Origin of the sequence: Aquimarina sp. AU119 (assembly GCF_900312735.1) — a bacterium.
Classification (GTDB): Bacteria; Bacteroidota; Bacteroidia; order Flavobacteriales; family Flavobacteriaceae; genus Aquimarina; species Aquimarina algiphila.
In genome coordinates, this window is the sequence record NZ_OMPF01000004.1 from 57672 (window position 1) to 115342 (window position 57671).

At 31.7% G+C, this 57671-nt stretch carries 65 protein-coding genes (1 of these 65 only partly in view); 8 read left to right on the forward strand and 57 right to left on the reverse strand.

The window, feature by feature from the left end; genetic code table 11:
- Window positions 1-370 precede the first annotated feature (370 nt).
- From DK442_RS04795 to DK442_RS04805, 3 genes are all read left to right on the forward strand, one after another.
- Window positions 371-2548 (forward strand): toxin-antitoxin system YwqK family antitoxin, encoded by a 2178-nt coding sequence (locus tag DK442_RS04795; RefSeq protein ID WP_109434726.1) that lies wholly within the window; start codon window positions 371-373, stop codon window positions 2546-2548.
- 72 nt (window positions 2549-2620) lie between these two features.
- The gene (locus DK442_RS04800) at window positions 2621-3664 is read left to right on the forward strand and encodes a T9SS type A sorting domain-containing protein (protein WP_109434727.1); all 1044 of its coding nucleotides are present in this window, start codon (window positions 2621-2623) and stop codon (window positions 3662-3664) included.
- 66 nt (window positions 3665-3730) lie between these two features.
- Window positions 3731-4243 carry a hypothetical protein gene (locus DK442_RS04805; RefSeq protein WP_109434728.1) on the forward strand — a complete coding sequence of 171 codons (513 nt, stop codon included), beginning with the start codon at window positions 3731-3733 and terminating at the stop codon, window positions 4241-4243.
- Between the two features lie 100 nt (window positions 4244-4343).
- Here the strand turns inward: DK442_RS04805 and DK442_RS04810 are convergent, their stop codons facing one another.
- The 27 genes from DK442_RS04810 to DK442_RS04950 form a co-directional block, all read right to left on the reverse strand.
- Window positions 4344-4748, reverse strand: coding sequence for a hypothetical protein (locus tag DK442_RS04810; protein ID WP_109434729.1), 405 nt, complete (start codon window positions 4746-4748; stop codon window positions 4344-4346).
- Window positions 4749-5568: 820 nt separating this feature from the next.
- Window positions 5569-6072 (reverse strand): GNAT family N-acetyltransferase, encoded by a 504-nt coding sequence (locus DK442_RS04815; RefSeq protein ID WP_109434730.1) that lies wholly within the window; start codon window positions 6070-6072, stop codon window positions 5569-5571.
- Between the two features lie 493 nt (window positions 6073-6565).
- Window positions 6566-6772 carry a hypothetical protein gene (locus tag DK442_RS04820; protein WP_109434731.1) on the reverse strand — a complete coding sequence of 69 codons (207 nt, stop codon included), beginning with the start codon at window positions 6770-6772 and terminating at the stop codon, window positions 6566-6568.
- A gap of 226 nt (window positions 6773-6998) precedes the next feature.
- The gene (locus tag DK442_RS04825; protein ID WP_109434732.1) at window positions 6999-7193 is read right to left on the reverse strand and encodes a hypothetical protein; all 195 of its coding nucleotides are present in this window, start codon (window positions 7191-7193) and stop codon (window positions 6999-7001) included.
- A gap of 751 nt (window positions 7194-7944) precedes the next feature.
- The gene (locus DK442_RS04835) at window positions 7945-8388 is read right to left on the reverse strand and encodes a hypothetical protein (RefSeq protein ID WP_109434734.1); all 444 of its coding nucleotides are present in this window, start codon (window positions 8386-8388) and stop codon (window positions 7945-7947) included.
- A 110-nt stretch (window positions 8389-8498) separates the two neighbouring features.
- A complete protein-coding gene (locus tag DK442_RS04840; protein WP_109434735.1) occupies window positions 8499-8684 on the reverse strand; it encodes a hypothetical protein in 186 nt (61 codons plus the stop codon).
- A 155-nt stretch (window positions 8685-8839) separates the two neighbouring features.
- Window positions 8840-9415 (reverse strand): hypothetical protein, encoded by a 576-nt coding sequence (locus DK442_RS04845; protein WP_109434736.1) that lies wholly within the window; start codon window positions 9413-9415, stop codon window positions 8840-8842.
- A 221-nt stretch (window positions 9416-9636) separates the two neighbouring features.
- Window positions 9637-10254 (reverse strand): hypothetical protein, encoded by a 618-nt coding sequence (locus DK442_RS04850; protein ID WP_109434737.1) that lies wholly within the window; start codon window positions 10252-10254, stop codon window positions 9637-9639.
- A gap of 264 nt (window positions 10255-10518) precedes the next feature.
- Window positions 10519-10908, reverse strand: coding sequence for an outer membrane protein assembly factor BamE (gene bamE, locus DK442_RS04855; RefSeq protein ID WP_109434738.1), 390 nt, complete (start codon window positions 10906-10908; stop codon window positions 10519-10521).
- 191 nt (window positions 10909-11099) lie between these two features.
- Entirely contained in the window at window positions 11100-12104 is a 1005-nt protein-coding gene (locus DK442_RS04860) for a hypothetical protein (protein WP_109434739.1), read from the reverse strand.
- Window positions 12105-12302: 198 nt separating this feature from the next.
- The gene (locus tag DK442_RS04865) at window positions 12303-12830 is read right to left on the reverse strand and encodes a hypothetical protein (protein ID WP_109434740.1); all 528 of its coding nucleotides are present in this window, start codon (window positions 12828-12830) and stop codon (window positions 12303-12305) included.
- Window positions 12831-13241: 411 nt separating this feature from the next.
- Window positions 13242-13988, reverse strand: coding sequence for a hypothetical protein (locus DK442_RS04870; RefSeq protein ID WP_109434741.1), 747 nt, complete (start codon window positions 13986-13988; stop codon window positions 13242-13244).
- A gap of 283 nt (window positions 13989-14271) precedes the next feature.
- Window positions 14272-16131, reverse strand: a complete 1860-nt coding sequence (locus DK442_RS04875; protein WP_160114053.1) for an IPT/TIG domain-containing protein — start codon at window positions 16129-16131, stop codon at window positions 14272-14274.
- 269 nt (window positions 16132-16400) lie between these two features.
- Window positions 16401-16670: a hypothetical protein gene (locus DK442_RS04880; RefSeq protein ID WP_109434743.1), complete on the reverse strand. Its 270-nt coding sequence runs from the start codon at window positions 16668-16670 to the stop codon at window positions 16401-16403.
- A gap of 682 nt (window positions 16671-17352) precedes the next feature.
- A complete protein-coding gene (locus DK442_RS04890; protein ID WP_109434745.1) occupies window positions 17353-18036 on the reverse strand; it encodes a hypothetical protein in 684 nt (227 codons plus the stop codon).
- A gap of 18 nt (window positions 18037-18054) precedes the next feature.
- Window positions 18055-19191, reverse strand: coding sequence for an ankyrin repeat domain-containing protein (locus DK442_RS04895; protein ID WP_109434746.1), 1137 nt, complete (start codon window positions 19189-19191; stop codon window positions 18055-18057).
- A gap of 81 nt (window positions 19192-19272) precedes the next feature.
- Entirely contained in the window at window positions 19273-19647 is a 375-nt protein-coding gene (locus DK442_RS04900) for a hypothetical protein (protein WP_109434747.1), read from the reverse strand.
- A 391-nt stretch (window positions 19648-20038) separates the two neighbouring features.
- Window positions 20039-21184, reverse strand: coding sequence for an NAD-dependent epimerase/dehydratase family protein (locus DK442_RS04905; protein WP_109434748.1), 1146 nt, complete (start codon window positions 21182-21184; stop codon window positions 20039-20041).
- Window positions 21185-21392: 208 nt separating this feature from the next.
- Window positions 21393-21590, reverse strand: coding sequence for a hypothetical protein (locus DK442_RS04910; protein ID WP_109434749.1), 198 nt, complete (start codon window positions 21588-21590; stop codon window positions 21393-21395).
- A 61-nt stretch (window positions 21591-21651) separates the two neighbouring features.
- On the reverse strand, window positions 21652-24159 hold the full coding sequence (locus DK442_RS04915; protein WP_235010907.1) for a glycoside hydrolase family 3 protein: 2508 nt from the start codon (window positions 24157-24159) through the stop codon (window positions 21652-21654).
- Between the two features lie 305 nt (window positions 24160-24464).
- Window positions 24465-25430: a hypothetical protein gene (locus tag DK442_RS04920; RefSeq protein WP_109434751.1), complete on the reverse strand. Its 966-nt coding sequence runs from the start codon at window positions 25428-25430 to the stop codon at window positions 24465-24467.
- A gap of 149 nt (window positions 25431-25579) precedes the next feature.
- A complete protein-coding gene (locus DK442_RS04925) occupies window positions 25580-26407 on the reverse strand; it encodes a carboxypeptidase-like regulatory domain-containing protein (RefSeq protein ID WP_109434752.1) in 828 nt (275 codons plus the stop codon).
- A gap of 152 nt (window positions 26408-26559) precedes the next feature.
- Window positions 26560-27654 (reverse strand): serine hydrolase, encoded by a 1095-nt coding sequence (locus DK442_RS04930; RefSeq protein ID WP_109434753.1) that lies wholly within the window; start codon window positions 27652-27654, stop codon window positions 26560-26562.
- 62 nt (window positions 27655-27716) lie between these two features.
- Window positions 27717-28490, reverse strand: coding sequence for a hypothetical protein (locus DK442_RS04935; protein ID WP_109434754.1), 774 nt, complete (start codon window positions 28488-28490; stop codon window positions 27717-27719).
- 16 nt (window positions 28491-28506) lie between these two features.
- Window positions 28507-29037: a DUF1572 family protein gene (locus tag DK442_RS04940; RefSeq protein WP_109434755.1), complete on the reverse strand. Its 531-nt coding sequence runs from the start codon at window positions 29035-29037 to the stop codon at window positions 28507-28509.
- A 46-nt stretch (window positions 29038-29083) separates the two neighbouring features.
- Complete coding sequence (locus DK442_RS04945; protein WP_109434756.1) at window positions 29084-29446, reverse strand: hypothetical protein; 363 nt, start codon at window positions 29444-29446, stop codon at window positions 29084-29086.
- A 157-nt stretch (window positions 29447-29603) separates the two neighbouring features.
- A complete protein-coding gene (locus tag DK442_RS04950; protein WP_109434757.1) occupies window positions 29604-30053 on the reverse strand; it encodes a GNAT family N-acetyltransferase in 450 nt (149 codons plus the stop codon).
- Between the two features lie 137 nt (window positions 30054-30190).
- On the opposite strand from DK442_RS04950, the gene DK442_RS04955 reads away from it, so the two are divergent.
- Complete coding sequence (locus tag DK442_RS04955; protein WP_109434758.1) at window positions 30191-30532, forward strand: hypothetical protein; 342 nt, start codon at window positions 30191-30193, stop codon at window positions 30530-30532.
- 90 nt (window positions 30533-30622) lie between these two features.
- Here DK442_RS04955 and DK442_RS04960 read toward each other — a convergent pair whose 3' ends face one another.
- The 3 genes from DK442_RS04960 to DK442_RS04970 all read right to left on the reverse strand — a co-directional run bounded on the left by DK442_RS04960 (window position 30623) and on the right by DK442_RS04970 (window position 32952).
- Complete coding sequence (locus DK442_RS04960; RefSeq protein WP_109434759.1) at window positions 30623-31585, reverse strand: radical SAM protein; 963 nt, start codon at window positions 31583-31585, stop codon at window positions 30623-30625.
- A gap of 54 nt (window positions 31586-31639) precedes the next feature.
- Window positions 31640-31978 carry a hypothetical protein gene (locus DK442_RS04965; protein ID WP_109434760.1) on the reverse strand — a complete coding sequence of 113 codons (339 nt, stop codon included), beginning with the start codon at window positions 31976-31978 and terminating at the stop codon, window positions 31640-31642.
- Window positions 31979-32202: 224 nt separating this feature from the next.
- Window positions 32203-32952 (reverse strand): response regulator transcription factor, encoded by a 750-nt coding sequence (locus DK442_RS04970; RefSeq protein ID WP_200825088.1) that lies wholly within the window; start codon window positions 32950-32952, stop codon window positions 32203-32205.
- Window positions 32953-33218: 266 nt separating this feature from the next.
- Between DK442_RS04970 and DK442_RS04975 the strand changes: the two genes are divergently transcribed.
- Both DK442_RS04975 and DK442_RS04980 read left to right on the forward strand, forming a co-directional pair.
- A complete protein-coding gene (locus DK442_RS04975; RefSeq protein ID WP_109434761.1) occupies window positions 33219-34025 on the forward strand; it encodes an RNA polymerase sigma factor in 807 nt (268 codons plus the stop codon).
- Window position 34026: 1 nt separating this feature from the next.
- On the forward strand, window positions 34027-34470 hold the full coding sequence (locus DK442_RS04980) for a hypothetical protein (RefSeq protein ID WP_109434762.1): 444 nt from the start codon (window positions 34027-34029) through the stop codon (window positions 34468-34470).
- Between the two features lie 44 nt (window positions 34471-34514).
- On the opposite strand, the gene DK442_RS04985 is transcribed toward DK442_RS04980, so the two are convergent.
- From DK442_RS04985 to DK442_RS05070, 19 genes are all read right to left on the reverse strand, one after another.
- A complete protein-coding gene (locus tag DK442_RS04985) occupies window positions 34515-34934 on the reverse strand; it encodes a DUF1801 domain-containing protein (RefSeq protein ID WP_109434763.1) in 420 nt (139 codons plus the stop codon).
- A gap of 93 nt (window positions 34935-35027) precedes the next feature.
- Window positions 35028-36164 carry a sterol desaturase family protein gene (locus DK442_RS04990; RefSeq protein WP_109434764.1) on the reverse strand — a complete coding sequence of 379 codons (1137 nt, stop codon included), beginning with the start codon at window positions 36162-36164 and terminating at the stop codon, window positions 35028-35030.
- A gap of 162 nt (window positions 36165-36326) precedes the next feature.
- The gene (locus tag DK442_RS04995; RefSeq protein ID WP_109434765.1) at window positions 36327-36956 is read right to left on the reverse strand and encodes a LysE family translocator; all 630 of its coding nucleotides are present in this window, start codon (window positions 36954-36956) and stop codon (window positions 36327-36329) included.
- Window positions 36957-37101: 145 nt separating this feature from the next.
- On the reverse strand, window positions 37102-37821 hold the full coding sequence (locus tag DK442_RS05000) for a class I SAM-dependent methyltransferase (RefSeq protein WP_109434766.1): 720 nt from the start codon (window positions 37819-37821) through the stop codon (window positions 37102-37104).
- Between the two features lies 1 nt (window position 37822).
- On the reverse strand, window positions 37823-38461 hold the full coding sequence (locus tag DK442_RS05005; protein WP_109434767.1) for a hypothetical protein: 639 nt from the start codon (window positions 38459-38461) through the stop codon (window positions 37823-37825).
- A gap of 77 nt (window positions 38462-38538) precedes the next feature.
- The gene (locus DK442_RS05010; RefSeq protein WP_109434768.1) at window positions 38539-39105 is read right to left on the reverse strand and encodes a Crp/Fnr family transcriptional regulator; all 567 of its coding nucleotides are present in this window, start codon (window positions 39103-39105) and stop codon (window positions 38539-38541) included.
- 59 nt (window positions 39106-39164) lie between these two features.
- Window positions 39165-39860 (reverse strand): M949_RS01915 family surface polysaccharide biosynthesis protein, encoded by a 696-nt coding sequence (locus DK442_RS05015; protein ID WP_109434769.1) that lies wholly within the window; start codon window positions 39858-39860, stop codon window positions 39165-39167.
- A gap of 27 nt (window positions 39861-39887) precedes the next feature.
- Window positions 39888-40073: a hypothetical protein gene (locus DK442_RS05020; RefSeq protein ID WP_160114054.1), complete on the reverse strand. Its 186-nt coding sequence runs from the start codon at window positions 40071-40073 to the stop codon at window positions 39888-39890.
- 119 nt (window positions 40074-40192) lie between these two features.
- Complete coding sequence (locus DK442_RS28110; RefSeq protein ID WP_160114055.1) at window positions 40193-40411, reverse strand: hypothetical protein; 219 nt, start codon at window positions 40409-40411, stop codon at window positions 40193-40195.
- Window positions 40412-40503: 92 nt separating this feature from the next.
- Window positions 40504-41193, reverse strand: coding sequence for an SGNH/GDSL hydrolase family protein (locus tag DK442_RS05025; protein WP_235010908.1), 690 nt, complete (start codon window positions 41191-41193; stop codon window positions 40504-40506).
- A 10-nt stretch (window positions 41194-41203) separates the two neighbouring features.
- Entirely contained in the window at window positions 41204-41641 is a 438-nt protein-coding gene (locus tag DK442_RS05030; protein WP_109434771.1) for a GNAT family N-acetyltransferase, read from the reverse strand.
- Between the two features lie 50 nt (window positions 41642-41691).
- Complete coding sequence (locus DK442_RS05035; RefSeq protein ID WP_109434772.1) at window positions 41692-42237, reverse strand: NADPH-dependent FMN reductase; 546 nt, start codon at window positions 42235-42237, stop codon at window positions 41692-41694.
- 37 nt (window positions 42238-42274) lie between these two features.
- A complete protein-coding gene (locus tag DK442_RS05040) occupies window positions 42275-42724 on the reverse strand; it encodes a GNAT family N-acetyltransferase (RefSeq protein WP_109434773.1) in 450 nt (149 codons plus the stop codon).
- 29 nt (window positions 42725-42753) lie between these two features.
- Window positions 42754-43290 carry a GNAT family N-acetyltransferase gene (locus tag DK442_RS05045; protein WP_109434774.1) on the reverse strand — a complete coding sequence of 179 codons (537 nt, stop codon included), beginning with the start codon at window positions 43288-43290 and terminating at the stop codon, window positions 42754-42756.
- 78 nt (window positions 43291-43368) lie between these two features.
- Window positions 43369-43656: a UBP-type zinc finger domain-containing protein gene (locus DK442_RS05050; RefSeq protein WP_109434775.1), complete on the reverse strand. Its 288-nt coding sequence runs from the start codon at window positions 43654-43656 to the stop codon at window positions 43369-43371.
- Window positions 43653-45317, reverse strand: a complete 1665-nt coding sequence (locus DK442_RS05055; protein ID WP_109434776.1) for a response regulator — start codon at window positions 45315-45317, stop codon at window positions 43653-43655. Before DK442_RS05055 ends, DK442_RS05050 begins: the two co-directional genes overlap by 4 nt.
- A 16-nt stretch (window positions 45318-45333) precedes the next feature.
- On the reverse strand, window positions 45334-46170 hold the full coding sequence (locus tag DK442_RS05060) for an aldo/keto reductase (protein WP_109434777.1): 837 nt from the start codon (window positions 46168-46170) through the stop codon (window positions 45334-45336).
- 10 nt (window positions 46171-46180) lie between these two features.
- Window positions 46181-47569 (reverse strand): ATP-binding protein, encoded by a 1389-nt coding sequence (locus tag DK442_RS05065; RefSeq protein WP_109434778.1) that lies wholly within the window; start codon window positions 47567-47569, stop codon window positions 46181-46183.
- A gap of 73 nt (window positions 47570-47642) precedes the next feature.
- Complete coding sequence (locus DK442_RS05070) at window positions 47643-48302, reverse strand: flavin reductase family protein (protein ID WP_109434779.1); 660 nt, start codon at window positions 48300-48302, stop codon at window positions 47643-47645.
- Between the two features lie 53 nt (window positions 48303-48355).
- Here DK442_RS05070 and DK442_RS05075 point away from each other — a divergent pair, with 53 nt between their 5' ends.
- The gene (locus tag DK442_RS05075) at window positions 48356-49156 is read left to right on the forward strand and encodes a bifunctional 2-polyprenyl-6-hydroxyphenol methylase/3-demethylubiquinol 3-O-methyltransferase UbiG (RefSeq protein ID WP_109434780.1); all 801 of its coding nucleotides are present in this window, start codon (window positions 48356-48358) and stop codon (window positions 49154-49156) included.
- Between the two features lie 208 nt (window positions 49157-49364).
- A complete protein-coding gene (locus tag DK442_RS05080; protein WP_109434781.1) occupies window positions 49365-50729 on the forward strand; it encodes an NAD(P)/FAD-dependent oxidoreductase in 1365 nt (454 codons plus the stop codon).
- 99 nt (window positions 50730-50828) lie between these two features.
- Here DK442_RS05080 and DK442_RS05085 read toward each other — a convergent pair whose 3' ends face one another.
- From DK442_RS05085 to DK442_RS05120, 8 genes are all read right to left on the reverse strand, one after another.
- Window positions 50829-51020: a hypothetical protein gene (locus tag DK442_RS05085; RefSeq protein WP_109434782.1), complete on the reverse strand. Its 192-nt coding sequence runs from the start codon at window positions 51018-51020 to the stop codon at window positions 50829-50831.
- Between the two features lie 294 nt (window positions 51021-51314).
- Window positions 51315-52679 carry an aldehyde dehydrogenase gene (locus tag DK442_RS05090; protein WP_109434783.1) on the reverse strand — a complete coding sequence of 455 codons (1365 nt, stop codon included), beginning with the start codon at window positions 52677-52679 and terminating at the stop codon, window positions 51315-51317.
- Window positions 52680-52724: 45 nt separating this feature from the next.
- Entirely contained in the window at window positions 52725-53651 is a 927-nt protein-coding gene (locus DK442_RS05095; RefSeq protein ID WP_109434784.1) for a sterol desaturase family protein, read from the reverse strand.
- A gap of 118 nt (window positions 53652-53769) precedes the next feature.
- Complete coding sequence (locus DK442_RS05100) at window positions 53770-54591, reverse strand: hypothetical protein (protein WP_109434785.1); 822 nt, start codon at window positions 54589-54591, stop codon at window positions 53770-53772.
- A gap of 128 nt (window positions 54592-54719) precedes the next feature.
- Window positions 54720-55145 (reverse strand): VOC family protein, encoded by a 426-nt coding sequence (locus tag DK442_RS05105; protein ID WP_109434786.1) that lies wholly within the window; start codon window positions 55143-55145, stop codon window positions 54720-54722.
- 46 nt (window positions 55146-55191) lie between these two features.
- Window positions 55192-56148 carry a DUF4440 domain-containing protein gene (locus DK442_RS05110; protein WP_109434787.1) on the reverse strand — a complete coding sequence of 319 codons (957 nt, stop codon included), beginning with the start codon at window positions 56146-56148 and terminating at the stop codon, window positions 55192-55194.
- A 100-nt stretch (window positions 56149-56248) separates the two neighbouring features.
- A complete protein-coding gene (rluF, locus tag DK442_RS05115) occupies window positions 56249-57118 on the reverse strand; it encodes a 23S rRNA pseudouridine(2604) synthase RluF (protein WP_109434788.1) in 870 nt (289 codons plus the stop codon).
- A gap of 64 nt (window positions 57119-57182) precedes the next feature.
- Window positions 57183-57671, reverse strand: partial view of an SIMPL domain-containing protein gene (locus DK442_RS05120; protein ID WP_109434789.1) — the 3' portion only. Its footprint extends 525 nt past the window's final position; 489 of the gene's 1014 nt are visible here — the last part of the coding sequence; the start codon falls outside the window, past its right edge; the stop codon is at window positions 57183-57185.

Below are 57671 nucleotides of genomic sequence, written 5' to 3' on the forward strand. Positions count from 1 at the left end.
ACTTCTTTTGTTGATTTTAAAAAATTATAGGGTGTTTGGCAAATATATATTAAAGAAATGCAAATATACATTACAAATAATCTGATTTTTCCAAATCAGGTATATTAGGGTTAAAATTATAATTGGGATTCTGGTAACTGCGTAATTTTTATGACTCATTTGATTGATGCATTAGTAAAAATATAAGAAACAACAATTTCATAAACAACTTTGGCATTATGTGATTATTTATTTCAATTAACAATACTTCTTATGCACAAGAACTACATTCAAGAGTACCTTCGCTGAAAGAGTTTGAGAATAAAAAAATGAATTGACAATTGATGAACAAAAGAAAGTGATGGATTTTAGATATTTAAGTTTTTTTTTCATGTTTGCGCTAAGTTTTTCACAAAGCTATGCCCAAGAAAAAAGTGTTATTTATTTTGATGAGGAATGGAATAAAACCACAAAGGATAAAGCGACGTATTATCGAAACATACCTCTGGAAATAAAAGATGATAAAGTTCTCATTAAAGATTATTATATATCAGGTCAACCTCAAATGATAGGTTGGGCAGATAAGGATAATGAAGATGATTTTATTGGAGAAGTACGATGGTTTTATGAAAATGGAAACGTTAATATTATAAGTAATTATCATTATGGAAATCTAGATGGCGAGCATAAAGAGTTTTATGAAAATGGAAATAAAAAATTTACAGTTAATTATGAAGGCCAACTAAAAGAGGGAGAAGGGAAATTTTTTAATAAACAAGGAATTTTGACTTCTAGTGTAATGTATAAAAATGATAGACCCTACGAGGGAACAACAAATTGCTTTGCTACTTACAAAGAAGGAAAGAATATTGAGAGAAAATTATATTATGAAAACACTACACAATTAGCGTATGAAAAACATACTGCTAAGACTATAGTGACAGAACTATACTATAGAAAAAACGGGAAAAAGATAAGAGAGGTGATCACTGATCTGGAATTAAAAAAACAAGATCGTTTTAAAGGAAGTTATTACCCAGGAAATAAATGCGGTTATGTAGTAGGAATGCGTCATTTTCAGAATATAAAAAACGGTAAATTAGAAGGCGATGAAGAATTTTATAATCTAGATGGTAGTGTCCTTTATCACGGTATAAATAGAGATAATAATCCTTATGATGGAACTTTTTATAGAAAGAAAAGAGGTGTCATACATGTGACTACATATAAAAAAGGGATAAAGACAAAAGAAAAAATACTATATAATAGTAAGACAATAGCTATAGGAACCTATGTAAATGGTAAAAAACATTCAGGAACCTTTATTAGTGAAGCAGAAATACACGGTTGGGTATGCAGTAAAATCTCTACTCTTAAAGAAGGAAAAGAGGAAGGTAAACAGGTGTTTAAGCGTTTAAAAAATGAAGAACTATTAGCATATTATTATGCTAAAAATGGAGTAAAAGATGGGGAGAGTTATGATTATGATCGCGATAATGATACTGCTTATATCTTAAGTTATACAAAAGGGATTCCGACGGAAGGCAAACTTCTGAAAGATAATGGAGATGTTTTAATTTATAAAGAAGGTAAATTAGACAAGAGGAAAGTCAAAGCAAAAACCAAAGGGATTACGTTTTTCGAAATTTATAAAAATGATCAAAAAATAGGAGTTGAGTATACTGTATTTGAGATCGACGGACAAATAACACAAACAGGTACCTATCAAAACAATCAACCATATCAAGGTTATTTTTTAAGAACAATTTCAGACGTCGTAGTACTTCTTGATTATTATGAAAAAGGAATTAGAAAGTATCAATATGCTAGATCAAATATTAAAGAAAATACAGAGTTAATTGATATTCCTTTTAAATCAATTTATAAAAACAACAAGATACATACTGGAGCCCAGTATGAAATGATTAATGATGGTATTCGTATTAAAATCTTAGAAAAAGGAAAAATAAACGCCATTAGTATTTGGGTATTTGCGATGCACTATGCAAATAATCTTATTTTAAAGAAAACAGATGAAGGTATGGAGATTGTCGAGATACGGAACCCAGATTTGAAAATAGTTGTTGGTAAAGAATTTATCTCGTTAACCTATAAAGAAGAAATAATAGATCAAAGAAAGAGAAATACAACCAACAATTTCATTAACAAAGGAATTGCATTCTATTTAGAAAAAGGAGTTTTAAAATCAGATATTTCCTGGGGCTTCTCTTCAGAGACCTTAGAAAAAATACAAAGCAAGAGACATGAATGGTTTAGGAGTGACTTTGTATTAGATATGTATTCGGGATTACCACCAAAAAATACAATTGAGTCAACTTTTAAAAAATTTAGCAGAGGCAATCTCGGGAGAGATAATAAGAGGGATTATATATCACATATTTTTTATGATGAAGTTGGTCAACCTGCCAAAGGGATTCTTATAGAAGAAAAAAAAGAGCTGTTTAATGCCAAACTATATCTTCAAAACAAAGTAAAAGAATCAAAGAAAAGTTTAACGATTGATTTGCTGAAAGAGCAGATTAGCATCTGGCACAAAAAATATAATTAATAATGTAGAAGGAGAGTGCTCTTCAAAAATTAGACGAACATAACAGTAGTATAAATCACCTCATAAAGAACAATGAAAAAATATCTAATGCTAGTATGTTTTATTGGGACACATTCGTTTTCTCAAATCACCCTGGAGCATAATGATTTTGTATCTGTAGGAGACACCATTGTAGAATACTACGAAAGATTTCCCACCAGTACTATTGATGTAGGTGAGCCAGGACCAAATAAAGTATGGGATTTTTCTAATTTAAAATCTACTGCACGAGATACCTTAGTTTTTGTTGATCCTCAAGACACTCCATTTGGTGAAGATTTTCCTAATTCTAACATAGCACTCTATTCAAACAATGGCTATTATGAAGCATGGATGTTTATGAACCATTCTAGTTCTAAATTAGTAGGCAACGGCTCTGGTGTATATGTTAATGAAAAAAAACGTGTTGATATTAGACAGGAAACAGTTATAAAGTATCCTTTAAATTATCAAGATACTTCATCAAACACCACAAAAGAAGATAAGATTGTAGAGAAAACAAAAAAAGGCGCAGATTCTATTAAAAGAACTCGAGTCTTTGAGCATCAAACAGTAGTGGATTCATGGGGTGATATTATTTTACCTAAAGGAACTTTCTTATCACTCAGATTAAAACATGTAATAAGTGTTACCGATTTTTTTTATAAGAAAGAATTAGATCAATGGGTACTTTTAAATCAATCCAAAAAAAACACAGGTATCTTTTATCAATGGTGGACACAAGATAAAAAGGTCAAACATCCAGTTGCCCAAATTTCTATGGATGAGCATCATAAAAAACCAATAATAGCTAAGTTTTTACCGGCTAAACCTTTTTTAGAAATTATGAAAAGCGTACCCCTACAAACTTTAAAAATATATCCTAATCCAGCAATAAGAAGTACAATCATAGATGTAGGAGTAGAGGTGTCTTACATTTCTATATACTCTTTTAATGGGCAACTCATAAAAAATATAAAAACTAATATTTCAAAAACAGAAATCAATGTTGAGGATTTTGCTAGCGCAACTTACTTTGTAGTAGTTAGAGACGAAGAAGGAAAGATAATAGGAAAAGGTCAGCTTATAAAAAAGTAAACTAGTGTATATGCGATTGGAGAAGGAAAATATAATGCTTTTGGGTATTTGATAAAAAAAATGATAATGAACATAAATAAACCACATTATAAATTAGTTGCATTGTTTGTACTCTTAAGTATAAAAATGATAGGACAATCAAAGGAAGAAAAAAGTACTATAGAAAATCTATTACAGAAAAATGCATGGTTTATTACTACATTGTTTTTAGAAGATAAATCGATTACAGAATATGAATTGACACCTATAAATAATAAACAGCAATATAAAGATTCACTAGGAGCAAGCATTGTAGAGTTTTATAAAAAATCAACAACTTTAGACAAAACAATGCGTTTTGCAAGCTTTGAAAACCTTCCTCGTTGTGGTAATGATGAAAGTGAAGATTATACTATTTACGGAGTGTATACTATTTTAAAAAACAATACACTACAAGTAGAAATAATCGAAGCTATAGGGAATGAGGCTGTACTAGTAGGTGGTGTTTTTGAACCAATAAAAACAAAGAAACAGACATATTTATTTGAAATAATAAAAAAAGAAAACAAAGTTTTTTTAAAAAAAATCGCAAAAAAATAATTTAATAATTAAAGTAGTTTGATCTTTTTGATGTAAATAATCTCAGCAGTTTTTCCATCGCTCTCTTTGGTGAGAGATACATTGATGGTATTTTTGTTTACTAGTCTATTTTTTGTAAATACACCTTCCCGCTTTGATTGACTATAATCAAGGTATTTCCATCATCTTCAAGCGAGAAATCTCCTTGGTAATTAATTTTTTCAAAGTGTTTCCATACTTTATCATCACAACAGGCCTCTGTACAATGTGCGAATGCACCAATAATGGTGTTCTTGATCGTTTTTGCTGCATATCCACAGGTGTTTACGCCCACAGAAAAACTAAATGTAGTATCAGATATAATAAGGTCATAATTAGCAGTTTTAGGAGGAGATATGGTATCCAGGCTATCTTCTATTTTGATTAGGCTCCATTTACCTATCAATTTTGCATCTATCTGTGCATGTATATGACAAGACATAAAAACAGTGGCAAAAATAATAGTGATGATTCTAATGCCTCCCATAGCTTTTTAATGTTTATCAATGTTTGCAATATTGTTTTTTAACCGTTATTACTAAGATAATAAAAGAAACTCATATACTGAAACGATATAAGCATATGCTCAGGTAAAATGATTTAAAAAAAGTTACCATTACTTTGGATTCCAGCCTACGCTGGAATGACAGATTTTGAGTGTTTTGTCATTCCAGCGTAGGCTGGAATCCATCTTTATTACTTATTGGAGTACTGAATGTATGGTAGAATTGTTTTAATGAGTCATTAACAAGGTTTGGTTTTTTTCTACAGAGAGTTTGTTTCATACCTATTTTGACTAAAACCACAACGTATATAAGTGGAATATTTTAAAGATAAACTTTTTTAGCAAAAGGATTTCAAAATGATAAAAGATAGTATACTTAAAACTTTTTAATTTTTGGTGAGGATTTCCGTAACGGGGTGATTAAAAGATGGTTGTATCTTGCTTATAGAAAAAAATAACATAACATATATACCCTATACTAGAGTTGTATTGTGATTAATTAATATTTGTGTGAATGGGAGCGTGAATGTTTAAGTTGGTTTTTAAGAGTTGATATTTGCGCTCTCTATTTTAAGTGTATAAAAATATATGAAGCCCCCAGTAATTATGGAGCGTAGGTACTAAGTTGGTTGAGAAGATGGTACTTACGCTCTTTTTTTATCACTTTATAAAATCAATCGAACAACAGGAGTACTACGTTTTATGTATTTTTATGCACATTATTTTCCCATTGTTTCTAAAACTTCTTTTTAGTTAAATACCAAAACCCGTATTAATTATTGCCATTGTTCTCGTGCCGTTTTTACTTCAATTCTTTTTGATAAAGATTATTTGTAGAAAGAGGTAATTCTTTTACTCCAACTTTATCAAAACCTTGTTTTTCATAATAGGAGCAAAGCTTTGGATTATTAGAATCAGCATCAAGTCTTAAATATTTACAATTGCTTTTTTTTGCCTCATTTTTAATCTGTTCAAGTATAGATTTTCCGACTCCTTTACCTCCATATTTGTCTTTAACAACCAATGAATGAATATAAAGAGACTTTTCCTTTTGTTTGCCCCAATACAGTAAATCTTCCTTTAAAATCCTAACCATTCCGATAGTTGTAGAATCAGTATTCTTTATAAAATAAAATTCCTTGTTTCTTATTCCTTCTTCTAGCCATTCTATCCTTTCTAAAGGTGGGTTTTTCCAATATTGCCAATGGTCAATATTCATTTTTGCTATTTTTATAGCCGCTTCTTTAAATAAGTCTAAAACTATTTCCTTTTCGGTAATTTCTATTTGAGAAAACTTTATGTTCATTAATGTATATTCTCTTATTCAGTTTTATTTGTTCAAATTATTATCAACAATTATATGATAACCATTGCTATTGTTTTACAGATACCGTCACAAGACTAATGTACCAAAAGATTTTTATAGTGTATATGTTTTTTGAAACGATTGAGGCCGATTTTTATAAACAATAAGTAACGTTATGATCGTGTTCTGCGAGTACTTGACTGTTTTTTTTATCAATTGAGATTACAAACCTAAACCGATGAAGACTTAATTTATATTTAAAACTTTTTAATTTTCAAAATGGATTTCCGTAATCGAGTGATTAAAAGTTGGTCGTATATTGCTAATAGAAAAGATAGAAATACAATATCATTTTTTGAGATATTATATACAATTGAAGAATTGGGAATAATTGGTGTTTACATGAACAGAGCGTAGATACATTGGCTTATTATAGCATGTATTTACGCTTTCTATTTTATGATAGATTTAAAAATAAGTATAATTTTATTTGTTAGCTTTTTTCCTTAGGGCTAAAAGCATTTGCGAAAAAAAAGATACCGACTAATGTATACGTTATAAGTTCTGCAAGAAAACGATACGAGAAAAATATATCTACAAAGCTTCGATGATCTGCTAACTTAAACAGATTAGTGAGTATTGCAGTCAGTATTCCCCAGGTTCCACCAATTTTTACTCTGTATTTCCATTTTTCACTCATTCTTGTCCCTTTTTTACAAATATATTAATTTCAATCAGATTGCCAAGAAGAGTCCATTCTGCTGGTCAACAGAAAGAAAAGTAATGTATTTTATATCGTTGATCAGATCAGGAAAGAGTTGTAATACCAGGTGATTTTGATTAAACTATGATCAAGGTGATCCATTGATCATTAAAAATAGGTAGTATAAATAAAGCGAACCGAAGTTCGCTTTATTTAAAATCTATTAAAAATTACAAGCGCCATGCGTAGGTAAAACGCATAATCCATTGCAACAAATATGACCAGGTACACCACAAAAAAATGAATTAGGAGTTGGACAGTACCCATACTCATCTGGATCAGTAAATCCACCAGTAATTGTTTTTTGTACTGATTTGTTTAATCTCTTAATTCCATTAATGTTCACAATGTTTTTCATAATACTACGGTTTTAAAAGTTATCTTATAAAGGTATATAATAACACTTGTAATGTTTAGCTCCCACAGTTAAATTTAAATTAAAACTTACTTAAATAGTGTTACTATTTTATCTCTTCTTTCTTGTAAGGATAGTAACATCAACATCCCGAAGTACAAAGGCAATCTCATCGTTCTCACTCGGCATCACGAGGTTACAATGAACTATTCGACAAGCTCAGCGTGAAACACTTCAACGGAATCATTATCAAGTACTTAGGTTTGATCAAGATAGGCCTGTCGACGTATTCTCGAACCCTGAGGTTACTCGAAGGGAGAGATGTATCGCGAATTGATATACCATAATCACTACAACTCTACCAAATACTTTAATCGATGATAGCAATCCCTTGCCAAAGGACGTAGTGACTCCCCCAGTGGGGTGATCTCATACTCGGTGGCCATACTCATAAACGCGGCATAGGTCTCTGCGAGATAGTCGTTTTTTTTCTCGCGGGGGATTTGCATCAACTGGCATATGATCTCTAGGATATCCAGATGATGTATACTCGATCCTTGTAGCCCCAACCGGTCTAACCCATAGACCAATTGGCAATGCTTAAGATCTTGCTGTATCAAATCAATAATTAACTGCTCGTTTTTGGAGTGCATGATATTTGTTTTAGTAACAAAACAAATATCAATGAATCTTATGAGATTGTTGTCATACAGAAGGTTGACAGTGGGTGTTTACATTTTTGAATTCATATTATTCAATCTTCGATACAACAAAACTCTGATTTAATATTTACAGGAAATGTATTTATAATATAATATCCTTCAGAAGTATTAATCTCTTTTATTGATCTCCCATATTTTTCCAAAGAAAGTTCATTTTGTAAATCGTGAATTGCTGAAGTAACTAATTCATTGATCTCTTCATAAAAGTCTATATCTGTATAGCTATTGCCATGAATACTTTCGATTCTAACTTCTGAACTCCTTTTACATTTCTTGTATAACTTTTGAATTGATTTGTAAATTTTATTTTTTGATATAATTTTTTCGTTAATGAAGATGTTTTGATTTTCGTCTATTATGATATTGCAAATACATTTATTAAGAGGTTCTTTATTCTTTGGCTTTTCATGTTGAGCATTTATTTTAATACTCGTTAATAAAAAGAATAAAACAACTATTTGAGTGATTTTTATCATAATATGGTTTCACCAGTATTTCATTAATTTGATAAAATAAAGTATCTTTTTTTCTTAACTTGTTTTGACAGTGGCTTTGGTTACTACATTTTTAAACTTTGCAGAGCATGTTAATCAGTTTTTCTATTCTTTTTTAAGAATAGCACCCCAATAATAATTATAACCAAACTAATAATTATATTCTCCCAAGATTTATCTATATATCCTCCCCAACCATAAAAACCATCATTCTTGTAAAGAAGAATAAAAACGCCAAGTAAAATAATTAAAACTCCTATTTTTTTATTTCTTTTCATTAAGACTTTTTTTATGTGTTTTATCACTTATGCTCAAAACTAATGATTCTTTATATGAAATCTCCAAAGCTCTAGAAGTATCGTTGCAACAGCTGGTTAAGTTTTGAGGTTTTAATAGGTAGATGGATTGTAAATTAGTATTATCGAGGCAGGAGTTAATATTCTATCGTTTCAATCTGGTCAAGTACTTCCCATGTATTTTCCTTTTTTTCAAAAAGAACTAATTCATGCCATCCTCCTCTGATCTTACTAGAGGTTTTATTGGAGTATAGAACGGTAATTGAGCTGATAACAAGATTTTTTGACTGATTCATAAGAAAACCATTAAAAGTATATGTAATTATACTATTGTTCTCATTATTATGATGGTTTAATAATTCATTACTCTCTAAATTGAGTTTTGTTCTATCCAGTTTAAACTGATCTACTTTTGTCTTAAAATTGTTATATAAGATTTTAGTTGTTTGTTTTTCTAAACGTTTAAGGATATAATCATCATTTTGAAAGATATCAAGAGGTAAATTTGATTTTACCTTTAAAACAACACTGCTTTTTTCTTTTTCCTCTTTGACAATATGAGATAGGATCAAATCAATCAGTGGATGAAAATCTTCAATATTATGATCTTGATAAACCTTAGTATTTGAAATTAAGTTAGTATCATCAAAATCCTTACTTTGTTTTTGATAGATTAGGGCTAATAAAACTCCTATGGTTATAATATATTTCATTTTTTCTTTGGATAATAGCTAACATTTCGGCTATGGTTAGTGCGGGAATTAAAAGTAGTGAATTTTCGGTTTAATACAGAGTCGAATTTTTATATTTTGGTTTACTCATTTTGTGGATACTGATTGCAAATCCACTATATTTATTAAGGTCAATTGATTCTAGTTTTATTTTCTTCATAGTCATCAATTAACTCATTTACTATATATAGTATTAGTATTTGTTATTTTACCCTAATATCACTGTACATTAATTTATTTGTTTTTTCATCATATGGCTCATTAACTTTTTTCCAGATACTATAAACTCCATAAACTGAAATCAAAATTGAAATTATTATACTAATTGTCACGCCTAATGTTTCTATTATTTTTTGAATGATATATCCATAAAACTTTCTTTTTCCTTGAACATCAGAAAAATCTCCTCCAGTTGATATTAAATAAGCAAATAGTGCTCCTGTAAAAACAGTAATAATTCCATGGTGATTTAATAGTAGTTGAAATTTACTTTGTTTGATCATACTTTTTTTATGTGATAATTCCTCAATCTGATCTTTTAAAGAAGTTAAATCACTGTCAGATAATTTAAAACTTTTTTTAAAACGTAAGGCATCGATTTTTACATAAGCATTAATTTTAAACTCGCCATCATTGAAGATGATATTTTTTATTTCGTCAAACCTTACCTTTACGGTCTTTTCAATCAACCTGGGATATTTATGTAACTCAGTAAATTTAACCGATAGCTCTATTTTTTCCTCACTAAAAATAAGCTCGTTTTTTCCAAAAAATATAGTTTTTATATTTCCATCATTTATTTGATAAATTCTTTCTGTCATTTTTGTTATCTATTTATACTAACATTTGAGCTAGACTGGATTTTAGTGTAATTTGGACATTATTGTTTCTATATTTCAATTTCTTTCAGATTCAACTCAAATAGATTTCTGAATTTATCATCTTTGAGTATTATAATTTAAATATTTTGGAGTTTTGCAAAGTTTGCGACTTTGCAGTATTTCATTAGTTTGATAAAAATAAAGTATTTTTTATAAGCCCGCTCTTATTCTTCTTTGTATGATAATCGTTGTAGTTATGAAGTTTTATCTCATCCTTATTTCTATAACTTTGTCAGGTTCTTTGTAGTTACCCATTTTAATAAACTTCGAGCATGAGCCCGTTGCTCCACGTGTATCTGCTAATGTAACTGTGTAATTTAACTTCTCAATTAGCTTTCCATTATGAAAAAAAAGTGCTAAAAACTCATCTGAGTCAAATCCAGTTTTACAATAATGCCATTCCTCTATATTTTGTTTGAAGTCACTTTTGGTAGGTGCTCCCATAATATCTTCTACCTCCGATTTAGTCATCCCAGGATTTAACTTGTATGAAATCTTTAAGTTTTGTTGAACTCCACAGGAATATGTAATCAAAAAAACAATGGAAAGTATTGTTCTTGTAACTTGATCTTTTAATTTTAGTTTTGACTTCATAGGTTAGTTTAATTGTGCTTAACGGCTACATATATGAAACGTAGCATGTAAATAAACGCTGACTTTTCAGATTATACTCAAGCCGAATTTTTATATTTTGGTTTACTCAGCTTATGTATACAGATTGCAAATCCGCCCTATTTGGTTACAAAACTACATTGAATTATAACCATTACTATTACACGTTATTGTTATCCATTTTTTAGCCAAAATGATTCGGCAATGTCCCATAAATTCTTTCCATTTTCATTTACCCAATGCCAATTCCCATTTACTCCACCTGGGTCTTTCTTTTCAGGGTGAAGGTCTTTGAAAAATTTCCAAGTCAATGCTGATATTGCATATTCTTTGTCATCAAAATCCCATTTGATAGCATTGCTTTGTCCAAGTTTTCCAGTAATCTCTGCACTAAACTTTGGATTATCCTTTTCGTATTCCACATGACTCGGAAGTCCATTTTTTAAATAAATTTTATCTCCAACATTTAAAAGTTTATTGTCAATCAAAATCCGCATAGTCCTTGGTCGATATCTTTTCCCCTTGCTTTCTCTTTCTTCTTTTTTCTTAATGTTAATTAAATATTGCTTAGCTTCTTGAAGTGGAATTATTTTATTAGGAACTATTGCAATTTTATCTCCAAGATTATGAGGTGTGATTTTAACACAACTAATGTCAAGTCCATTTTCGTTTAGCCACAAAACTGTTGTTGTTATTTCTTGTGAAAAATCTTCTGAACATAAAATAATTCTCGGAGTGTTTGATAGTTCTTCAAAGTCTTCATTTGTAACGAATTCTTGAATGTCAGTTAAAGAGTTTTCTTTTGAAGGGGTTTCAATTCCAATATATTTTTTTTGATAAGAAAGATAATAGGGAAGAAGGCTTTCAATTGTTAAAGATGATACCATTGCAGCATATCTTATAGATTGAAGGTCAGCATATCCAGCAAAGGGATCTCTTTTTAACTCAACTACAACTATATTTCCCTGCCTGTCAAGGGCTAAAATATCTAATCTGTCTTTTGAATTATTAAATCGATCAAACTCTACGCTTAAAACTAAAAGTTCTTCCCCTAAAAGTTCCGGAGCTTGACGAATCCATTCTTGAATATGCTTTCTTTCCCAAATATTCAACCCGATGAATGATACTTCATCTACTTTTTCAAAACTCTCTAATTTATCATCAACTACTAATATCATTCGATTGTATCTTAATGTTTGTTAACGCCAAATATATGAATCGGAGCAAGGCAAGTATACCTGAACCAATTGATTTATCTGCGCATTTTTATTTCTTGTTTAGTTTATAAAAATCTAGCATCTTCGCAAAAAGACAATGACCTTTCGATTTAAAACCAAACTTTGCTCTGATTTCATATATATTGTTAGCATTAGTGCCTACCAATCAGATTCCATTTCCGTTGGAGTAGTTATCAAACTTTCCATTGTTAAAAACGTTTTTGGCATTTCCGAATTTAGATAAATCTTAAGTTCCAACCACGCTTTTTTTCTGAACTTTAGGTAGTTTGATTTCTTATGAGGATATTCAGAATCGTCCGTAATCATAAATAGAGAAATACCTTTGCCTTGGTGCTCAAAATCATTCAGAATTATTTTAAATCGTCCATTCTTGAAATAAACATTGGTTTGATATTTTACTGTACCGTCGTCACTTCTATTCCCTTTTGGATCATAATTTAAGATCTGATTAAATTTTATTATACCCATTTCTTTATCCAATTGGATGATATTTTTATCATATTTCTCCTTACTGCCCATAAATTCCATTAGTTTACTGTTCAGACGCTCAAACAAAATCAATTTCGATTCAGTGCTATCAGTTTGAATCACTTTTTCGAATTTGATGCTTTGAGAATTCATCAAAGAAGTAGTTATGAGGAATATTGATATGGATAGTTTTTTCATATGTTTTTTATAATTAATGCTAACAACGATATATAGTTACTTTGATAACTAAATACATCCATTTATCATCATGTGTAAACGGATATTAACCGTATCATATTTATTTTGATCTAAAATACAGCCCTACATTTTATAAATTTTACGGTTACCCACAGTGTGGTGTAAAAAGTTTGTTAAAGTAAAAAAGAAGGGTTAGAAAAAATATTTCATTGTATTTCATGAGAGGGGAGTCGGGGGTCGGAAGTCAGAAGTTAGAAGTCGGAGGTTGGAAGTCTGAAGACAGAAGATCGAGGTTAAAAAAACATCGGAAACAGGGCTTCATGCTTCGAACATTAAGGTTGGAGTCAGAAGGTGGAGGTAGGTATGAGTTGTATAGGCACAGATTGTAAATCTGCGTATCGGGTGATGAGGTTATTCATTCACAAATACTGGTTTTTCCTCGTTGTCATGTTCATATAAATATACTACACCATTATTTTCGAACCCTTTTTGTTTTAACGTATTTTTTATGTCTTCAGAATCGAGCACAGCATGTAAAGCAAGAGCTGCAATAGAGTAAACGGTTTCTTGTGTTTTAAGAAAGATATCTAATTCAAAATCAAATGCCCAAGCAATTTCGTCAAATTCTTCGCTTAAAATTGATCCAAGCGCTTCTTCTAATTCAAAATCTATTGGATGATCAGATGCATAGCTTCCATCCTGAAATTCTAAGTATTTTGGTTTCTCCAGATTGATTTCGAATTTTGGTTCTTTAAAGGCAATACCAGAAAAACTTAGATTTGAATTATATTCGAATAGAAGACCATTGAATGATTTATATTCTTCTTTAAGCTCAAAACTTGTTAATGAAGATTCAATTTGTTCTTTAATAGACTCAGTAATTTGCTTTAAGTCTATTGTATTCAGATTTTTAATTGCCGTATGTATACAACTATTCATCTCATCTCCACCTTCTTTTAATGTAGCAATTGATTCGCTGTAAAATGAATTTATAAAATTTTGGTTATGAGTTCTATGACTTTCTAATTCGAGTTTAGCTGTTTCTTCTATAAGATTGGTTTTATATTCTTCTATACTTGATTTTATAGTAGCACTTTTGAGATACTCTAGATTTGTACGTATAAGTTCTCGGTAATGTTCTAGAATTTTTGAATTCATATTTCTCTATTTTTTACATATAATGTTATGAGTATGTGTCGTAATAGGAGAAAATGTTACTTCGAAAGTTTGAGAAATTCATAAGGAGAACATTTATTGCACTCTCTTAGACATTGATTTAGATTATATCTACTACTGTCACCCACTAGTCTAAGACTAGCGGTAGTGGATAGTAGTTAGCTAAGTTTTGAGATTTTGATGGAGTTCACAGATTACAAATCCGTACCATTAGGTGTTATTGGATTACATACAAACGTATTATATACTATGTTTGTTAAATAGTTTAGGCAGGCGTAGGTAAAATATCGACCCATACCACTAGATAAGCATTTGGGTCAGATGCCGTATTCATTGTTAGCAGGTTATGACCTAATCGATCCTGAAGAGGAAAACCATAACCACTAGTCAATAGACTAATGCTACCAGCATAAGAATTATAATTTTTGCTATCACTTTGCGCTCCGTCAAAATAAATGTTGTTTCCACCAGGTGTGGATGAAAAAGAAATCACCGTTCCATCGGGCATAATACCTCCCCACCATTCTGTACTTGATAAGGATCCTATGGGTACGTTATTGCTTTTTGCTGTACTACCAACATAGCCAAAGTTGAGCCCAGCTAATAGATCACCTACCACTTGTCCGTAGACATCGTTAGTTATTCCTGTAGTTTTTGGATTAGAACCTAATGTATAAGGGGAGTTGCAGCCGTAAATTCCTGTTTTATCATTTAGGTCATCAAAAGTAATGACAATATTTCCACCGGTTGTTCCAACTCCGGGGCCTTGTTGTACGGTAGGAACACCTGGAGCGTAACCATTTCCAGAATCTGTATTGGGAACTAAGGTTACATTGCCTTGAGTATCAAAACTTGCTGTATAATCATAGCTTTGAGCCTGTGTAGAAGGAGTTCCTGATGGTTGATGTCCTGTACCGACATACGTTCCTGCGATTCTCACTTTTTTATTTACTAATACGGTTTTGAGATAGTTTGTAAAGTCGTGATATAAACCATCATTTCCTAATTGCGGACTGATCACACGAGCAAATGCTGCATTGGGTAATTGGTCCGCAGGTTTGGGAAGAACCGAACCATTTTTGGTTGAAGCGACTGCTCCTGTAGCTGTGGCCATATCAAAACTACTACTGCTAATCTGATTTTTATTAGTAGCATGAGGGGCATTGAATGTATTTAGTGATAATGAAATGGCAGTAAAATCTATATAAGATAAATCTACATCCATTTGTGAATCTTTGATCGTGGGTTCAAAGTATTGATACCTTAGATCAAGATTAGGGTTCTTGTTTGCATCTGGAGTGTAATTAGCGCTCATACCAGTGATTGGACCGCCCATACTGATATAAATCCTGCCAGAAAAGGTTTTGATTAATACTGCTGGGACTCCATTTGGCAAGCCATCTCCAAATCTTGTTCCACTAGTGATCTCTTGCAAACTGTAGGCGGTGTTTGGAGCCAAAGACTTTAAAGTGCCCGAATTATCGTAATATTTTCCATCCATGCTTTGATCACCGATGAATTGAATGTAAGTATCCCTTGGAGTTTCTGAAGAAAACAATAATGGTACGCCATTATTAGCAGCCTGATGATATGTGAATTGAGCGGCATTGACCTTTGGCGAATTATTACCTTGCACAACTACTTGCACATCTACAGTTTCAGCATTTGGAGCTATAGGGTTAGTGACCGTGATCTTATTGTCAGATAGTACATGAATTTGGGTTGCACCAAGAGCTTTAAAATTTACAGCAGAAGCTCCCGTAAAGAATTTTCCTTCGATAGTAATGGTTTCACCCCCTTGAACTGAAGATGCACTGGGGTGAATTCCTGTTATCTCTGGTAAATTATAGTTAAATTTTTTAGGTGCGATTATAGGAGTACCTCCATCAATTAATGTCACCGAAACCGAACCTGGTACTCCAGTATTAGGATTGACCATGGTCATGATAGTATCAGATACAATTTTGATCTTGGTAGCTCCTGCATTCCCAAAATTCACGGCAGGGTTGTTAATACTATTGAAACCTGTTCCGGTGAGTGTGATTAAATTATTTCCTATCAACGAACCTTCTGTTGGACTGATAGAAGAAATTGTAACATTAGTTATTGTAGTTTTCTTTTCCATATTTTGCATGTTTTTTGTGCTGATTTAATCGAGAGCATTACTTATAAAATGATATAAACGATATATATCCTTTTATTTATTTTTATAATCGTATACTAGTCGAGTAGTATTCATATAGTTGCTTCTAGAATTTTGATATTTCCTGAAATTCATACAATTGTTAGATTTTGGAAATACCTTGTATGTAAACTTTTCTGGATTTAAGGTAATTGAGAGTGATGTAAGACATCACCCTCAGTAGTAATTTAATATGTTATATTTTTTTAATTTCAGTCACCAACCGCTAGAAAAGCGAATCCACTATCAATCAGATTTCCTTGTAAGTCGGTAACCAAAACCTCGCATGTATTTTCGGCCAGAACATTTACAGAGCATAGTACTCCGGTTCCCCAAGGAGTAGCGCTTACGCCTGGTGATTGAGAAAATGGTTTCTCATAATTCACAAAGTAATTTCCTTTTCCTTCTCGTGAAGTTGAAGAAATACCAGAACCCCCTTGATTGGTTCCATCATTATTGACAAGTACATAAACAGATCTCATATTTAAAATTTTATTGGTTAATAATTTTTAAGAATTTTATGGGTAGATTTCATCCTTGCAATACCTATTGGGAAAAAACTACAATGACTTTTATTTCAATTGCATCCCTTTATAAGCTGAATTTTTAATATCCGAATTAGAGATTTTAAGTTCATGATCTAATGCATTTTGATTTAATTTATGGGCGTGCTTTAATAATTGATTTTTCACTTTTTTATAATTTATAAACCTATACTAGATGGATAGTATCTGTTCATTTTTTTATAAAAACTGATCTGATTAAAAATAGGAAAGAGGTGTATAAGAAAATATTTCATTGTATTTCATGGTGGGAGAAGTCGGATGTTGGGTGTCGGATGTTTGGAGTTGGGTTTTGGATGTCAGAGGTTGGATGTTGGGAGATTGCAAAAACATCGGGCATCGTGATTCAAGCTTCGGGCATTAAAATGGGGTTCAGAAGTCAGAGGTTGGAAGTCGGAAGACCGAAGACAGGGGTTTAAAAAAAACATCGGATACCGGTCTTTGTACTTCGGGCATTAAAATGAGGTCAGAAGTTAGAGGTTGGAAGTTGGAAGACCGAAGACAGGAGTTTAAAAAAACATCGGACATCTGGCTTCGGGCATTAAAAGTGAGGATATGGATTGCAAACATTTGCTATCGGAATACTTTGTTTGTTGCAGGTTTATTCTTTGGTTAGATCTTTTGCTGTTCCTCCTATAAAATAATTTTTAGTCTGTAGGTTTCCTTGTTCTATATAAAACATTTGGTTTAAATAAACTACTTGAGAAAATAATTCTTTTTTTGTGAGTAATCCTTGTTCATAATACTCAAAAATGGTAAAAAATTCTTTTTCATAAGATGTTACAGGATTATCATTTGAAGTTTCAACTTCTTTATGTTCAACATGATCTTTTTGATCAGGAATAGGGGCTTTGGAGGAACTGTTTTTTTCTTTTTTTAGTTTATCTTCAGATGATGAAGTAATTTTTAGCTTCTCATTTAAGAATTCAATAAATTTAGCTAGTTCTTGAGCTCTGTTAGTATCTCTATAGTTAAACTCAATTTTTCCGTTTTCGACCCAAACAGATTCAAAATAACCATGACATTTAGCTCCTATTAATTCAAGTTGTTTTTCTTGCGAAATTAAGTCAATATCAAATACATAAATATAAAAGTCTTTTACCTCGGATCTATCTATTAACTTCAGAATTGAATTTCCGTGTATTATGGAGTGTCCACTCCAATTAGCATGAAACGAAAGTATACCTTTATTCACTTTTGTTATATCAAATTTATTAGGATCTGTAACATATATTATTCTTGAAGAAGTATCTTCTTTTATCCCTTTATAAAAATGCTTATTCATACAAATTGTTATGATCTTTTATTTTTCTAATAGATTTATAATCTCTTTATTTTTCATAGCTATGGCTAATGATAAGGGCGTATGACTTTCTGCTTCTACATTTTTATCGGCTCCATTTTCTAATAAAATGCGAACGATTTCTTGATGTCCCATTTCTGAGGCTCTGTGCAAAGCAGTAAAACCTCTATTGTCCTTAGCATTTAGATCAGCTTTATTTTCAATCAAAATATTGAGATGTTCAACTTTATTTGATTGTACAGCATTCATTATTGGGGTTGCTCCTTCAGTTGATTTTGTATTTGGATTAGCTCCTTTGTCAAGCAACAAACTTAATACATTTGAATCAGCGGTTATTGCCCATTGTAACGTTGAAAGGCCATCTCCCGCCAAACAATTAATATTAGTATTTCGATCTAACTCTAGGTTTATTTTATCTAGTTCACCTCTTGCAATTGCTATATGTAATAAAGAGTGGGTTCTTAGTTTTAACGCTGTTTTATAGTTAAAGTCCTCCCCAAAATATCCGAAATGAGCCATGTTTCCATAAGTAGAAAAAGCCCACATTCCTGCCTGATCTGTATTGCTTGATAAGTCTTTTGGAATAGGAGCGGGGACTGTTTCATTTAAAGAATGACTATATAGTAAAAACATCAAAATGGATTCAGTCATTTTGGATGATTCATTATCAGTGAATTCGCCTGTTATTTCAGTTATTCTTAATTGGTTTTTTTCTTGAGTCGTTTTTGCAACTACAAAAGCTTCTCTCAACCAACTTCTAATAAATAGTAAACGATCATTAATAAAATAAATCGCCCATTTGTTTTCCATTGTTGATGGATTAAACAAAACACCCTCCTCAAGTTTTTCATCTGTTGAAATCGTTAAATCACTAGAAAATGTTCTTTTGGATTTGGGTGAATACTCTGTAAAAGCTGTTCCGTCTTCTTGACCATAAGAAATAGCATTAGTAGCCATTTTAGGATCTTTTGAAGTTGAAAGCATATTTTGAGAAATTGGTCTTAAATCTAAAATTTTCAACCCCCAAGGGTTTTGTTCTGGATTAATCCATTTCAAATTGTATTCACTGGTTTTCTTTTCCTCTTGCTCAGAACTTTTTTTTTGATTCCCTCCAAATAGTTTTTTAAAAAATCCCATAAATTTTATTGATTGTTTATAACGTTCTGTGAATAATATTTTAGTTACCTCAAAGAATAGCTATGCTGTTTCTGTAAGTTTTTATTTAGTTTTATAAAAATCCCCATCTTTCCAGATTCTCCTGCCTTTATACTTTCCACAAAAGTCATAAAGTTCGATAAATTGATTTTGATAATCCCTACTATGTCGGAAAACCTGTATTTCTCTATCAACAATCTTAATCCTTCTAAATGTTTTGTCTTCTGAAGAATCCATAGATACAAGAAATGCAGATTTACGTTTTAATATAACTTTTCCGTTAGAGTTTACCACCTTATCTATCAAGATAACTTTTTTTTGTGGTAATTTCCAAAACAAGAATTTCCGTTCTCTTTCGATTGTTTCTGTTTTGAGCACTAGATTTTCTGTTTCACAACCTATATGTTCGGTTAAATGATCAATTTGATTGTTAAACAAAAACAAGTGAAATACTAAGGTGAATAATGTGATATTGATGTCTACTACTTTTTAATTAGTGCTAGCGATTTGTGAATGAAACGTAGCGAGTAAAAAGATACTATATTTTGGATTAAGCACAGCGTCTAATTTTATATTTTGTTTTACTTATTTATAGACATGGATTATGAATTAGTGTCATCTGGGTGGAGAAGACCGAAGACAAAGATTACAAAAACATCGGGCATCGAGCTTCGTACTTTGAGCGTTAAAATGAGGGGCAGAAGTCAGGTGTTGAGTGTTGGAAATTAGATGTTGAGAGATTACAAAATCATTGGATATCAGGTTACTGTAGATTATGTTTACAATTTAGTTCAATAGTTTTTCAAACATTAGACGATTTTGTAAAAAACTACCTCTGTTTAGAAACCCACTTTTTGATTATTTCTTTCTCATGTTCTAATGAATAGTATTTCACCTGACCATCTGATTGTTTTCCAAAAATGATATCGTTTTTTGGATATCTGTATTTATATCCCTCTATCTGGTCCTTTATCATATCAACTAATGGTCTATGTACAAATCCTGCTTCTATGGCCTTTTGTACATTAAAATAATATGAGCCTTCTGGTTTTGGCTTCCAGAAAGGGACTACTTTATATGGTATAAGTCCGTTTTTAATTAAAAATTCACCATCGATCCAATACAATTTCTCTGGCATTGCAGTAGCATGAATAAGACTAGAAACATAATCTTTAAATGGCGTTGGTTCGCAGGCAATATTAAATTCTCCAAAAGTATTTTGATGAGAACAAAGCACAATAAAACTCACCAAGCTTTTAACATCAACAGCTTGTATATGATGATTTTTTACATGAGGTAATAATATTTCGCCTCCTCTGTAAAAGCGTATAGGCCAAAAAGGTTCGTCTATGATATTGCTTGGATCTACACTTCTAAAATCTCGCATTCCATGAGATCTGTATATTGTATAATTATCTATTTGTTCTCGTATGGCTTCTTCGGCAAACGTTTTACGAAGTGCATAACGATGTTTCATTCCTTCTGCAATAGATTCAGGACGTTTAGGCAGAGATTTTAAAGGGTCATTTTCAGTAATAAATTTTTTGTTCCAATTACCATAAACAGAAATTGATGATATGTAGTGATAATGACCTATTCTACCTTTAAATTCATCCAAAAAGTCGGATATCGCCTTTGGTGATTTTTGCCAGGTATCTACAACAATATCCCAATAGGTGTCTTTGTATTTTTTGTCGATTGCTTTTAAACCTGCTTTATTTTCCTTTTCCCTATCACAGATTATGATGGGTAAATTGTTGAATAAATGTGTATTTGTCTTTCCCCTATTTAAAAGTGTGACCTCATAGCCAGAGGTTAAAAATTCCTTTACTATACTAGGCCCAAGAAATCCTCTCCCACCTAAAATCAGCACTTTTTTGGAATTGTCATTGTGTATTCCAAAAACATCAGAAGGACTTAGGAAGGTAAGTATTGAAGCAGCTCCTACAGTCTTTAAGAAATCTCTTTTATTCATGTTTTATTGCTTTTAAAGCAAAAAAAGGAATTTAAAAGTGGATATGGGAAGTCCTTAATTAATCTGTACTGATTTCTTTTTATATTTTTCAGGCGTTTCTATCTGTTTTCTTCTTAAGGTTATTGAAGAACTCAGGTTTAGAACTAAAGCCACACTCATAACCCAACCCTTCCAATATTAAGTTGTTGTTTTCTCTTTTTCCTTTTTGCTAATGCAGTAACGCTTTTTTAAAATTAGGTATTTGATAGGTTCTGGCCACCCTCATAATATGGTCATATAATTCTGATAAGGACCATGCATCTTGAGAAGGGCTTATAGATATTTGTTCACTGTCTGTTTTTTCTAACACTATTAGACATTCACTAACTTTTTTATTGAACTTATCTATCGCCCTTAATTTCTTCATATTATCATGAATTACAAATAAATCGCCTTGCCTGTGACATTTTTATGGTAAAACAAAAAAACTATTTACCATCGCACCCGGGCTTAGCATCAAGATCTGATGCCAGGCGAATATTGCTTAGCCCAATCTCGACACCTTCTCCAGCGGTAATCATTAATGCAGAACTAATTTTGGTCATATCAAGACCAAGGTTATCAAAGCAACTTAGGCTTATTCGATATTCTTTCCAATCATTGGGAGCGACGCTGATATTAAGCGTTTTATCACACGGAGCGTCTGGACCACACATACCAATTTGTAGGGCTGCGTCGCTGGCTGTAAATGATTTTGCTGAGAACGCAAGTTCCATAGCACCATTGGATTGGCGGGACATATCACTTGGTGACGCTGCACTAACCCGTATTTGGTCACGATCTGATTTTGTCCATTGTATTCTTAATGCATCTTCTTGCGCATTGTGGTCGGTTTTACTAATTATCAACCCGCCTACAGATGTAGGGAAACTACCAATTTGTTTGACTAAATCGCCTGAACTTAACCATAATCCCCAAGGGGCAACAGGAGCTCCTTTACTAAAAAACTCACCTGTAGAGACTACTTGACTATCTTCTAAGCCTGAATCTTCTGAAAGCTGATCAACCGTTGCAGTATCGGTATAAGAAAGACCATAACCCAGGGTAAACAATGGTTTAGCGTCTTCTGATACTACAGCACTCGACGGCCATGAGAATGATAAACGACCTGTAAAATCATAAGAAGGGTCTGTTTGAAATAACAGATCTGAGATACCTCCTCCTTCACTACCAGGCAACCATGCTGCGATAAATGCATCTGACTGGTTGATTTCTGGGTTAGTCCATAACGGACGACCAGATAGAAAAACAGATACAACAGGGATGCTTTTACTTTTAAATTCTGTCAATGTATTTACGTCAAAATCATTAGGAACAAAGTCAAGATTTTCGCGGTCCCCCTGAAACTCTGCATATGGATTTTCTCCATAAATGGCAATTACAAGATCGGCAGTTGCGCTTGTGTCTGCATTGGCAGAATAAATTACTTTACCACCTGCTTTGTTAACAACTTCTTTTATACCCTCTAGTATTGATTCACCATTGGGGAACTCATCGTTGGTATGACCCGTACCTTGCCATGACAATGTCCAACCACCACATGCCTTGGAGATGCTTTCTGCTCCGTCGCCAACAACCATAATCGTTTTTGTAGCGTCTATTGGTAAAACGCTATTATTATTTTTAAGCAAAACCATGGACTCACGAACAGCTTGTCGTGCTATGGCTCTGTTTTTAGGAAGCCCCAGAAGGCTTTCATCTCCTGCATTTTTACGAGTACTTGGTGCTCCTTTGGTAAATATACCCGAGGCAATTTTTACTCTAAGAATACGGCGTACTGCATCATCCAAACGAGTCATAGGAATTGTTCCGCTCTTTACATGTTTCAAAGTGCTTTCATATAAACCTTTCCAACTATCGGGAGCCATATACATATCCAGACCTGCATTAAGTGATTGTGGACAATCTGTATTGGTACAGCCAGGAACTTGACCATGACCGTTCCAGTCACCAACCACAAAGCCATTAAAACCGAGTTGACCCTTTAAGACGTCTGTTAACAGTTCTTTGTCACCATGAAGTTTTCTGCCTTGCCAGCTAGAGAAAGAAGCCATTACGGTTTGTACTCCTGCAGGTATTGCACTATAATATCCCGCTGCATGCACGTCACGTAATTCTGTTTCACTAATAAGAGCATCTCCTTGATCGACACCTTTTTCTGTAGCGCCATCAGCAAGAAAGTGTTTAGCACTTGATATAACGCGACCAGCTCCCATAAAACCTTCTTCACCAACACGGCCTTGTAGTCCATAGACAATGCGACTTCCATAGGATTTTACTATTTTAGGGTCTTCAGAGAATCCTTCATAACTTCTACCCCAACGTGTATCTTGCGGTATGGCCAAGGTGGGAGCAAAGGTCCAATCGTGACCAGATACAGTAAGTTCGTGAGCAGTTACTGATGCAATTTGCTCAATTAAGTCAGGGTTGTTCATCGCACCAAGTCCAATGTTATGTGGAAAAACAATAGCTCCACTAAGATTTGTATGACCATGTACTGCGTCTATTCCCCATATACAAGGTATAGCAATCTCAACACCTTCTTTATCAATCGATGCGTTGTAATATTCATCAGCCATTGCCAACCAGGTTTTGGTATCAGCATATGGTAACGGTCCTGGTGCCGAATTACCACCACTTAATACAGAGCCTAATCGATATTGCTTAACCTCTTCTGGAGTAATAGATCCATTATCTGCCTGGATGACCTGACCAACTTTTTGTTCTAACGTTAGTTTTGGCAGTATTTCATCAATTTGTGCTTCTATCGATGGGTCTAGCGGCAGGGCTTTGATGGTTGGCCAATCTTTTGGATTTACAAGGTTGGTTGATTTTTCTACATCTGTAGTATTCTTTTTTTGAGTACAGCTTAAAACTAAAATAGAGAGCATAACTAATAGTGAGATAGATGAGGTCGAAGACTTGATAGTACGCATATTAAAAATTGGTATTGGTTGTGGTTAACATAAAATAAATGTGTAAGTTACATTTTTTCTTAGTGTGTGTAAAAAAGTATGATGGAGTTATTTTGAAATGTTTTTTTTGGATTTTGTATAATGTTCTTGCTATGATTGACATTGGGTTTAAAGGCATACCTGTTGGTTGAAAATTAATCTACTATATTTTACTACGATTGGGTATTATAGATACGGGTTATAAATAGGTGTTGTCTAAGAATAGAGATCATATGTAGTTAAACATAGACACATGAATTACAAATTTAAGAGATATTTATTATTCTTTATTCTTTTTTAAGGCTTGTATATAGCCTATTCCTTTTATAATTCTTGAGCTTATCATTTTTTAAATCGATCCCAATAAGTGATGTCCAAAAGGCATCTGTATCAGGAATAAACTCATATGCAATATATAAATTTTCGGTTTCCATAGATATAGGTACAGGAAGCATTTTGGATATTGAATATTCATTAATTATAGAATCAATAGGATTCTTATTTTTAAATAAGTAAAAACATTCTTTCTGAATTTTGTTATTGTAAATACCAAATGACACAAAAGAAATGGTATCAGTATTCTTTATCATTTTATAATGAGCGTAAACATTGGAGGGATGAAAAGAATTTTTAATAAGTGTTTTTGCTAAGTATGTAGAATCTTTTTTAAATACAGAGGTTTTACTTAAAACAATATCATTATTAGACATACATAAGTAGTCTTCATCTTTATTAACAATCTTGGTTTTTTCATATGTAGCAATCACTTGACTTTCTAATTGATCAGAGAAATACTCATAATTTTTTCTAAATAATGTATCTATTCTTTCTTGATTATCATTTAATATTATGATTGTATCCAAACCCTTTACATCAAAATATTTTTGAGCTACTGATTTTTTAATTTTATACCTTTCGTGATCCTCAGTTTTTGATATTAACTCTCCTATATAGTCTTCTGTATTTCTGTGAAATGTATTGTGGAATGAATCAGGTACAGCGTCATTAAATGCTATAGAGATGTAATAGTCATCTTCTCCATACATCTTCTGCAACATCCCAATATAGATGGATTCTTCTTGTGTATACTCTGAATTTATTATATCACTAGTTCTTTCTGGAGTTTCAACAGTTTTATTCTCTTTTGTTATAACAATTGAATTATCCTTATTTTGGTTTTTAATTTCCTTAGTACAAGAAATGCCTAAAAAAGATAGAATTATTAAAAGGTATTTTAATGTATTTGTATTCACGGTTTGTGTTTGGTTTATTGTAGAATTGTCTAAAGGAAATATTCTGTATAATCCAAGATAATAAATTGTAATGAATTAGAAATTAAGAATTCATAATTTGAGATTCTGAGATAAGTTCAAAGTGATAAGTAAATTATGCAATATGTTTATCAGTTCAGACCATTCGATTTTTTATATGTGTTGCTTTTACCCTTAATATACTCCCAAATCTGTAATGGATTTTTGGTATCTGATGGTTTAGGGAAATCTGTTTGATGTATACAGAAACTAAGAAAATCTTCAATGTGAGTTTGTGGTATTCCTAGTTCTTTAGAATAGGCAACCGTTGGAAACATATTGGCTATTTGTTTTTCTATTTTGATATGCTCATCCAATACCAACCGGTTTTTAAGTGCTTTTGTTTTTCCCGAAATCCGATTCATGATTTTGTGAGTATTTACTGTGATTCCGACTCCAAAAGGACTGCCTTGTAGTTTTACAAATTTCCCGTCATCTGCTTCAAAAAGCAATCGTTCGTTTTTGGTTTTTACCTTCACTTTTGCTTGTGGTAATCCTAAAGAAGAAGAGTTGATAACAGGTTTGCTGTCTAACCGTTGAGCATCAAGATGTATGTTGCCGGTTAAATTGTGTGGTTGTATTATAACTTCATCCAGATCGATAACTTTTTCTTGTAGATCGATAAAAATCATCTTTTGATGTAGCATAGCCTCTGTTACCATAATTTCTTTTGTTGAGTAATGGACTGCAGAAAACTGTAAGGTGTCGTTTACGTTAACTTCTAGTTTAAAAAGCCCTTTTGCATTGGTAATCGTGGTTTTTTTGGTGTTAAGGTTAATGATCAAAACATTGGAGATGTCATGATTAAGGCTTTGAACCTTACCTATTAGCTCTTCGACATGTTCCTGGGCACATCCAATAGATGAGGTCAATGAAACAAGTAATAATCCAAAAATCTTAAATAAGCGATCATTGCTCACATTTTGGGTATTAAGGTTTTATAAAAAACCTTAAAATTTTGGAGATGTTGCAATGATGATATTAGGTGAGAGATAGGGTTTGGGGTATGAAATGCAACATAAAAAGATACAAAATGTTGGTTTGACAGGTGCTAGCTAAAGTATGTACAACGTTATTTTTTTTTCACAAATGTTGGCAAGAATATATCTTTCATTATTGCAAATGGTAATTTATCTTCTTGTGAATTATATGCACCCCCAGTAAATACAGCCACCATATCTAATGTAGGAAAGATCATAATATACTGTCCGCCGTTACCCGTTGCGGTTTTAGAAATAACCATTTTCTCTTCTATTTTAAACGGAATATTCCACCAGAAATATCCATAGTCAATTCCTGTTATTTTTGTTTTCGGAGTGGTGGATTCCTCAATCCACTTTTGAGAAACAATTTGTTTTTCATTCCATAGACCGTTGTTGAGTATCAATTGCCCAATTTTGGCCATATCGCGAGAGGTCATATATAACCTTTTTCCTGAAGGGATAATCTCCTTATCTGAAGTATGCCCCCAATGTACATTGGTAATACCTAAATCATTAAATACATATTGATCTGCGAATTTGTCAATTGTCATTCCAGAAGCTTGACTTATTATTTCTGCAATCAGAATTGCACCCATAGAACAATAATTGGATACTGCTCCCGGCTCATTGATCATAGGTAAATTAAGTGTGTATTGAAGCCAGTCTTTTTTTCTGGAAACTTTATCTTCTTGCCCTTTTGATTTTTTGTTCCAATCGTTACAATCAAGCCCGCTAGACATAGTTAAAAGATGTTTGATCGTAATTGTTTCTTTTCTGTTGTCAATATTTTTGGTGACAATAGGGTTTTTAAGATATTTTGATATGGGGTCATCCACACTAGCTATAAATCCTTTATCGATAGCAATTCCCATTAGTATGGATCGTATACTTTTTGTTGTAGAACGAAGATCGTGTGGTTGGTCTGCAGAGGTTGTATTGAAATACTCCTCGATAATTAGCTGATCATTTTTTATCAATAAAACACTATGTAGTTTGTTTTTTTGATTGAGTATTTGGCTGAATAATTTATATATCCTTGTTGTATCTATTTTTTGAGACTGTAAATTGTTCGTTTTCCATCCATCATTATGTTCTTTTGGTTGAGAATATAGGTAGGTGTTTTGTCCATAGCATAGTGTACTTATCAATAAGGTGAAAAATGTTAGTGTTGCTATGTTTTTCATAATAAATGGGTAATGATCTTGATCCAGGAACCAAGATCGGTTTCTATATTTAATTTTATGTATTAAAGAATACCACTTATAAAAATGGGTTCTATCATTAAACCTTCATATCCTGGTCTCATACCATAGGCTATAATTATTATCTTGTTCTCACTATAAAAATAGACGCTACCCACAAAATAATCTCTGTAACATTGATTTAATTTTAATTGATTTTCAAAATCAAAGGCTGGTTTATCAGATTCGTCAGTGATTTTTAAACTAAATTTTTTAATACATTCAGAACAACCCAATCCATCCTCATCAATAGTTAATTCATCTACAATCATTGTGGAGAAATTAATATTAAATTGTTGGGAATCTGCCATATTTGTAGTTCTAAATCTTTCACTACTTATAGGAATACTTAATTTACTATGTGATTCTGGATTACTTACGCAGTCATTGTTTTTTAATATGTACTCGTGAATAGGTTGATAATATGCCAAATAACCAGTATTGCCTCTTATTATATTGTACTTATCAAGAAACCGGTTATTAAAAGCAATCATACTTTTTAGTAGATCATTAACAACGAATTCATTGGAAGTATTGGAGGCTATAGGTTTGTATTCTTTTTCTAATTCGAGCGCATCTATTGTTTTGTTTTTTTTGACATCAACAATAACAAGTCTTCCTTTCCAGGTATAACTTTCACTGTATGGGGTATAGGTATATATGGCTATGAAATTGCCTGAATCTGAAAAACCAATCAATCTTGCATTAATAATATTTTCGGCATTGCAATTTATTTGAAATAATACAATGACGATAAAGGAATATATAATTTTTTGCATGTTGATATAATTGATTTTATTTAGAATTTTTCTCAAATTCTAATCGGATATATTCATTCGATTTTCCTTTTGGTATTGAGGGTGAATTCCATTTTTCATTTAAAACCATTTTCCCAATAAAAGCAATTTGACCGATATGATATGGGTAATGAGCAATTTGTCTAGTTATGCTTTCAATTAATTTGACTTTTTTATTTCTTATGAGAATTGGTTTGTGAAAATTACTTTCATTAATAGAACCTAAAGCATCATAAAGACAATTCCATCCTTTCTCCCATTTTTCAATTAATTCTGAATATGTTAAGTTCTGAGTCTTAAATTCACTTTCTCGATCTCTCCACTCTTTTTCTCCGTCACTCTCAAAAAAATCTGTCCATCTGGATAACATATTTTCTGATACATGGATCATTATGCATGCAATATTATTACTTCCTTCATTATATTTCCAATATAAATCTTTCTCTGTTAATTGTGAAATTGTTTTATCTGCAACTTCCTTATAGGATTCGAATTGCTTCTTTATATTGTTTAGATATTCTTCTATCATTAGTCCTTACTTTATTTCTGTTTTTTTTATATAATGTTAGACTTTGTTACTGATTTTTCATTGCATCCAGATAATAATTATAACCTTCTAGCTCTTCTTTAGATACTTTTTCTACTTTCAACAATACGGGTTTATCCATTAAGAATCCTTCTTTTGCCATAGGAGCATGCCCGATTAGGAAATTTAAATCTGCAGAGTTTAAGTCATTTGGTTTGGTTTTAAATTCATCAGAATACATTCTTATATGCACTGCAAATTCATCTAATGCTAATATTTTTGATACACTATAAAATCCATTATCATTTTGGGTTATATAAAGCCCGCCCACTACTAAATCATTAGATTTTTCGGAACAACCTGTCATCACGAATACTCCAATAATCAATATTAGTTTTGAAATAATTCTCATACTACTTCTTTTTCTTAAGTCTACCGTTTAAATAAACTCAATTGGATTATTTTTTATTGATTTTATATAGCTAATCTACCGTAAGATTTACTATAATCCTAATGAAGAATTACAATCAATTTACAATGTTTTTCTAGTGAAGGATAAGCATATTTTGTTATAGAGATTTCTTAAAACCTTTATGTGTTGAAGAATCAAAGCCTAATTTTTCGTAAAATTTAATAGAATCGCTTCTATCAGATTCGGTTAAGAAGATCATTTGCGAGCACTCTCTTTTTTTTGCGTTATTTTCTAATTCGTTCAAAAGGCTTTTTCCTATTCCTTTTCCTCTATGTTCTTTACTCACAACAAAATTTTCCATAACAAGAAATGGTTTACATGCTCCGTACAATTCTTCACATATAACACCTTGTATGGTCCCGATTATTTCTCCGTTCATTTCTGCACCTAAAAAAATGTATTGAGAATCTTTTGAAACCCTCTTAAAGACTTCTTTCATTTTTGTGAGGTTCATCGCATCATCCCAAAATAGCGAATAGAGTTCTGCTACTTGATGTAAATCAGTTTCTTTGAGCCTTCTTATGGAGTAATCTAATTTGGTATTCATAAGTCTTGATAGTCTTAGAAGAGTGATTTTTCCTTCAAAATTAGGATAAAAACCCCATGTAAATTAGGTAAAAGACGGTTGTTTTTGTTTGGTTATAGATTTTATTTTATATCAAACAAAAACTAAATATATTTATTATGACAACAATTGAATACATCAAAAAGTATGACATCGCCTATTATGGAGGAGGAAATAATAGTAAAAATTATGCATATAGAGCAATAATAGGACTAAGAAGAGATAACGGCAGCTTAATAGGTGCTGCTTATTTTCATAGAGATGCATCTACTCTTCCTAATACAGATTCGATGAGTGGTTCGGGATACATTTACGTACATTATAGCGAATCAGATCTTGAGCGAATTGTAGATTTACTTCGTAACGAAGAACCTGTTTATGTGCGATATGTACCAGGTTGGGAGATGGCTTCTATTAATACATCATTAGAACCCATAGGAGAAGAAGAGTTTAACGGGTAAAGTCAGAGATTTTAATAAGCGCGGATGTTGAAGTCCGCGCTATTAGTATAGTGAACTTTTTTTACTTTAATGAGAAACAATAAAGTAATTTTATTTAACTGCATTTTGGTATAGTGAATTTCTAATTTGTTTTATGGTAATGTTTTTAGTTTTTGTTCCTATCGTATTGCATAAATCGCAAACATCATTAAATTTAGAATTTAATATTTCTGAAAAATCAATATCATCTTTAATAAAAGAAATAATTTTATTAAAACCTAAATTGGATAGAGCCCATAAATAAGGATCGTTTTCTGCAAAATCTATGATTTCTTCGAAGCTATTCTCTTTTAAGTTTCCAAGAATAAGTTCATTTTTCTTATTTACTATATATGTAGAGCAGCAAGGATATACATCTCCATTGGGCCATACAGAAAACACAAAAGATTTTTTTAAAGGACATCTCATAGCTTTAGAAGTAATTTTTTCTTTTATAATGCTGCCACAGCCTTCTTTATTTTCCGCATATCCTACTTGGGCAACATAATGAAAATCAACTTTAATCAGAGAAGTATTTGAGTCAATAAGTTTAGATAATATATTTTTACTTAGATATTTTTCAAATTCTTGCCTTTCATTTTTAAATAGTGTGACACTAAGTAAAATAGGAATGTTATGCATTAAAAGTTCTCTGATGAATACTATATAAATTTTTTGATCTGTAAATTTTAAATGGGAAGGATCAATACTAATGGTAATATCATTTATTCTATTTGAAACTAATTCATTAGCTACGGTTATTGCATATTCTTCTTTTTTTGTCCAACCAAGTCCAGTGGTTAACCCCCAAGGGATACCTGAGTCATTACATAATCTTACTGCTTCGAATAGTTTTTTTCTTCTTATTAAAGGTTCACCACCTGTAAATCCAACTTTTTTGAATTTTCTTAACTCAGCTGTTTTTAAAACATCAAATAAGAATGAATCTTTTAAATCTAATGGTTTAGGAGGAACGCAACAAAATGAACATCTTAATGGGCAATTGTCTGTTAAAGAAATGGCTAATGTATGCATGTTTTATAATTTATATAGCACGGTTTTTATAATGAAACCGCGCTATGATCATTTTTAGCTATTGACTACCCAACCACCATCTTTATATACTATATTCCAGCTATATGGATCAATATCAGAGTTGAATGGATGAATAGATTCTAGATCGTTAACCCCGTATTTTTTTAATAATTCTATTGTAGTGTTGATACCATCAAGTTGAGTGATAGCATCACTTGTACCCGGTTTTATAACAAAATTAGAAAGATTACCATTATCATCAGATTTGATTACTACATCAGTACTATCTTTAATAATATCTTTTTCTTTAAGTTTAGATGTGAGTTCAGAGAAGAACTCAGTCCTAGTTAGTCCATCGTTTTTTAGTTTGAGATTTAGTTCATTTAAATCCATAATCAATTAAATTAGATATTACCTACTCTATACAGTTTTCGGTTTCCCTGTTTGTTTTAACATAAAAAGATCGTATTCCTTTTTTACAATATTTTTGGTAAATCAGTAGTACTTAGATTTTGGTGTTGATCAAACATGGTATACAAATGACTAATTCATTTTTAAATACTTGAATCAAAAGAAGTTATTATACCAGGGTTTATCAATACCCGATATTGGGTATTTTAGTTTTTAAAAGCTTTAAGAAAGGCTAAGAAGTTATCTTTATTCTGGATTTTTAATTTAGCTTTTGTATTTTTCCAATGGGTTCTTACCGTATGAAGAGAGATAAATAACTTTTCGGCTATTTGTTGATGCTTTTTGCCTTCTGCAATTAGAGATAAGATTTCTTTTTCTCGCTGAGTTAGTAAATGATATTTGTATTCATTTTCCAGGATAAATTGTTCTTGTTCTATAGATTCATTAAGGAATTTTAAGGTAGATTTTATGTTTTGACAAGGCAGCTTGATAATCATATTTCCTTCTTGATCTACTCCTTCATAAATAATTTTACTTTTTTTATAATTTCGGGTATTTTCAACTGAATTAGTAAGCCATTGTCTTGCTTCTTGCTCTGTAGTAAAATGTATTGGAACAATGCAGGACTTTGTTTTTTCGAAAGAATTGATTACACTAACATGCGCTAAAATATCTTTACTAACTACAAAAGCACATTTCTTGTTACCGTATGTATAGCAAGGTTTATTAACCATTTCTTCAATCCATAGCTGTATAGTTTGATCTAAGTGCAAGGTGAATTTTTGTTGTAACCATAATGTATACATTGGTCTAAACTCCTCATAAAATAAAGTATAGGCTAACATTTCTTTTTTAAAATCATTGATACAGTCTGGTGAATTATACCAATATTGTATAAATAGACTGTTTTGGACTTCATAGGTAATCGCTAGATATTTCCCCTTGTAGATTTTCATTTAATTTTAACTAACAAAATGATATAGTACAATATGTTAGCATTATATCTATTTTGCGTTTGTAACCCCTTGTAAATGTGTTGTATAAAGATACACTGCTATTTTTTCTTTTTTTTACGGGATTCCATATTGAAGAATGAAAAATTTAAAGACACGAACAGAGCGTACCAAATTACTTTGATGTTATAGGTTTATTCTTATACTTTACTTTTTTCTATACTATTTGTCACACTTCGTATCTTTTGAATGTCTAACTTATAGAAGATATGAATGAACATCTAAAAAAACGTATTGAAAAAGCTAATTTGGGTGATAGAAAAGCACTTGAATCGGTTATTATTGAGGTTAAAGATTTGGTTTATAATCTTTCTTTGAAAATGTTACTATTTCCAGAAGATGCAAAAGATGCCACACAAGAAATACTAATCAAAATAGTAACTCATTTAAGTACTTTTAACCATAAAAGTCAATTTAGAACTTGGGTGTACAGAGTGGCTACCAATTATTTACTATCCTACAAAGGAAAACAGGCGAGAGAATTTGCAATGCCATTCGAAGACTATTCTGATTTAATCGATTTGGGGCAGTCTGATATCGTTAAATATTCTAAAAACGATGGTGAACTTTTACTGTTGGAAGAAGAGGTTAAAGTGAGTTGTACACAAGGACTTCTTTTGTGCCTGAATGAGTTGGATAGGATTGTTTACATATTGTCAGATATTCTTGAGTTTAATAGTATTGAAGGCTCAGCAATAGTTGCAATTACAGCCGAAAATTTTAGAAAAAAATTATCTAGGTCAAGAGCTAAAATCAGAAATTTCATGAACAATAAATGTGGTTTGGCAAATCCTGATAATCCTTGTCGTTGCAAAAAGAAAATAGATTTTTTAATAGACAAAAATATGATTAATCCTAAAGATCTGAGGTTTGCAAAAAGTTCAAATCGCAGTATTGATTTGGTACAGAAGATAGGTGTTTTAGAAAAATCAGTTGCCATTTATCGTTCAACTCCAGATTTTCCAACTCCTCAAGCCATATTAGAAGAAATTAAACAAACACTAAATATTAATTGAAGTGAGTAACACTAATTTTAACCTAAAACAATTCATCATTATTACGTTGATAACAAGTATTTGGATAAATGCTTCTGAAGTATTTCGATATTTCGTTTTAGTTATGTCCAGAATAAAATCATTTTTTGAAAACAAAGCTGGTATTGCAGAAATGGATGTCGGTATTTTTTCAATTTGGGGGTTATGGGATACGCTCTTGACTGCCGTTTTGGTATTTACATTTTGGCTTTATACACAAACATTTGAGAATACTTTAAAATCTGTTTTGATTGCCGGTACCATAGTATGGTTGGCTGTGTTTGTGATTTTTTGGGTTGCAACTGCAAATATGGGTTTATCTGATTGGAATATTCTGCTAATTACTCTTCCTTTAAGCTGGTTAGAAATGGTTGTTGGTGCCTGGATTGCTTTCAGGTTATATGCTACAGGTCGCTGGGTGAATTAGTTTGTGTATGTTGTGGGTAGCTTTTAGAAAGAAATGACTCATTATTATGCGCCCAATAGCGGGAGATGTTTTATTTTATGATATGTCAATGCCATTGCAATACACTGCTTTAATTCTTGCTCTGGTATTGTGTGTTTTAGTTTAAACACAATAGCTCTATTATTTTCAAATTCAAAAACACCTTTATAGATTGTCTTGAAAGTGGGAACTAGTTTTGAAGTGCATTTAAAATATATGGCATATTGTTCGGGGTTTTTAGATTTCCAATCTATTCTTACAGTGCTTCCATGTTTAGTAAGATAACTGGGTTCACCCCATTTAAGAGTTTCTTCAAGTGTATTAAGTCCTTCAATATTGGATGCTGTCTTTAAAATCAATTCTCTTAGATAAAGTAATTGTTGTTGTACTGATGTAGGGTAATTATTAAAAACGTCATTGACCTTAGGGTTGCTGATTAGTTCCATTGGGCTTTATTTATAATGATATATACCAATTTATATGTGAAAATACCGTTCTTAATTCTTGATTTTAAATCACAAATAAATTTTCATTTTATTCTAACGTTCACTAGGGTTATCCAAATTGTTATCATTAGCGGGATTTTTATAAAAAGGAAAAATAAATTGTTTTATAAATCCTTTAGGAAATTGAACATCACCCAATCCAGTACCTTCTGGCCATTCTTTTCCCATAGGATAATACGTTCCAAAAATCATATCAATGAAGGGGAAATGAATAGCAAAATTTTTATCATAAGCTTTTGGATCATCAGAATGATGCCAATGATGATATTGTGGAGTTACAAAAACATAACGTAAAAACCCAAAATTAATCCTTGTATTCGAATGGGCTAAAACGGCTTGAATTGCTGCTATTACAATATATGTTGTAAAAACAGAAGAACTAAATCCACAAATGTAAAGAGGTATAAATGTAACGGCTCTTACAGCAATAAGATCAACAAAGTGAGTTCGAGAGCCTGCTAACCAATCAATATCTTTAGTTGAATGATGTACAGCATGAAATCTCCATAAAAATGGAATTTTGTGAAAGAAATAATGACCAGACCATTGAAAAAGATCTGATACAAAAAGGGCCAATAATAATTGTGGTAAAAACCAAATACTCTGTACCCATTCATGAATACCAGATAGACCTAATCCAGAAAAGGCAACAACAGCAGGTAATTGTACTAAAACACCTGTGACTTGAATCAGTAGATGGCCAATTACAAAATATACAAGATCAGTTCTCCATTCAGGATGAAACTTTGTCTGCTCTAACCTCTTAGGTAAAAATAATTCAATAGGAATAAATATAACGGCAGAAAGAAGGATATCCAGTAATAACCAATCTAGACCTATTGTAAATGATTTTGATTCTATTTCTTTAATTTCAGGAAGTCCCGATGCTAAAAAAATGGCAATGGCTAAAATAATGATGGCAAGAAAACCTAGTTTGGTTTTTTTACTCAATAAAAAACTAGTTAGACTGAATAAAAATGAAAGTACAAGTACACTTAAAAATACCCATTTAATAAAATTTGGGGTATATAATTCTCTAAATTCACTAGTGGTAAGATACTCGGGAAAATAAGCGCAAATTGTTGCTCCCAGACAAATGATTGCCAAAAAGATGGCTAGATAACCGCTTATTTTTCCTTCTCCAATTTTTAAACGTTTGTTTGTATTCATAAATAATTAAGTATAATAGTTTTATATGAAAAATATAAACCTTTCAGATTAGATAAATGTATTAAAAAAGAATGAGTTTTAATTGTCATGCTTCTTGTCGGTTATTTTTTAGTGCGCTAAGTGATGTGAATTTATTTTTCTTTCTTGATTAGAAGTTTCAAATTAAGTGTTTGTACGTTTTACCATAGACAATAGTAAACCACTACATATTAGTAGTGTTCCGATAATTTTATTCTGTAAATGAATTTTCTCTTGATCTTCGAGATATTTCTTCAATCTTGATGCAAATTTGACATAAACAAATAAGCAAATTCCATCAATGATCAAATACGTGATTCCAAGAATAATAACTTGAGGAGCAAATGCTAGGTTTTGGTCAATAAATAATGGAAAAAGAGCAGCAAAAAATACAATTGCTTTTGGATTTGAAGCAGACATAAAAAAACCTTCGTTATATAGTTTTAAAAAGCTTTTATTTTGATTGTTTTTTTTAAACTCTCCAGATTTGGGAGCAGATATGATTTTCGTCACTCCCATATAGATTAAATAGCCAACACCTACCCATTTTATAAGACTAAAAACTTCTCCTGAAGAAATTACTATGGATGCTAAACCTAAAGACGATAAGACTATTTGTATAGCATTTGCAGATAAATCACCCAATATAGTACCTGTTGCTTTTTGTGCTCCATGGCTCATACTATTTGCTGATGCCAAAAGAACACTTGGGCCTGGAGTCACTCCAATAATTAAGACCGTACCGATAAAAGAAATCCAGAGTGTTGTATTCATATTACTATAGCTTTTGTACAAAATATTTGTATGCTCTAAAATACAACAACTAATTTTATGTTCAATAGACAAAAAATGGTTGAGGTTATACACCCCAACCACTATTGTTTAAAAATTATTACAATGTTTGTATACTATCTATTATTTATGTCTTTGGTTTTTTGATGGCCCTAATGCACATAAAAGCAGGGAATTCATTGAGCTCTTTATAATGTTTTGGATCGAGTTTTTCGAATTCTTTTAGAGGTTTAGGTTCAATTAACTTGTCAATATAAAAACCATTATTGGTTAACGGCATAATACATTCATGAAGAGATCGTCTATAACTATGAATTTCAATTGGGTTGCCAAAACCTGACCATGTGCATTGTACAGGTTCAATATCAAAATACCTTGTTGATTTAAAATAAATATATTCAAAAAAAGGATGCTCAATAGAAATGACTAAGTGACCATTTGGTTTTAAAACTCTATAAAATTCTTGGATGGTTGTATTCCAATCTTCAATATAATGCATAGCTAATGCACATAACACAATATCAAAAGACTCGTCATTAAGTGTTTTAAGAGGTTTTGTTAGGTCATGCACAAAGAATGTTGCAGAATTATGGTTTCTTTCTTTGGCATATTTTATCATTTGAGGACTTATATCAAATCCAACTACATTGGCCTCTTTTGATATTAATATTTGAGCATATTTTCCTGGCCCGCAGGCAGCATCAAGAATTGATTTTCCTTTTACATCAGTAAGTAAACTAAGTGTATTTGGCCTGTCATAATATGCATTATGCGGTTTATGATCGATTAGAGCATTATAATTTTTAGCTAATTCTTCATAAGCTTGTTTGATTTTTTTCTTACTCATATTAGTGTTCTTTAGATAATGTTAATGATAGGCCAGATGACAGTATCCAACCTGCCAAACTAAAAACGAATACTCTGAAACCGATTAAACTCGTAAAGACAAATCCTGTAATGGCTCCAATAATAGATAAAAATATTAGTAAAACACCAAAATAGCCAATCCACTTTGGAAACTTATGTGAACGAATAATTATCCATGAATAAAGCATTATTGCTAAACAGCACCCTACAATAAATATATAATCTAAAGGCTTGTTTATAGCAAAACTATATGCCATTATAGGTTTTAAAACAGAAGAATTCTGTGAGATTTTATCAGCATATTGACCAAGAAAATAGGGGAGAGTTAGTCCATTAACCAGAGCGGCAAACATCGCAGCAATAAGACCAAATACCATAATGATAAAGGCCAGTATTGATGTCCTCCACGGATTTAAAAGTTTATTTGTAAGACCATAAAACCCAAATAAAATAACAGGAAGACTGAGTATAGCTAATGAGTGAGTGATTGTTATTGAGTTTGAAATCGAAATAATTTTTTCTATACTACCTCCAGATGGATGTAATACCATCGTTATGATAATTAAAATAGAACCTGTGATAAGAGAGATTCCTGTGCTTTTGTAAAATTGATGTTTCATTGACTTGATATTTATTTTGAACGTCAAATATCAAATGTTTTTAAAGGAATAGCACTTGATCGAAATCAAGAAATGAATTATGGTTTTAAAAACCGTTTTCTAACTCTGCTTAATGTTTCAGGAGTAATTTTAAGGTAAGAAGCAATTAGTTTTTGTGGAAACCTTTGAATTAATTCTGGTTTGTTTTTTAGTATGTATTGATATTTCTCATCAGGGGTATAATCATTGTCGAAAAGATCAACACGAGATGTAGCTTCTTCTAAAATCTTACCCATCTGAAGAAATGATTGTGATTTTGCAATTAGTTTATGAATAGCATCAATAGAAATTTCATAAACAGAACTATTTTCAAAGGCTTGTATGAAAAATTGAGATGGTTTTCGAGATGTAAAGCTTTTGTGATTAATAACCCAATCATCCGCTACATTCAAATCAATTATATTTTTATCGAGATTAGCATCTATATTATATTGATAAAAACTTCCTGTGATGATAAAACAAAAGGATGAGCAAATATCTCCTTTTTTTAATAATATTTCATCTTTTTTTAAAGTTCGAAATTGAAGTTCTTCTTTAAGAAGTGCTACTTCTTTTTCAGAATATGTTCCTGTATTATTAAGAAACTTTAAAAGTGAATTATTCATTTCGGTATGTGGTTTATCTTTAAAAGTTTCAATACATATTTTGAGGTCAAAATATAATACTAATTTTCATCAAACCATAGTTCTTTATTTTTCATAGCGGTTTCCCATCCATAAGGAAAAATACCATGATTATTTTTTGTAATGAGCTCCATGATGTTTGTTGCTCTATTTTGAATTGGAATAGGTAAGGCATAAAATTCTTTATCTACCTGAGTATTGCGCTCATCGTCATGTACTCCATTTTTATGTCGGATTGCTCTTTTCTTACCTTTATAAAAAATAAGTATTTTAATTCTTCCGTCGTCATACTCATTCATTGCAAGTGTTCCATAAGTAAGAATCGGATCTACTAATCCATCTCCATCATAATCTTTTATTTCAAAATATTTTGTCCAAAAAGAGATATAATACTCTTCAGAATAGTTGTCTTCGAGGAAAAAATCTCGTATCATCCATTGTTGGGTGTAATTTCCATTTTCAACTTTAAAATTGAAAGCTTTAATGGCATCAAAGTATTTTTTTTTACCTTCAATTTTGTATTCTTTTTCAGTCATTACAATCATATAAATCCCAGACTTGTCCTGATACTCGTATACACGAAAAATACCATAATCGATATTTAATTTATCTTTTAAGGTATTTGTGAAAATTGAATCAACCTCATTTTTTGATAGTTGTTTGCTTGTGATTTCAAAGGTTTGTCCAAAACAAAAAACACTAGTTGTTATACATATTATGATTAGAATACTTTTCATTTCTTATTGTCTTGTTCTTGCAAAAAATTAATTCTTTATTGTATGTAAAAGATTTAGAATATTTTCCTTTTTATCGATACTATCATAGGCTCCTTGTACAACGTATTCAAAAACTTTATCTTCTTCCTGATAGGTTATATAAATAATAGCTTGATTTACAGTAGTGATATCCATTTCTTTTTCATAATGATAGGTATATATCGATTTCCTCATTTTTCTTAAATGATACATTTTATGCCTTCTAAGATGAGTGCGAAAATTCGCTCTACGAACACTTATATCTTGTCCTATATTAATTTGATTGGCTTCATTACCTTTATATAAAATCTCTTCTACTTTATAATGATGTATGGGATGTAAAAATTGGGTCCGGACATTAATCCTTTTTTAACTTTTTCTTCTTGTTGTACAGAGAATGGATTGTTCTTTTTTACTTTAACTACAATGGTGGATGGACGTTGTAGAATATCATGTAATGATACAGATACTCTTCTATCTCTGGACATAGGTAGACATAATATTAAAGTGAATACTAATGATATAAGTTTCATATAATGAATTTATTACATATAAATAGTCAAATATACTTCTTGAATATGAGGTATGTTATACTGTTTTCAGTGAAAAGGAAGTATCTATAATTTTATTGATTGACTAATTTGATCATCAAATGGAAAGATTTTTTATCCTTTACCCACTTTTTATACTTTTTAAATTGTAGTTCGCTAAGGTTTTTGTCTGGATAAAGCCCATGAAAAATAGTTAATGCGGCCAAAAAACTACCAGCTGTTGAAGGATGAAAATTATCATAGTCGTATAGATTTTGGAAATTATTATGTTTCTCATACTCCTTCCAGAGCACTCCAACTGGAAATAGGAGGGATTGATTAACTTTTGCAGCCTCTTTATGATTAGCGATTACTCCATCAAATGTGTAATAGTACTGTTTGGAGGGCCAGACCATAAAAAAGCCAAATTTTGTATTTTTTTCTTGACAGACAGATTTGATTTTTGCTCCGTAGGTCAATAACATTTTCTTTCCAAGAGGTTGAGAAGAAGGACCTTGTTGTGCAATGACATAATCAAAAGATTTTTTGCTCATTATTTTTTGAAAAGTACCATCGATCCAATGGTCTTCTAAAGCATAATTGGGAAAACATAATGTCGTACTTTTTATCGATTCGTCGCAGTTTTTTGCCATATATTCTAAGATCTTAGGGAGATTATTAGAATATGTAAGGCTGTTACCCAAAAACAATATTTTTTTAGTTTCGGTTTGTGAATTAATTGAAAGTGTCCATAAAAGAGTAAAAATGATGTGTAATGGTCTCATACTTTTAATGCTATAGCTCTCGTTCCATCAAATATAAATCTAACCCTTTTCCCCAGTAGTCATTTTCGATTTGAATAAGTCTGTAATCAAACTTTTCAAAGAATCGATAGGCCAATTGAGAAGTGGTTACTACGAGTTTTTTTAGTGTAGAATCAGATTTTAATTGAGTTATTGCATATTCTACCGCTTTTCTTCCTAATCCTAGTCCAGAATAATCAGGATGAAAAAATATCCATGTAACTCGTCCAGAATGGTCACTTTCTTTTATGTAATACCCAACTCCTCCGACAATCTTATTTTCATATTCTATGGTTAGATAAGTATGTCCATATTGATGTAGGTATTTTTTAAAATCATCTACTTCTTTTGGATCAAAATATTGAGGTGTATTAAGCTTAAAAATCGATATTAATTCTTCGTTGTCTGATAGGGTGTATGGGCGTATCATGTTAAGCTTTTTAAAGAATGATTAACAAGAATATTCTGATTGGTATTAAGTTAAGAATTTGTGTTTCCTATTAACTCATGAAATGAAATTACAAAATTTTCTATTTCGATTTTTGTTTTTTCATCCAAAATGTTCCCTTTCTGATCTATTTTGCCTTTAATTCCTTGTATTAATAAAGTGGTGTCGTCAATAAAAATAGCTTCAATACTCTCCATTATTAATTTAAGCTCTTCGTGACCTTTTAATCCACTGGCAGAAGCAGTAATAAGTCCAACAGGTTTGTTAGAGAAAGCGGTTGTGGAGATACACCATTCAATGGCATTTTTTAAACGACTTGGAATGCTAAAAACATATTCTGGAGTACAGATTAAAATTCCGTGAGCATTGGATATAACATTTCTAAATTGGGTTATACGTTCTGGCGTATTATGATCTGTCAGTTCTGTTTTAAAATGTGGTAATTTTGTTAGATCATTAAAAAAGATAAAGTTAAACTCATTTTTCATTAATTCTGCAACGTGCTTAATCAACTTTAAATTGGAAGAGTTATCACTTGCACTGCCATTAATTGCAACGATGTTTTTCCTTTTTGACATTTTTTCTCTTTTTTATTAATGAACGGATTACTGATTTTTACTTTATTGTGTCTAATTGCATATATAATATTGGATATGGTTTACCTGAAGCATCCAGTGCAGATCGGTCAAAGATTTTAAACCCATGATGTTCATAAAATTTGAGAGCTTGTTGATTGTCTTCGTTTACATCTACCTTGGTTACATTTAATTTCTTGATAGCATATTGCAATAAAGTTTTTCCTACTCCTTTTCCTATGAAGTTAGGATGTATAAACAACATTTCGAGATTTTGTTCAGCAACACCCAGAAATCCGATTATTTTCATGTCGTTATTCCTAACACATTTTAGATTCACAGCTTTGAGATATTCATTTAAGATCAATGGTTTAAAATATAATATATCTTCTTCTTTTAAAAAATGATGTGTAGCTCTTACCGAAGCTTCCCAAATATCAACAAGCTCTTTATATTCTGATTCTTCTACGTTGTAGATTTTATATCCCATTTGATTGCTGTATTGTTTTCATAATTGATTTAGCTCATATTGTATTTTTTCACAGCATTTTCATTTAGAATAAAGTATCGATGTTCATCCCAGATTTGATTATTCTTAAATACTGCTTTTTGGAATATAGCTTCTTTTTTGTAACCATTTTTCTCAAGTACATGCATTGAAGCTGTATTATATTCAAAAATCCCAGCATAAATTCTAATTAAATTTAATTTTTTGAATCCGTAATGAGTTATTAGGGCTACCGCTTTAGTTGCAATTCCTTTGCCCCAGTATGGCTCTCCTATCCAATATCCAATTTCTGCAGATCGTTTATAAATATCATCCTGAACAATAAGACTAATAACACCACAGAGTTCGTCATTAAATACAATGGCTAAAGCTTGCCTTGGAAGCTTTTCTTTTGTGCCTAATATAAATGTTTCTGCATCATTTTGATCATAGGGATAAGGGATGTAATCTCTTACATTATCCCATATTTTTTTATTATTGATAAGCTTTGCTACTTTTGGTTTATCTGATACTATAAGTTCTCTTAATCTAACGTTATTATCTTCCAAATTTGATTTAATTCTTTTGCGGTCAGTTGATACTTGTTCTTTTAATACCTAATAGTAATTTAAAGACTATAGGTTCTCCTATTCATACTCCAAAAATGATTTATGCTCATAGCACCAGGCCCATTTTTCTTTTGGCTCTGCTGAGATGATAACAGAATGATTTTTATATGTCTGGTAGTGATGACTTGCGTGTTTATTTGGGGAGGAATCACAACAAAGAGTTACTCCACATTCTTGACAAGTTCTTAGATGTACCCAATTATCTCCTGTCTTGATGCATTCTACACATTGATAACGATCATCTTTTTTGATGTTAGCTGTATTAAAATCCTCTAGATGCTCACATATTTTGGTTCGTAGTTTCATATCTCTGCTAAGTATTCATGTACAAATTTAATAGCCATTGCGCCTTCTCCAACAGCAGAAGCGACTCTATTCATAGCTCCTGCACGTACATCTCCTGATGCAAATATGCCTGGGCTACATGTTTCTAATAAAAAGGGTTCTCTGTTTTTTTTCCAGATTTGTTTAAAGTTGTTATATCGAGTAAGATCTCTACCGGTTTCAATAAACCCTCTTTCATTTTTGATAATATCTAATGCTAACCAATCTGTATAAGGTCTAGCTCCAATAAAAATAAATAAAGCATCAGCTTTTGCCTTTTTTGTTTCAGAAGTTGCACTGTTTAAAAGCTCTAACTCTGTTAGTCTTCCATCTGTTCCTGTAGCTTCTGTAATATTAGTATGACCTAATAATGTGATATTATCAATGGCATCAATTTGGTCGATAAGATAGCTAGACATACTACTTGTTAAATCTTTTTTACGGACAGCTATGTATACATTCTTTGCAAACTTAGAAAGATATACCGCCGATTGCCCTGCAGAATTTCCTCCGCCTACTATAAAAACTTCTTTATTGTTACAGGCCTGGGCCTCGGTCATTGATGAGCCATAATAGATTCCTGCTCCGGTATATTCATCAATACCTTTTGCTTCCAGTTTTCTATAATTTACTCCAGTTGTAATTACTACACTTTTGGTACTAATACATTGTCCATTACCCAATGTTATGTTTTTATATCCATCTTTTTCTGAAATAGAAGTTACTTCCTGCGGAGATAAGAATTCTATACCAAATCGTTTAGCCTGTGTAATGGCTCGATGTGTAAGTTCCTGTCCACTTAATCCATTGGGAAATCCAAGATAGTTTTCTATTCTAGAACTGGTACCAGCCTGTCCACCTGGTGCGTGTTTTTCAATTAATAATGTTTTTAGTCCTTCTGAGCCACCATATACAGCTGCGGCTAAGCCAGATGGTCCTGCTCCAATAATAACCACATCATAAAGCGTATCTTTTGGGTGTGCATTAAGCCCAAGAGCGGTTGCAAGTTCTACAATATTGGGGTTTTTATAACACTCTCCATCAGCTAATGAAACAACAGGCAAATCTGAAGTTGTGAGCTTATGAAGCTCTATAATTTCTTTGGCTTTATCACTGGTTTCTACATCTAACCACTGAAAAGGAAATAAGTTAGCAGATAAGAAATCTTTAATATCATGAGATTTTGGAGAAAACTGATATCCTAAAACTTTAATTCCTTCAAATTCTGGTTGAAAATCTAATTGCCAAACATCTAATAAATCATTAAGTGTTGGATATAGTTTTTCTTCGGGAGGATTCCAGGGTTTTGTTAGATAATAGTCTAACTGCACATCATTTATAGCTTTGATTGCAGCATCGGTATCAGAATATGCTGTAAGTAATACTTTTTTTGCGCTAGGATAAAATTTCTTGGCTTTAGTCAAAAATTCCACGCCTAACATTTCGGGCATCCTTTGATCAACTAAAAATAATGCTATAGTTTCATTTTTCTTTTTCAGATCTTCTAATGCTTCTAAAGCATCATTTGCCGAATCTGTACTCATAATTCGATACGTCGCACGATACTCTGACTTAAGGTCCCTCGTAACCGCTCTTAATACTTGAGGATCATCATCTAGTGCAAATATGATTGGCTTTTTCATATGCTTTTATACTTTTTTAGAAATTAAAATTATCAGGATCCGGCCCGGTTCTTTGGTTTTTGTCCAATGCATCGATAAAATTCATATCAGTATTTGATATTTCAAAATCAAAAAGAGCAGCATTAGAGATGATTCGTTTTTGCTTAACCGATTTAGGAATAGTAATCACTCCTTTTTGAAGGTTCCATCTTAAAACAATTTGAGCAACAGTTTTGTTATATTTTTTTGCCAAGTCATCTAATATAGATAATTCAAAAATTTTCCCTTGCATCATTGGAGACCATGCTTCGTATTGGATTTGAGTCTTCGTACAAAAATCAATTAAATCCTGTTGTATCAAGTGTGGATGAAATTCCATTTGATTTACCATAGGTACTATTTCAGTCTTCGATATAAGATCTTCTAAATGATGTTTCATAAAATTACTGACTCCAATAGCTCGTATTCGTTTTTCTTGATATAACTTTTCAAGAGCTTTCCAGGTTTCTACATATTTATCCTTGACAGGCCAGTGTATTAGATAAAGATCCAGGTAATCTAATTGTAATCTATCCAGGCTTTCTTCAAAAGCTTTTAGAGTAGTATCATACCCTTGATCTGCATTCCATACTTTACTAACGACAAAGATTTCTTCTCTGGGAACAGAAGAGCTTTGTATTGCTTTACCAACACCCTCTTCATTTTTATATATGCTTGCTGTGTCAATATGGCGATATCCCGTATCTAGGGCCCAATGAATAGCATCAATGACTTCGTTGTCATTATCCGCCAGATAAACACCTAATCCTAAATAAGGCATTTCTACACCGTTATGTAATGTAAAAGCCCCTTTTATGTCTGTGATTTTTTTCATCTATATATGATTATTGAATGGGTAAACATACGGTAAAAGTAGTGGTTCCTTGTTGCGAGCTTACTTTGATATCTCCATTATGTTGATTAATGATCCGTTGTACTACTTCTAAGCCCATTCCTGTGCCTTGTCCTATGCTTTTGGTAGTAAAAAAGGGATCAAAAATCTTACTAAGATGCTCCTCGGGAATTCCTTTACCATCATCTGTAATGTCTATTTTTATAAAACGATTGTCTTGATTTGTTTTAATATGCAAAGTGCCAGAATGCTCCATAGCGTCAATGGCATTGTCAATAAGGTTAGTCCAAACCTGATTGATATCACTTACAAATATCTTTGGATGCGGGAGATCTTTTTGAAAGTCTTTTTCTAATTGTATGTTTTTCTTTTTTAATTTATGATTTAACATGGTGAGCGTACTTTTTATACCAGTATGGATATTCGTTGCAATTTTCTCTGGAGCTTGATCCATATGGGTATAACTCTTAACGGACTGTACGAGATTAGAAATTCTGTCTGACGCTTCTTCTATTTCATCGACCATTTTTTCTGTGGTCAAAACATTCTCTATCCATTCTATTGCATTCGGAAAATTATGGTCACCTGTGATTTGATGAATTTCTTTCATTGCCGGGATCTCCATACAAAAATCCAGCAGGGTTTCAGTTAATTCGAACGCATTTTCTACACCATGATCTTCCAACCATTCTTCTAATTGATCTTCTTTTTCATTACGCTCTATTAGTTTCATGTTATTCTCAGGACGATTACTAATTTTGTTAAAAAGTATCGTATTTAAGGCATCTACTTCTTTTTCTGAAATTTTAATTGAAGTAATCCTTTTAAATTTTTCTGGGACATGACTTAAATGCTTTTTTAGTTCTTTGGCACTTCGTAACATGGCAGAAGCAGGATTATTAAGTTCATGAGCTAACCCGGCAGAAAGTTTACCTAATGCCATCATTTTTTCTGATTGAACATTGTTTTTGGTGAATTCTCGCACTCGAGAGGTCATATTATGAACCAAGCTTTCTGTAAGTTCATAATGATCAGAAATCATTTCTTTAAAGAATGATTTTTTAAGAACGAGTATTTCAGTTTCTTCAATAGCCTCTCCATATCCCAAAGCAGAACTAGCTCTTGAAAAAGGAAGTAGCCCACCAATACCATGTTCTTCAATAAACCCTACAAATTTATAATTACCATTTTGTTCGATTTTGATTTCTACTTTTCCTTTTAGCATAATTAAAAGCGTATCAATAGGGTCTCCTTTCTTAAAAACATATTCACCTGCTTTAAAGATTTCGGTTTGAGATTTATCAATCAGCCATTGTAATTGTTTATGGGGAACATGTATAAAATCCGGAATTTGTTGAAGATGCTTTGTGGTGAATTTCATTTTCTAAAATTAATCAATAAAAAAACCCTTTGCAATACTTGTCAAAGGGTTAATTCTTAAGGTTTTTATAAAATTAAGAATCTTTATTTTTAGGTTCAATATGTAGCGATTTTGTTTCTTGATCTGGTTTGGCATATTGAAAACGTTCTAATAGCTTTGGTAAAGCATATCCATCTAGTCCAATGCAAGATACGGTTTTAGCTTTATCTAATTGAACCCATCCATCAGGATGTATGATATCTTCATTAAGATAAATATGCTCAATAGCACCTATGATTAGAATAGTATCATTTTCTTTTATGAAATATTCATTAACATACTTACATCCTAGTTGTATAGGGCTGTCTTTTACATAAGGAGCATAAAAATTGTCAAGATATACAGGGTCAAGGTTTGTTTTGTCAAATTCAGAAATACTTTCGTCATATTTGGCAGAAGTATGGTGCGCATCAGCAATGATATCCTGTTGCACTTGATTCACTGTAAAAAAACCACTTTCTTTTAAGTTTCTATATGTGTTTCTAGGAACAGTTGTTGGCCTAAGTATAAAACCTAACATTGGAGGATTACTTCCGATATGCACAATAGAATTAAAAATTGCCACATTCGTGATTTGGTTTTTGCCTTTGGTAGCAATTAAATTGCATGATTTATAACCTGTACAACTATTTATAAGGTTAGCTCTATGCCGAGAAGGCATTTCTGTAAGATTTTGTAATGTATAGTGATTCATTATATTTATAAAGAAATAAAATTACCATTCAAATCTAATTAAACTCATAAGTAATGTCTAAAGAATTCGATGAATATTTTGAAACCAATAAACAGACATGGAATGAAAAAGTGGCTGTTCATGCTGCAAGTGATTTTTATAATATCGAGGATTTCAAAAATGGAAAAACTTCATTGCAATATTATGAAATAGAAGCATTAGGAGATGTGTCGGGAAAATCTTTATTACATCTTCAATGTCATTTTGGTCAAGATACCCTTAGTTGGAGTAGGATGGGGGCAAAATGTACTGGTATTGATTTATCCGAAAAAGGAATAGAATTGGCAAAGAACTTAAATTCTGAGTTAAATCTTAATGCAGAATTTGTGAGTTGTAACGTACTGGATACTTCTCTATATATTAAGGATAAATTTGACATTGTTTTTACAAGTTATGGTGTTATCGGTTGGTTGCCGGATTTGAAACCCTGGGGTAAAATGATTGCCGAACGTCTAAAACCTGGGGGAACTTTTTATATGGTAGAATTTCACCCTATTGTATGGATGTTTGATTACTTAGAGGAAAAACCTGTTATGAAATATGGTTATCATCAAAAAGAGGTTATTTATGAAGAATATCAAGGCACTTATGCTGATGAGAGTTCTAAAATGGTTAGTAAAGAATTTGGGTGGAATCATGGATTGGGAGAGGTAATCTCTTCTCTTTCTGAAGCAGGATTGACTATCCAATCCTTAAATGAGCATGATGGATCACCTTATGAAATATTTCCTGGTTTGGTTAAAAATAAAAAGGGAATGTATGTAACAAAAGATAAATTATATCCTTTGATTTTTGAAATTAAGGCAAGGTTGTAAATTTTGATTGCAAGAACAGTAGGGTATCTGGTAACTTATACCTTATGATCATGTCCTTAATTCACTAATAATCGTTACATTTACCGAAGGTTTTGATGCTTGCATATACTTTTATAAAAGTAAAGTAGACCCTGTTGGATGCATTAAAACTCGAATCTTCTTCAGGATTGTATGTACTATTCCAACGGTTGTTAATAGCAATTAATGTATGCAAACAAAAAATATTGCAATAGTAGGGAGTGGACTTGTAGGTTCATTACTCGCTATATACTTAAGAAAACGCAAGTATGAAGTTACAGTTTTTGATAGAAGACCTGATATAAGAACTATAGAGTTTAGTGGTCGTTCTATTAATTTGGCTATGTCAGTACGAGGATGGAAAACTTTGGATAAAATTGGAATTGGCGATACTGTAAGAGAATTATCTATACCAATGCATAAACGTACAATGCATTTAACAGGGGAGCCAATTTATCATCAACATTATGGTAATGATGGAGAAGCTATCTATTCTATTCCACGAGGAATTTTAAATAGAAAAATGATTACCCTTGCCGAAGATGCTGGGGTGGTTTTTAAGTTTAACGAGAAAGTCTGGGATATAAATTTACCCGAAGCAAAGATTTATACTGGAGAAACAGAAAAAAGTGAATGGAAAGAATATCAATATGATATTGTTTTTGGTTGCGATGGTGCTTTTTCCAGGGTTAGACATAAGATGCAACGAAGAAGTAGATTTAATTATTCTCAAAAATTTCTGGATACAGGATATAAAGAACTTGGTATTCCCGCATATTTAGATGGAACCCATAGACTAGATAAAAATTCACTTCATATATGGCCACGAGGTAAATTTATGCTCATCGCTTTACCAAATTTGGATGGTAGTTTTACATGTACTTTATTTATGCCACATGAAGGAGAAGACTCTTTCGAAATGTTAACCAATGATAATGAAGTTAAGAAATTTTGGGAAATTAATTTTCCCGATACTCTTGATTTGATGCCTGGATTATTAGAAGATTTTAGAAATAATCCAACTAGTGCCTTAGTAACTACAAAATGTTATCCTTGGTCATATTGGGATAAAGTCGCTTTGGTAGGAGATTCGGCTCATGCAATTGTTCCTTTTTATGGACAAGGAATGAATGCTGGTTTTGAGGATATTTCTGTCTTAGATGATATTATAGAAGAATTGGGAGATGACAATTGGCAAGATATTTTTGAAACCTATCAAGAATCCCGAAAGTCTAATGCCGATGCTATTGCAGAGCTGTCATATCGCAATTTTATAGAAATGAGTAGTAAAACGGCAGATCCGGATTTTCTTCTACGAAAGAAAATTGAGAAGCGATTTTCTCAAAAATATCCAGAAAAATGGTTGCCACTTTACTCCAGAGTCACATTTAGTCATAGACCATATGCAGAAGCTCTTAAGATTGGAGATCAGCAGGCAGAAATTATGAGTAAAGTCATGCAGATGAATAATATCGAAACTATTTGGGATACAGAAGAGGTAGAACAATATATATTGAATCTCTTAGAGGTTAAAGACTTCAAATTACAGAGTTAAAGTTAAAATAATAAAAAAGGAGTCATAATTTCATAAAACTATGACTCTTTTTTTATTTCAGATCAGAGATGCTATATAATTCCTCAGAAACGTATGGATCTAAGCATAACACCCTGCATTAGCAAGACATGGAATAAAACAATCAAAAAACTCTGGCCTCGATGGAGAGGCACATGATTGTCTACAAGCATCTCTAACTTCAAAACAATTTGTTCCTCCAATAATACTAGTGGTCTCCTTACGTTCTAATCGGCGATAATTAGATTGCTTTAATTGCTCAAATTTTTTCATGGTTTTAAGTTTTAAAAGTGGATATTCAATATTATATTTCTATATTTTTTTTAGATAAATCTTAAGAAAAATAGGTTAGAATTGAATGATATACAGAATGATAAAAGAACAAAGTAAATTTTTAGTATAAGATTGTTAAAATAAAAATTAAAAATACAGAATTGTGTATTCTAATATACAATATTTTGGACCTCTATTCTTTATTTGTTTTTAAGAAATTCTATGTTTAACAAAAGTTTAAAAGCTTGATTTTAATTTTGTTAAATAATTGTGAGTCGTTTTATTGACGTTGTATTATCCAATAATTCGTTTTAACCATTTAAGTTTTTTGTCACTATATGGAGAATATTTTAAATTGAGTTCTATCCAAAATGGTTTTTGCAGAATACTTTTATAATGAGAGAATGTTTCGAATCCATATTTTCCATGATAATTTCCAATTCCACTATCACCAACTCCTCCAAAAGGAAGTGACTGCTCTGTAAAATGCATTACGGCATCATTTACTGCTCCTCCTCCAAAAGAAATTTCATTTAGGATTTTATTTTTTATGGTCTTATTTTTGGTGAATACATAACAAGAAAGAGGCTTGGATAATGTTTTTACCTTTTCGATTGCTTCTTCTATGGTTTTGAAAGATAGTATAGGAAGAATAGGTCCAAAAATTTCATCTTTCATTATTTTATCAGAGAATTCTACGTTTTTCATAATTGTAGGCGATATAACACGTTCTTCTACGTTACATTCTCCACCAACATATATTTTTTCTTTATCTATTAAATCTTTAAGTCGATCAAAATTTTTGTCATTAATGATTTGAGTATAGTTATGGTGATCAACATGATAAGCTGCTTTTTCGATCTCCGCTTTCATTGCGGTTAATAAGGAGTCATGAATACTAGAATCAACAAGAACATAATCTGGAGCGATACAGGTTTGCCCAGCGTTTAAATATTTGGCCCAAACCAAACGTTTTGCAGTCATATTAATATTTACATCTTTGGTAATAATAGCTGGACTTTTTCCTCCCAATTCTAAAGTTACAGGAGTAAGATGTTTTGCAGCTGCTTGATACACAATTTTTCCTACAGGTAAACTTCCGGTAAAGAATATTTTGTCGAATCTAATTTGTAATAATTCGGTTGTTTGTTGCACTCCGCCTTCTATTACTTTAAAAAAAGAAGGATCAAAATTCTGATTAATAAGTTGAGCCATTGCAGCCGCAGTATTGGACGGAAGTTCACTAGGTTTAAGAATAACAGTACAACCGGCAGCAATTGCTGCTATGGCAGGACAAAGAGACAATTGGTATGGGTAATTCCATGCTCCAATGACTAGTACAGTACCATATGGTTCTGGTATGATATAACTTTTTCCAGGAAGATTAGTTAATCCTGTAGAAGCTTTCTTTTTTTTTGCCCATTTCCTAACGTTTACTAAAGCAAGATCAATTTCATGATAAATTATAGATAGCTCAGTCACATAAGTTTCAAATTTAGATTTTTTGAAATCTTTGTAAATAGATGAATAAAGCAATGCTTCATTTTTCTTTAAAACATTTTTTAATCGTTTTAATTCATTGATTCTAAATTGAATATCTTTCGTAGTATTCGTATCAAAAAAACGACGCTGCTCATCTATAATAGGCTGAAAATTCATAACTATAATTGTAAGTATTCTTGAGAACTTTAAATATAGTTATTTTTATAACGCTTTTTGTTTTTTAAGTTCTCTTTGCATCTGTTTTACGGTAAGTGTACTTCCATCATGACTCCATCCAGGAGGGCCAAATATGTACATGAATTTGTGATACCAGTTTTTGGATTTTTTGGTATCATTCCAAATGTCTTTATATTCATGAGTAAGGATTACCCAGGGATTATATGAGTTTGGGGCATGAGTAACACCATATTGTATTTCAATATTTTCATCTAATGGTTTCCAGGTACCAAATATTCTATCAAAAATATTTAAAAATCCACCATGATTTTTATCCATGTATTCTACATTTTTGGCATGATGTACCTGATGCATGGTATGCGTATTAAATATTGTTTCTATAAAACCCATTTTTGGAATATAGACAGAATGAAGTTGAAATTGCCATAATGCTTCAATTCCTAGGCATACCACTACCATTTCTGGAGGGAAACCTATCGCTGGCATCCACATATAGAATAGTGGTTTATATAAGAGAGTAAACCATCCATTACGTACTGCGGTACCAAGGTTAAAGTTATCAGAGGAATGATGTACAATATGTGCTGCCCATAAAGCCCTTACCATGTGATTTTGTCGATGGAACCAATAATATGTATAATCATCAGCAAGCTGACATAGAAGCCAAACATACCATGCATATCCAAAAGATTTCCATCCCATAATGTTAGTTCGAATTCCGTCGATTTCGGGATTGAAAAACTCATAAACAAAATGAAAAAGGACAATTGAAAAAACGGTTTTGATCAGAGGACCTAATATAGCAGATCCAACACCCATAGTGAGACTTGCTGTTAAATCTTTCCAATTGTATAAATTCTTATGGTCATGAGTTTTGCTATAGGTTAATTCCAATAAAATTAGACCTAAAAAACAAGGTACTCCGTAGACCAAGGGGCTAGTAAAATCCATCTTTCTTTTTCTATTTATTCCGGGGGCGGAATATAGTGAGAATTTCTTAGTAAACCTTTAACAAAGTACCTGTAATTACAGAAAAACTAAACTTTTAACGATTGTCTAAGGAAAAAGATTATTTTACATTTAATAAGGCATTATATGCATCAAGAACATTTTGTATTGCTTTTTTTTCAGCTTTACTTATCGTCTTTGTGTTTAAATCGTCTTTACCAACAAATTTTATCTTAGCTACTTTACTAGAAGCAATAGCTTTAATCATTGGCATATCCAATTCTTTAATTACTCGATCTAACCACTCTCTTTTTCCGCCAGATTCTTCTTTTGAATTAAATTCTCCTGGAGTAGCCTCTTCTATTTCAAAAGTTTTCCCGTCCACATCTATTTCCATTCGTTGTATGAATAACCAATCTTTTTTGGTAAAATGATTTATAGATAACCCTAACCAAGGTTTGCGCTTTTCTTTTTTACCAATATATGTCTGAATGTAACTCTTATCATTTGATTGAGTAGAAGAATTATCAGAATACCAAGTTACTTCATTAGCTACATCATATTTCTTTTTCATATTAGAAAGTGCCTTTTGGTAGGCTTCATTATTGCCTTCTTTCTGATCTTCTTTTTCTAAAGCTTCAGCATTTGCAAGAATTTCTTTTTCTACTTTTTTTAATAATTTTTTACCTTTTTTACCTTCACTCGAATTAGGAAATTTTTCAACCAAAGCTTTTAATCGATCTCTACTTTTGGTATAATCCAAATTGTCATAATATTCATTTGCTTGCTCAAGAATTTGATGGGGTGTGAGTTGGCATTCTGCAATCTTTTGTTTTAAATTTTCGTTTTCCTTCTTTAGTCTATCAAATTCCTCTTGAGGGACGCCACAACTAACAGCAAATAGTAATGATAGTGTATAGATTATTAAACTTGTATTTTTCATAGATGGAGAGTATTTTATAGTCTATATTAGTGTTGTTTTTATATTAAGAATTATCATCAATATACTAAAAAAGTCCAAAAACTCATAATTTTATGTTAAACGGATTTTTTTGTTATTCGTTTAATAGATTATTTTTGGAATATTAAGGAACTGTCTTTAAAAGATTTAAATTCTAAAGCATTGCCACAGGGGTCATAAAAAAACATTGTAGCTTGTTCTCCAGTTTCTCCTTTAAATCTAATATAAGGCTCAATTACAAATTGCACTTTTTTTTCGATAAGTTTTTCTGCGAGACTTTCCCAGGTTTCCCACTCGAGAATAATTCCAAAATGGGGAACAGGAACATCTTTACCATCTACAGGGTTACTATAGTTATCTTCAGAACTGAGTTTGGGTTTATAATGAATCACGAGTTGGTGACCAAAAAAATTAAAATCTACCCAATGATCACTACTTCGACCTTCTTCAAGTTCTAGAATGGTATTGTAAAAATTTCTGGCTGCTTGTAAATCATGTACCGGAATTGCAAGATGAAATGGAGATAATATGCTCATTGTAAAGGTAGAATTAGTAAGTATTTATTAAAAAAATGAATTCTGATTAATCTTTTATTCTGTTCCATATATCCAGATACATTTTCCATTCGTTGTTTCTTTTTTTCCAGATGACTACGTATTTTCCTTTATATGATATTTCGGTACCATCATCATTTTTATTCTTCCCCTTATATATTCCATAATCATGGGCTGTATCACCAAGAATTACAATTTCCTCAGGGATGATCTCATGTTCTATAGGAGTATATCCTGATGATCCTGACCATCGTTTTTTAATGGCTTCATATCCTTCTATGATAGGAACATTTGTAGGGAAAATTTTGCCATTATTGGTATAGGCTTTTGCTAAAGCTTCATAATCTTTTTTTAGGTAGGATGCAGAAAACGCTTTTGCCGCGGCTTTAATTTGTTCTTCATCAGAAAGTTTTTGAGTATTTTTTCTTTTTTTACAGTCAATTTTCCATGTTGGAAAAGAAATAGTTTCTTTTGTGTCTACCCATTCACCTATCCACTTATAGCTATCATTATTAATATCATAAAAGCTAAGTTTATAGAAGCCATCTATACCATTGGGAGCTTTTTGTTTTTTATATAAAACAATTTTCCCTTCTTTTTTATTTCCTTCCCAGACAGATAAAACGGTCGTAGGTTTTGCAGAGGAGTAATAATGTACGTACCATTTACTACTATCCGCAATAAACTGCCGGATACTTCCAGAATGCTTACCATCTGCTTTATTGGTTTGATCCTGAACCGCCATTCCGTTCATGATATATTTAAATTCCCAGGTCATTTTAACGGGCTCTGCCCATGTTTGATCTTGATTTCGAGTTTGAGATAAGCAGTCACATACCCCGATGAGAGGAGCAAAATCAAGAATTTCTTTAGGAGCATTTGGATTAGGTTGTCCAAAGGGATATGCTTCAGAAGGTTCATATTCAGTTTGACCCCATGCGGTGATGTTAAATAAAAAAAACAGAAAGAAAACAGACCTTACCATTTGGTTTATAGATTGATTAGTAAGGTAATTTACTTATTTTGAGAAAGTGATAAACTTTAAGAAGACGAAATTAGGATATAATTAACAACAATAATAAGATTTAATTTCTTCGATCTCTACGTCTTCTGCTTCTTGGTTTAGAAGTATCTTTTTCAGGAAATGTTTTTCTTTTGGAATTATTTCTGAAATTTTGTTTTGACTGATTATTGTGACGTGATGGTTTTGATTCTTTTATCACTGAAGCCTCTTCTGTTTTGCTAGAATCCCCTACATCGGTATTAATGATACGTAATTCTTCATCTGTCAAATCTCGCCATTCTCCCACCGGAACGTCTAGTATTACATTCATAATCCGGATTCGTTTTAGCCGTACTACATCATACCCTAAATATTCACACATTCTACGAATCTGCCGATTAAGTCCTTGTGTTAATACAATTCTAAAATCATATTTATTAATCTGTTCTACTTCGCACTTTCGGGTTACTGTATTAAGAATTGGAATTCCGTTCCCCATTCTTTTTATAAATTCTGGACTGATCAACTTATTTACAGTGACCAGATATTCTTTTTCATGATTATTTCTAGCCCTAAGAATTTTATTCACAATATCTCCATCACTAGTTAAAAAGATGAGGCCTTCACTAGGTTTATCCAATCTTCCTATTGGGAAAATACGTTTGGGGTAATTGATATAATCAATAATATTATCTTTTTCTTCCTGCGATGTAGTACAAACAATACCTACGGGTTTATTAAAAGCGAGATAAACATGTTTTTCCTTGGGACCATTAATTAATTCTCCATCAACATGTACGATATCATCTGATGAAACTTTGGTTCCCATTAAAGGAACTTCTCCATTAATGGTTACTCTTTTTTGATCTATTAGCTTATCTGCCTCGCGACGAGAGCAATACCCTGCCTCGCTAAGATATTTATTAAGTCTTGTGAACGTTTTTTCAGACATATAATTTAAATAATATACAAAGATAGTATTTAAAGATGATGGTTGTCATAAAATCATGATGCTATTAGTTCAATTGTAATTCTTTGATGTTAACATTTCCATCTGGTGAAATTAAAAAGTATTTTGGTTTTATAATTTCTTTCTCGACTGGCTTTTGTTCCTTTGGTTTTGGAGTATATTGTAGTTTTATTTCCATACCTATTTGTATAACAGGTTCTACTATTGAAGAATTTATGACCATATCATAATCTTTATATGTGATAGGATCATAATAGTATGTAGTTTGTTTTTTTGCTGTTACGATTCCTTGTTTTTTATTAAATGTTTCTAAAGAAGTGCTATTAAAAGCCTGATAATTCTTATAAAACTCCTTGGGGAAATGGCAATACTTGGTGTCTGCAATTATTGGTTCATATGATGTTAAGTCAAAACCTAAATCGGTATAAAATTGTTGTTTTTCTTTTAAAGTTTTCAGAATTTCTGCTCGTAGTTGTTTGTATACGGCTTGGATATCATTTATAAAGTAATCTACTTTGACAAGATTGTAAATCTC

What these genes read in the sequence shown, in the direction of transcription:
- DK442_RS28110 (WP_160114055.1), bottom strand. Translation starts at nt 40,411, where the DNA reads ATGAAACTTATATCATTAGTATTCACTTTAATATTATGTCTACCTATG.
- DK442_RS04850 (WP_109434737.1), bottom strand. Translation starts at nt 10,254, where the DNA reads ATGACAGAAAGAATTTATCAAATAAATGATGGAAATATAAAAACTATA.
- DK442_RS04945 (WP_109434756.1), bottom strand. Translation starts at nt 29,446, where the DNA reads ATGAGAATTATTTCAAAACTAATATTGATTATTGGAGTATTCGTGATG.
- DK442_RS04815 (WP_109434730.1), bottom strand. Translation starts at nt 6,072, where the DNA reads ATGAACATAAAGTTTTCTCAAATAGAAATTACCGAAAAGGAAATAGTT.
- DK442_RS04810 (WP_109434729.1), bottom strand. Translation starts at nt 4,748, where the DNA reads ATGGGAGGCATTAGAATCATCACTATTATTTTTGCCACTGTTTTTATG.
- rluF (WP_109434788.1), bottom strand. Translation starts at nt 57,118, where the DNA reads ATGTCTGAAAAAACGTTCACAAGACTTAATAAATATCTTAGCGAGGCA.
- DK442_RS05000 (WP_109434766.1), bottom strand. Translation starts at nt 37,821, where the DNA reads ATGAGTAAGAAAAAAATCAAACAAGCTTATGAAGAATTAGCTAAAAAT.
- DK442_RS04865 (WP_109434740.1), bottom strand. Translation starts at nt 12,830, where the DNA reads ATGAAAAAACTATCCATATCAATATTCCTCATAACTACTTCTTTGATG.
- DK442_RS04870 (WP_109434741.1), bottom strand. Translation starts at nt 13,988, where the DNA reads ATGAATTCAAAAATTCTAGAACATTACCGAGAACTTATACGTACAAAT.
- DK442_RS05055 (WP_109434776.1), bottom strand. Translation starts at nt 45,317, where the DNA reads ATGAAAAAGCCAATCATATTTGCACTAGATGATGATCCTCAAGTATTA.
- DK442_RS05085 (WP_109434782.1), bottom strand. Translation starts at nt 51,020, where the DNA reads ATGAAAAAATTTGAGCAATTAAAGCAATCTAATTATCGCCGATTAGAA.
- DK442_RS04910 (WP_109434749.1), bottom strand. Translation starts at nt 21,590, where the DNA reads ATGAAGAAATTAAGGGCGATAGATAAGTTCAATAAAAAAGTTAGTGAA.
- DK442_RS04990 (WP_109434764.1), bottom strand. Translation starts at nt 36,164, where the DNA reads ATGAATACAAACAAACGTTTAAAAATTGGAGAAGGAAAAATAAGCGGT.
- DK442_RS04800 (WP_109434727.1), top strand. Translation starts at nt 2,621, where the DNA reads ATGAAAAAATATCTAATGCTAGTATGTTTTATTGGGACACATTCGTTT.
- DK442_RS05015 (WP_109434769.1), bottom strand. Translation starts at nt 39,860, where the DNA reads ATGAAAAGTATTCTAATCATAATATGTATAACAACTAGTGTTTTTTGT.
- DK442_RS05080 (WP_109434781.1), top strand. Translation starts at nt 49,365, where the DNA reads ATGCAAACAAAAAATATTGCAATAGTAGGGAGTGGACTTGTAGGTTCA.
- DK442_RS04940 (WP_109434755.1), bottom strand. Translation starts at nt 29,037, where the DNA reads ATGATAGAAGAATATCTAAACAATATAAAGAAGCAATTCGAATCCTAT.
- DK442_RS05100 (WP_109434785.1), bottom strand. Translation starts at nt 54,591, where the DNA reads ATGAAAAATACAAGTTTAATAATCTATACACTATCATTACTATTTGCT.
- DK442_RS05025 (WP_235010908.1), bottom strand. Translation starts at nt 41,193, where the DNA reads ATGAGACCATTACACATCATTTTTACTCTTTTATGGACACTTTCAATT.
- DK442_RS05060 (WP_109434777.1), bottom strand. Translation starts at nt 46,170, where the DNA reads ATGAAAAAAATCACAGACATAAAAGGGGCTTTTACATTACATAACGGT.
- DK442_RS05095 (WP_109434784.1), bottom strand. Translation starts at nt 53,651, where the DNA reads ATGGATTTTACTAGCCCCTTGGTCTACGGAGTACCTTGTTTTTTAGGT.
- DK442_RS04970 (WP_200825088.1), bottom strand. Translation starts at nt 32,952, where the DNA reads ATGAAAATCTACAAGGGGAAATATCTAGCGATTACCTATGAAGTCCAA.
- DK442_RS05010 (WP_109434768.1), bottom strand. Translation starts at nt 39,105, where the DNA reads ATGAATAATTCACTTTTAAAGTTTCTTAATAATACAGGAACATATTCT.
- DK442_RS04930 (WP_109434753.1), bottom strand. Translation starts at nt 27,654, where the DNA reads ATGAAAAACATAGCAACACTAACATTTTTCACCTTATTGATAAGTACA.
- DK442_RS04845 (WP_109434736.1), bottom strand. Translation starts at nt 9,415, where the DNA reads ATGAAATATATTATAACCATAGGAGTTTTATTAGCCCTAATCTATCAA.
- DK442_RS04895 (WP_109434746.1), bottom strand. Translation starts at nt 19,191, where the DNA reads ATGGGATTTTTTAAAAAACTATTTGGAGGGAATCAAAAAAAAAGTTCT.
- DK442_RS05005 (WP_109434767.1), bottom strand. Translation starts at nt 38,461, where the DNA reads ATGAAACATCAATTTTACAAAAGCACAGGAATCTCTCTTATCACAGGT.
- DK442_RS04795 (WP_109434726.1), top strand. Translation starts at nt 371, where the DNA reads ATGTTTGCGCTAAGTTTTTCACAAAGCTATGCCCAAGAAAAAAGTGTT.
- DK442_RS05050 (WP_109434775.1), bottom strand. Translation starts at nt 43,656, where the DNA reads ATGAAACTACGAACCAAAATATGTGAGCATCTAGAGGATTTTAATACA.
- DK442_RS04820 (WP_109434731.1), bottom strand. Translation starts at nt 6,772, where the DNA reads ATGAGTGAAAAATGGAAATACAGAGTAAAAATTGGTGGAACCTGGGGA.
- DK442_RS04995 (WP_109434765.1), bottom strand. Translation starts at nt 36,956, where the DNA reads ATGAATACAACACTCTGGATTTCTTTTATCGGTACGGTCTTAATTATT.
- DK442_RS04985 (WP_109434763.1), bottom strand. Translation starts at nt 34,934, where the DNA reads ATGGAACTAATCAGCAACCCTAAGGTCAATGACGTTTTTAATAATTAC.
- DK442_RS04955 (WP_109434758.1), top strand. Translation starts at nt 30,191, where the DNA reads ATGACAACAATTGAATACATCAAAAAGTATGACATCGCCTATTATGGA.
- bamE (WP_109434738.1), bottom strand. Translation starts at nt 10,908, where the DNA reads ATGAAGTCAAAACTAAAATTAAAAGATCAAGTTACAAGAACAATACTT.
- DK442_RS04890 (WP_109434745.1), bottom strand. Translation starts at nt 18,036, where the DNA reads ATGAATAAGCATTTTTATAAAGGGATAAAAGAAGATACTTCTTCAAGA.
- DK442_RS05090 (WP_109434783.1), bottom strand. Translation starts at nt 52,679, where the DNA reads ATGAATTTTCAGCCTATTATAGATGAGCAGCGTCGTTTTTTTGATACG.
- DK442_RS04860 (WP_109434739.1), bottom strand. Translation starts at nt 12,104, where the DNA reads ATGATATTAGTAGTTGATGATAAATTAGAGAGTTTTGAAAAAGTAGAT.
- DK442_RS04805 (WP_109434728.1), top strand. Translation starts at nt 3,731, where the DNA reads ATGAACATAAATAAACCACATTATAAATTAGTTGCATTGTTTGTACTC.
- DK442_RS05035 (WP_109434772.1), bottom strand. Translation starts at nt 42,237, where the DNA reads ATGTCAAAAAGGAAAAACATCGTTGCAATTAATGGCAGTGCAAGTGAT.
- DK442_RS05040 (WP_109434773.1), bottom strand. Translation starts at nt 42,724, where the DNA reads ATGGGATATAAAATCTACAACGTAGAAGAATCAGAATATAAAGAGCTT.
- DK442_RS04915 (WP_235010907.1), bottom strand. Translation starts at nt 24,159, where the DNA reads ATGCGTACTATCAAGTCTTCGACCTCATCTATCTCACTATTAGTTATG.
- DK442_RS04875 (WP_160114053.1), bottom strand. Translation starts at nt 16,131, where the DNA reads ATGGAAAAGAAAACTACAATAACTAATGTTACAATTTCTTCTATCAGT.
- DK442_RS04975 (WP_109434761.1), top strand. Translation starts at nt 33,219, where the DNA reads ATGAATGAACATCTAAAAAAACGTATTGAAAAAGCTAATTTGGGTGAT.
- DK442_RS05070 (WP_109434779.1), bottom strand. Translation starts at nt 48,302, where the DNA reads ATGAATCACTATACATTACAAAATCTTACAGAAATGCCTTCTCGGCAT.
- DK442_RS05020 (WP_160114054.1), bottom strand. Translation starts at nt 40,073, where the DNA reads ATGAGGAAATCGATATATACCTATCATTATGAAAAAGAAATGGATATC.
- DK442_RS04825 (WP_109434732.1), bottom strand. Translation starts at nt 7,193, where the DNA reads ATGAAAAACATTGTGAACATTAATGGAATTAAGAGATTAAACAAATCA.
- DK442_RS04960 (WP_109434759.1), bottom strand. Translation starts at nt 31,585, where the DNA reads ATGCATACATTAGCCATTTCTTTAACAGACAATTGCCCATTAAGATGT.
- DK442_RS04935 (WP_109434754.1), bottom strand. Translation starts at nt 28,490, where the DNA reads ATGCAAAAAATTATATATTCCTTTATCGTCATTGTATTATTTCAAATA.
- DK442_RS04950 (WP_109434757.1), bottom strand. Translation starts at nt 30,053, where the DNA reads ATGAATACCAAATTAGATTACTCCATAAGAAGGCTCAAAGAAACTGAT.
- DK442_RS04965 (WP_109434760.1), bottom strand. Translation starts at nt 31,978, where the DNA reads ATGGATTTAAATGAACTAAATCTCAAACTAAAAAACGATGGACTAACT.
- DK442_RS04835 (WP_109434734.1), bottom strand. Translation starts at nt 8,388, where the DNA reads ATGATAAAAATCACTCAAATAGTTGTTTTATTCTTTTTATTAACGAGT.
- DK442_RS04905 (WP_109434748.1), bottom strand. Translation starts at nt 21,184, where the DNA reads ATGAATAAAAGAGATTTCTTAAAGACTGTAGGAGCTGCTTCAATACTT.
- DK442_RS05105 (WP_109434786.1), bottom strand. Translation starts at nt 55,145, where the DNA reads ATGAGCATATTATCTCCATTTCATCTTGCAATTCCGGTACATGATTTA.
- DK442_RS05065 (WP_109434778.1), bottom strand. Translation starts at nt 47,569, where the DNA reads ATGAAATTCACCACAAAGCATCTTCAACAAATTCCGGATTTTATACAT.
- DK442_RS04840 (WP_109434735.1), bottom strand. Translation starts at nt 8,684, where the DNA reads ATGAAAAGAAATAAAAAAATAGGAGTTTTAATTATTTTACTTGGCGTT.
- DK442_RS05075 (WP_109434780.1), top strand. Translation starts at nt 48,356, where the DNA reads ATGTCTAAAGAATTCGATGAATATTTTGAAACCAATAAACAGACATGG.
- DK442_RS05110 (WP_109434787.1), bottom strand. Translation starts at nt 56,148, where the DNA reads ATGGTAAGGTCTGTTTTCTTTCTGTTTTTTTTATTTAACATCACCGCA.
- DK442_RS05030 (WP_109434771.1), bottom strand. Translation starts at nt 41,641, where the DNA reads ATGATACGCCCATACACCCTATCAGACAACGAAGAATTAATATCGATT.
- DK442_RS04880 (WP_109434743.1), bottom strand. Translation starts at nt 16,670, where the DNA reads ATGAGATCTGTTTATGTACTTGTCAATAATGATGGAACCAATCAAGGG.